General features: G+C 71.7%; 51 protein-coding genes, 1 pseudogene and 2 riboswitches (2 of these 54 running past the window's edge). Of the genes and pseudogenes, 26 read left to right on the top strand and 26 right to left on the bottom strand.

What is annotated here, in order from left to right; all coding sequences use genetic code 11:
* A protein-coding gene (locus ACWD02_RS13805) for an aldo/keto reductase (protein ID WP_451208866.1) crosses the window boundary here: on the top strand, positions 1 to 301 show its 3' portion. Its footprint begins 710 nt before the window's first position; 301 of the gene's 1,011 nt are visible here — the last part of the coding sequence; its start codon lies beyond the left edge, outside the window; the stop codon is at positions 299 to 301.
* Positions 302 to 341: 40 nt separating this feature from the next.
* Here ACWD02_RS13805 and ACWD02_RS13800 read toward each other — a convergent pair whose 3' ends face one another.
* Positions 342 to 773: a Rid family hydrolase gene (locus ACWD02_RS13800; RefSeq protein WP_451208863.1), complete on the bottom strand. Its 432-nt coding sequence runs from the start codon at positions 771 to 773 to the stop codon at positions 342 to 344.
* A 136-nt stretch (positions 774 to 909) separates the two neighbouring features.
* Between ACWD02_RS13800 and ACWD02_RS13795 the strand changes: the two genes are divergently transcribed.
* Positions 910 to 1,866: a GlxA family transcriptional regulator gene (locus tag ACWD02_RS13795; protein WP_451208860.1), complete on the top strand. Its 957-nt coding sequence runs from the start codon at positions 910 to 912 to the stop codon at positions 1,864 to 1,866.
* A 76-nt stretch (positions 1,867 to 1,942) separates the two neighbouring features.
* Positions 1,943 to 2,737, top strand: coding sequence for an SDR family NAD(P)-dependent oxidoreductase (locus tag ACWD02_RS13790; RefSeq protein WP_451208858.1), 795 nt, complete (start codon positions 1,943 to 1,945; stop codon positions 2,735 to 2,737).
* A 33-nt stretch (positions 2,738 to 2,770) separates the two neighbouring features.
* Here ACWD02_RS13790 and ACWD02_RS13785 read toward each other — a convergent pair whose 3' ends face one another.
* The 3 genes from ACWD02_RS13785 to ACWD02_RS13775 form a co-directional block, all read right to left on the bottom strand.
* On the bottom strand, positions 2,771 to 3,640 hold the full coding sequence (locus tag ACWD02_RS13785; protein WP_451208855.1) for a glycoside hydrolase family 16 protein: 870 nt from the start codon (positions 3,638 to 3,640) through the stop codon (positions 2,771 to 2,773).
* Between the two features lie 196 nt (positions 3,641 to 3,836).
* Positions 3,837 to 6,182 (bottom strand): ATP-binding cassette domain-containing protein, encoded by a 2,346-nt coding sequence (locus tag ACWD02_RS13780; protein WP_451208852.1) that lies wholly within the window; start codon positions 6,180 to 6,182, stop codon positions 3,837 to 3,839.
* A 39-nt stretch (positions 6,183 to 6,221) separates the two neighbouring features.
* Complete coding sequence (locus ACWD02_RS13775) at positions 6,222 to 7,235, bottom strand: LLM class flavin-dependent oxidoreductase (protein WP_451208849.1); 1,014 nt, start codon at positions 7,233 to 7,235, stop codon at positions 6,222 to 6,224.
* A gap of 126 nt (positions 7,236 to 7,361) precedes the next feature.
* Between ACWD02_RS13775 and ACWD02_RS13770 the strand changes: the two genes are divergently transcribed.
* A complete protein-coding gene (locus ACWD02_RS13770; RefSeq protein ID WP_451208846.1) occupies positions 7,362 to 7,850 on the top strand; it encodes a phosphatase domain-containing protein in 489 nt (162 codons plus the stop codon).
* Positions 7,851 to 7,878: 28 nt separating this feature from the next.
* Here the strand turns inward: ACWD02_RS13770 and ACWD02_RS13765 are convergent, their stop codons facing one another.
* Positions 7,879 to 8,100, bottom strand: a complete 222-nt coding sequence (locus ACWD02_RS13765) for a dodecin (protein ID WP_451208844.1) — start codon at positions 8,098 to 8,100, stop codon at positions 7,879 to 7,881.
* A 266-nt stretch (positions 8,101 to 8,366) separates the two neighbouring features.
* Between ACWD02_RS13765 and ACWD02_RS13760 the strand changes: the two genes are divergently transcribed.
* A complete protein-coding gene (locus tag ACWD02_RS13760; protein WP_451209234.1) occupies positions 8,367 to 9,620 on the top strand; it encodes an extracellular solute-binding protein in 1,254 nt (417 codons plus the stop codon).
* A 25-nt stretch (positions 9,621 to 9,645) separates the two neighbouring features.
* On the opposite strand, the gene egtD is transcribed toward ACWD02_RS13760, so the two are convergent.
* The 4 genes from egtD to egtA are packed head-to-tail and all read right to left on the bottom strand — an operon-like array spanning position 9,646 to position 14,022.
* Positions 9,646 to 10,608 (bottom strand): L-histidine N(alpha)-methyltransferase, encoded by a 963-nt coding sequence (gene egtD, locus ACWD02_RS13755; protein ID WP_451208842.1) that lies wholly within the window; start codon positions 10,606 to 10,608, stop codon positions 9,646 to 9,648.
* Positions 10,605 to 11,360 carry an ergothioneine biosynthesis protein EgtC gene (egtC, locus tag ACWD02_RS13750; RefSeq protein ID WP_451208839.1) on the bottom strand — a complete coding sequence of 252 codons (756 nt, stop codon included), beginning with the start codon at positions 11,358 to 11,360 and terminating at the stop codon, positions 10,605 to 10,607. Before egtC ends, egtD begins: the two co-directional genes overlap by 4 nt.
* Positions 11,360 to 12,688, bottom strand: a complete 1,329-nt coding sequence (gene egtB, locus ACWD02_RS13745) for an ergothioneine biosynthesis protein EgtB (RefSeq protein ID WP_451208836.1) — start codon at positions 12,686 to 12,688, stop codon at positions 11,360 to 11,362. Before egtB ends, egtC begins: the two co-directional genes overlap by 1 nt.
* Positions 12,685 to 14,022: an ergothioneine biosynthesis glutamate--cysteine ligase EgtA gene (gene egtA / locus ACWD02_RS13740; protein ID WP_451208833.1), complete on the bottom strand. Its 1,338-nt coding sequence runs from the start codon at positions 14,020 to 14,022 to the stop codon at positions 12,685 to 12,687. The genes egtB and egtA overlap by 4 nt, the downstream gene beginning before the upstream one ends.
* Positions 14,023 to 14,277: 255 nt before the next feature.
* Between egtA and ACWD02_RS13735 the strand changes: the two are divergent.
* Positions 14,278 to 15,143: pseudogene (locus ACWD02_RS13735) on the top strand (TIGR02452 family protein).
* On the opposite strand, the gene ACWD02_RS13730 reads toward ACWD02_RS13735, so the two are convergent.
* Both ACWD02_RS13730 and ACWD02_RS13725 read right to left on the bottom strand, forming a co-directional pair.
* Positions 15,140 to 15,598: a type II toxin-antitoxin system PemK/MazF family toxin gene (locus tag ACWD02_RS13730; protein WP_451208830.1), complete on the bottom strand. Its 459-nt coding sequence runs from the start codon at positions 15,596 to 15,598 to the stop codon at positions 15,140 to 15,142. The pseudogene ACWD02_RS13735 and the gene ACWD02_RS13730 sit on opposite strands and share 4 nt — an antisense overlap.
* A 70-nt stretch (positions 15,599 to 15,668) precedes the next feature.
* Entirely contained in the window at positions 15,669 to 17,072 is a 1,404-nt protein-coding gene (locus tag ACWD02_RS13725; protein ID WP_451208828.1) for an amidase, read from the bottom strand.
* Between the two features lie 182 nt (positions 17,073 to 17,254).
* On the opposite strand from ACWD02_RS13725, the gene ACWD02_RS13720 reads away from it, so the two are divergent.
* A complete protein-coding gene (locus ACWD02_RS13720; protein ID WP_451208825.1) occupies positions 17,255 to 18,307 on the top strand; it encodes a LacI family DNA-binding transcriptional regulator in 1,053 nt (350 codons plus the stop codon).
* 35 nt (positions 18,308 to 18,342) lie between these two features.
* Here ACWD02_RS13720 and trxA read toward each other — a convergent pair whose 3' ends face one another.
* Positions 18,343 to 18,732, bottom strand: a complete 390-nt coding sequence (gene trxA / locus ACWD02_RS13715; protein ID WP_451208822.1) for a thioredoxin — start codon at positions 18,730 to 18,732, stop codon at positions 18,343 to 18,345.
* A 143-nt stretch (positions 18,733 to 18,875) separates the two neighbouring features.
* On the opposite strand from trxA, the gene ACWD02_RS13710 reads away from it, so the two are divergent.
* The 3 genes from ACWD02_RS13710 (at position 18,876) to ACWD02_RS13700 (ending at position 22,074) form a co-directional block, all read left to right on the top strand.
* Entirely contained in the window at positions 18,876 to 20,303 is a 1,428-nt protein-coding gene (locus ACWD02_RS13710; RefSeq protein ID WP_451208819.1) for a dihydrolipoyl dehydrogenase family protein, read from the top strand.
* Between the two features lie 213 nt (positions 20,304 to 20,516).
* Complete coding sequence (locus ACWD02_RS13705) at positions 20,517 to 21,266, top strand: SDR family oxidoreductase (protein WP_451208816.1); 750 nt, start codon at positions 20,517 to 20,519, stop codon at positions 21,264 to 21,266.
* 97 nt (positions 21,267 to 21,363) lie between these two features.
* Entirely contained in the window at positions 21,364 to 22,074 is a 711-nt protein-coding gene (locus ACWD02_RS13700) for a TetR/AcrR family transcriptional regulator (protein WP_451208814.1), read from the top strand.
* A gap of 65 nt (positions 22,075 to 22,139) precedes the next feature.
* On the opposite strand, the gene ACWD02_RS13695 is transcribed toward ACWD02_RS13700, so the two are convergent.
* Positions 22,140 to 24,131 carry a heavy metal translocating P-type ATPase gene (locus ACWD02_RS13695; protein WP_451208812.1) on the bottom strand — a complete coding sequence of 664 codons (1,992 nt, stop codon included), beginning with the start codon at positions 24,129 to 24,131 and terminating at the stop codon, positions 22,140 to 22,142.
* A 103-nt stretch (positions 24,132 to 24,234) separates the two neighbouring features.
* Between ACWD02_RS13695 and ACWD02_RS13690 the strand changes: the two genes are divergently transcribed.
* The 3 genes from ACWD02_RS13690 (at position 24,235) to crcB (ACWD02_RS13680) (ending at position 25,473) form a co-directional block, all read left to right on the top strand.
* On the top strand, positions 24,235 to 24,600 hold the full coding sequence (locus tag ACWD02_RS13690) for an ArsR/SmtB family transcription factor (protein WP_451208809.1): 366 nt from the start codon (positions 24,235 to 24,237) through the stop codon (positions 24,598 to 24,600).
* Between the two features lie 71 nt (positions 24,601 to 24,671).
* Entirely contained in the window at positions 24,672 to 25,085 is a 414-nt protein-coding gene (crcB, locus tag ACWD02_RS13685; RefSeq protein ID WP_451208806.1) for a fluoride efflux transporter CrcB, read from the top strand.
* Between the two features lie 13 nt (positions 25,086 to 25,098).
* Positions 25,099 to 25,473 carry a fluoride efflux transporter CrcB gene (gene crcB / locus ACWD02_RS13680; protein WP_451208803.1) on the top strand — a complete coding sequence of 125 codons (375 nt, stop codon included), beginning with the start codon at positions 25,099 to 25,101 and terminating at the stop codon, positions 25,471 to 25,473.
* Between the two features lie 82 nt (positions 25,474 to 25,555).
* Here crcB (ACWD02_RS13680) and ACWD02_RS13675 read toward each other — a convergent pair whose 3' ends face one another.
* On the bottom strand, positions 25,556 to 25,903 hold the full coding sequence (locus ACWD02_RS13675; RefSeq protein WP_451208801.1) for a tetratricopeptide repeat protein: 348 nt from the start codon (positions 25,901 to 25,903) through the stop codon (positions 25,556 to 25,558).
* 149 nt (positions 25,904 to 26,052) lie between these two features.
* Here ACWD02_RS13675 and ACWD02_RS13670 point away from each other — a divergent pair, with 149 nt between their 5' ends.
* The 6 genes from ACWD02_RS13670 to ACWD02_RS13645 all read left to right on the top strand — a co-directional run bounded on the left by ACWD02_RS13670 (position 26,053) and on the right by ACWD02_RS13645 (position 31,298).
* Positions 26,053 to 27,018: a pirin family protein gene (locus ACWD02_RS13670; RefSeq protein WP_451208798.1), complete on the top strand. Its 966-nt coding sequence runs from the start codon at positions 26,053 to 26,055 to the stop codon at positions 27,016 to 27,018.
* Positions 27,019 to 27,363: 345 nt separating this feature from the next.
* A complete protein-coding gene (locus ACWD02_RS13665; RefSeq protein ID WP_363207207.1) occupies positions 27,364 to 27,546 on the top strand; it encodes a hypothetical protein in 183 nt (60 codons plus the stop codon).
* An 11-nt stretch (positions 27,547 to 27,557) separates the two neighbouring features.
* Positions 27,558 to 28,265 (top strand): hypothetical protein, encoded by a 708-nt coding sequence (locus ACWD02_RS13660; RefSeq protein ID WP_451209230.1) that lies wholly within the window; start codon positions 27,558 to 27,560, stop codon positions 28,263 to 28,265.
* Positions 28,262 to 29,284, top strand: a complete 1,023-nt coding sequence (locus ACWD02_RS13655; RefSeq protein ID WP_451208795.1) for a DUF6895 family protein — start codon at positions 28,262 to 28,264, stop codon at positions 29,282 to 29,284. The genes ACWD02_RS13660 and ACWD02_RS13655 overlap by 4 nt, the downstream gene beginning before the upstream one ends.
* Entirely contained in the window at positions 29,281 to 30,204 is a 924-nt protein-coding gene (locus ACWD02_RS13650) for a DUF6895 family protein (RefSeq protein WP_451208793.1), read from the top strand. The genes ACWD02_RS13655 and ACWD02_RS13650 overlap by 4 nt, the downstream gene beginning before the upstream one ends.
* Complete coding sequence (locus tag ACWD02_RS13645) at positions 30,201 to 31,298, top strand: serine hydrolase domain-containing protein (protein ID WP_451208790.1); 1,098 nt, start codon at positions 30,201 to 30,203, stop codon at positions 31,296 to 31,298. The genes ACWD02_RS13650 and ACWD02_RS13645 overlap by 4 nt, the downstream gene beginning before the upstream one ends.
* A gap of 57 nt (positions 31,299 to 31,355) precedes the next feature.
* On the opposite strand, the gene ACWD02_RS13640 is transcribed toward ACWD02_RS13645, so the two are convergent.
* From ACWD02_RS13640 to ACWD02_RS13630, 3 genes are all read right to left on the bottom strand, one after another.
* Complete coding sequence (locus tag ACWD02_RS13640) at positions 31,356 to 32,783, bottom strand: carbohydrate-binding protein (protein WP_451208787.1); 1,428 nt, start codon at positions 32,781 to 32,783, stop codon at positions 31,356 to 31,358.
* A gap of 183 nt (positions 32,784 to 32,966) precedes the next feature.
* Positions 32,967 to 37,814, bottom strand: coding sequence for a trypsin-like peptidase domain-containing protein (locus tag ACWD02_RS13635; RefSeq protein ID WP_451208785.1), 4,848 nt, complete (start codon positions 37,812 to 37,814; stop codon positions 32,967 to 32,969).
* Between the two features lie 38 nt (positions 37,815 to 37,852).
* Positions 37,853 to 38,215 carry a trypco2 family protein gene (locus tag ACWD02_RS13630; protein WP_451208782.1) on the bottom strand — a complete coding sequence of 121 codons (363 nt, stop codon included), beginning with the start codon at positions 38,213 to 38,215 and terminating at the stop codon, positions 37,853 to 37,855.
* Between the two features lie 213 nt (positions 38,216 to 38,428).
* Between ACWD02_RS13630 and ACWD02_RS13625 the strand changes: the two genes are divergently transcribed.
* Entirely contained in the window at positions 38,429 to 38,920 is a 492-nt protein-coding gene (locus ACWD02_RS13625; RefSeq protein ID WP_451208780.1) for a MarR family winged helix-turn-helix transcriptional regulator, read from the top strand.
* A gap of 122 nt (positions 38,921 to 39,042) precedes the next feature.
* Here the strand turns inward: ACWD02_RS13625 and metE are convergent, their stop codons facing one another.
* Positions 39,043 to 41,364, bottom strand: coding sequence for a 5-methyltetrahydropteroyltriglutamate--homocysteine S-methyltransferase (gene metE, locus ACWD02_RS13620; RefSeq protein WP_451208777.1), 2,322 nt, complete (start codon positions 41,362 to 41,364; stop codon positions 39,043 to 39,045).
* A gap of 162 nt (positions 41,365 to 41,526) precedes the next feature.
* A riboswitch (cobalamin riboswitch) is annotated at positions 41,527 to 41,741 on the bottom strand.
* A 238-nt stretch (positions 41,742 to 41,979) separates the two neighbouring features.
* Positions 41,980 to 42,163: riboswitch (cobalamin riboswitch) on the top strand.
* A gap of 30 nt (positions 42,164 to 42,193) precedes the next feature.
* Here metE and ACWD02_RS13615 point away from each other — a divergent pair.
* From ACWD02_RS13615 to ACWD02_RS13600, 4 genes are read left to right on the top strand one after another with little or no spacing between them, the layout of a single operon-like run.
* Entirely contained in the window at positions 42,194 to 42,952 is a 759-nt protein-coding gene (locus tag ACWD02_RS13615; RefSeq protein ID WP_451208774.1) for an energy-coupling factor ABC transporter permease, read from the top strand.
* Entirely contained in the window at positions 42,952 to 43,326 is a 375-nt protein-coding gene (locus ACWD02_RS13610; protein WP_451208771.1) for an energy-coupling factor ABC transporter substrate-binding protein, read from the top strand. The genes ACWD02_RS13615 and ACWD02_RS13610 overlap by 1 nt, the downstream gene beginning before the upstream one ends.
* Before the next feature lie 6 nt (positions 43,327 to 43,332).
* On the top strand, positions 43,333 to 44,082 hold the full coding sequence (cbiQ, locus tag ACWD02_RS13605; RefSeq protein ID WP_451208768.1) for a cobalt ECF transporter T component CbiQ: 750 nt from the start codon (positions 43,333 to 43,335) through the stop codon (positions 44,080 to 44,082).
* Complete coding sequence (locus ACWD02_RS13600; RefSeq protein WP_451208765.1) at positions 44,079 to 44,939, top strand: energy-coupling factor ABC transporter ATP-binding protein; 861 nt, start codon at positions 44,079 to 44,081, stop codon at positions 44,937 to 44,939. Before cbiQ ends, ACWD02_RS13600 begins: the two co-directional genes overlap by 4 nt.
* Here the strand turns inward: ACWD02_RS13600 and ACWD02_RS13595 are convergent.
* From ACWD02_RS13595 to ACWD02_RS13580, 4 genes are all read right to left on the bottom strand, one after another.
* Positions 44,931 to 46,175, bottom strand: a complete 1,245-nt coding sequence (locus ACWD02_RS13595; RefSeq protein WP_451209227.1) for an MDR family MFS transporter — start codon at positions 46,173 to 46,175, stop codon at positions 44,931 to 44,933. The genes ACWD02_RS13600 and ACWD02_RS13595 overlap by 9 nt on opposite strands.
* 32 nt (positions 46,176 to 46,207) lie before the next feature.
* Positions 46,208 to 48,037, bottom strand: coding sequence for an ABC transporter permease subunit (locus ACWD02_RS13590; protein WP_451208761.1), 1,830 nt, complete (start codon positions 48,035 to 48,037; stop codon positions 46,208 to 46,210).
* A gap of 7 nt (positions 48,038 to 48,044) precedes the next feature.
* On the bottom strand, positions 48,045 to 49,538 hold the full coding sequence (locus ACWD02_RS13585; RefSeq protein WP_451208758.1) for an ABC transporter substrate-binding protein: 1,494 nt from the start codon (positions 49,536 to 49,538) through the stop codon (positions 48,045 to 48,047).
* A 132-nt stretch (positions 49,539 to 49,670) separates the two neighbouring features.
* Positions 49,671 to 50,210, bottom strand: a complete 540-nt coding sequence (locus tag ACWD02_RS13580; RefSeq protein WP_451208755.1) for a GNAT family N-acetyltransferase — start codon at positions 50,208 to 50,210, stop codon at positions 49,671 to 49,673.
* Between the two features lie 147 nt (positions 50,211 to 50,357).
* Here ACWD02_RS13580 and argG point away from each other — a divergent pair, with 147 nt between their 5' ends.
* Positions 50,358 to 51,806 (top strand): argininosuccinate synthase, encoded by a 1,449-nt coding sequence (gene argG / locus ACWD02_RS13575; protein ID WP_451208752.1) that lies wholly within the window; start codon positions 50,358 to 50,360, stop codon positions 51,804 to 51,806.
* Positions 51,807 to 51,897: 91 nt separating this feature from the next.
* Here the strand turns inward: argG and ACWD02_RS13570 are convergent, their stop codons facing one another.
* Positions 51,898 to 52,890 (bottom strand): winged helix-turn-helix transcriptional regulator, encoded by a 993-nt coding sequence (locus tag ACWD02_RS13570; protein WP_451208750.1) that lies wholly within the window; start codon positions 52,888 to 52,890, stop codon positions 51,898 to 51,900.
* Positions 52,891 to 53,185: 295 nt separating this feature from the next.
* On the opposite strand from ACWD02_RS13570, the gene ACWD02_RS13565 reads away from it, so the two are divergent.
* A complete protein-coding gene (locus ACWD02_RS13565) occupies positions 53,186 to 54,226 on the top strand; it encodes an NAD(P)-dependent alcohol dehydrogenase (RefSeq protein ID WP_451209224.1) in 1,041 nt (346 codons plus the stop codon).
* Between the two features lie 73 nt (positions 54,227 to 54,299).
* On the opposite strand, the gene ACWD02_RS13560 is transcribed toward ACWD02_RS13565, so the two are convergent.
* The 3 genes from ACWD02_RS13560 to ACWD02_RS13550 all read right to left on the bottom strand — a co-directional run.
* Positions 54,300 to 54,830, bottom strand: a complete 531-nt coding sequence (locus ACWD02_RS13560) for a hypothetical protein (protein ID WP_451208747.1) — start codon at positions 54,828 to 54,830, stop codon at positions 54,300 to 54,302.
* A complete protein-coding gene (locus ACWD02_RS13555; RefSeq protein WP_451208744.1) occupies positions 54,827 to 55,450 on the bottom strand; it encodes a hypothetical protein in 624 nt (207 codons plus the stop codon). Before ACWD02_RS13555 ends, ACWD02_RS13560 begins: the two co-directional genes overlap by 4 nt.
* A gap of 255 nt (positions 55,451 to 55,705) precedes the next feature.
* A protein-coding gene (locus ACWD02_RS13550) for a helix-turn-helix domain-containing protein (RefSeq protein WP_451208741.1) crosses the window boundary here: on the bottom strand, positions 55,706 to 56,067 show its 3' portion. It continues 580 nt past the right edge of the window; only the last 362 of its 942 coding nucleotides appear in the window; its start codon lies beyond the right edge, outside the window; the stop codon is at positions 55,706 to 55,708.

Genomic DNA, 56,067 nt, shown 5'->3' with positions numbered 1-56,067 from the left:
CTCCTCGGGCATCCTGGCGGGCGGGCAGCACTTCGAGTACCAGAAGGCGCCCGCGGAGATCGTCGCCAAGGTCGAGCGCATCAAGGCACTCGTCGAGCGGCACGGTGTCGGCATCAAGTCCGCCGCCCTGCAGTTCTCCCTCGCCCACCCGGCGACGGCGGCGGCGATCCCCGGAGCCACCAGGCCCAGCCGCATCGCCGAGGACGTCGCCGCGCTCGGCGAGAAGATCCCCGCCGCGTTCTGGACGGACCTGCGCGCGGAGCAGCTGATCGCCGAGGACGCGCCGGTGCCCACCGCGTGACCCGAAGCAGCCCCTCGCGGCCTGAGGCAGTGACCGGCCGTCAGACCCGGGCGATGAACTTGACCTCGACTAGCAACTCCGGGAAAGCCAGCCGCGGAGTGCCGACCATGGTGCTTGCCACCTGCGGGTCCGGCCGTCCGTAGGCGTCCTTGCGCACCGGGCCCGCCGCGGCGTCGGTCGCATCGACGTCCAGGGCGTAGATGACTTCCTCGACGACGTCGTCGAGCGATGCCCCGAAGCGCCCGAGCAGTTGTGCCGCGTTGGCGTAGCACTGGCGCAATTGCTCGCCGGTGCGGGAGAAGTCGGTGACGCGTCCGGCATCATCGACGGGAGCGGGAGCGATCACTTCCGTACCGCTGTGGGACACCTGGCCGGACAGGTAGATGGTGTCGCCGTGTCTGACCGCCTGTGCGTACCCGTAGGTCTTCTCCCACGGGACGCCGAAACTCTCGACTTGCTGTGCGCTGCTCATGAGGTCGACGGTATGAGGCGGTTCAGGGGCGGGCCAGGCTCGGCTGTGCCACTTACGGCAAGGATCGTGCCAGGGCCGGCATCGGGTCCGTGAAGGTACGAGGGGGAGCGCAGTGGGATCAGAAGAAGGCCGGACGGTGGTCGCGATCCTGGTGATGCCGCGCGTGTTCGCGCTCGACGTCAGCATCCCCGAGCACGTCTTCGGGCGGCATCCGGGCTATCGGGTCCTCGTACGCGGAGACGTGAGCGGAGAAGTGAGCGGCGGGGCGTCGCTCGCCGACGTCGAATCCGCCGACATCGTCGTCGTGCCCGGCTACGAGGAACCGCACGTCCCGGTCCCGGACGCATACCTGAAGGCGCTGCGGATCGCCGTCGAGCGAGGTGCCCGTGTCGTGGCCATCTGCACAGGGGTGTTCGCGCTCGCGGCCTGCGGAATCCTGGACGGCAGATCGGCCACGACGCATTGGCGCCATACGGAAGAACTCCGTACGGCGTATCCCCGCGTGGACGTCGTCGAGAATCGGGTGTTCACCGAGGACGGGGCCATTCTCACGTGCGCGGGCGGAGGCGCTGGAATCGACGCGTGTCTCCATGTCGTCGAGCGGGATTTCGGTGCGGTCGTCTCGGACGGTGTGGCGAAGGACCTCGTCTTCTCCTCCACCCGTGGCGCGAACGAACCGCAGTACAGGGACGTGCCCGTGCCACCGCGCGACAGCCTGCGGGCGACGCGGGAGTGGGTGCTCGACAACCTGGGGGCCGCGATCACCGTGCAGCGGCTTGCCGATCACAGTCTGCTGTCGAGGCGGACCCTCGTTCGTCGTTTCGTGCGCGAGACGGGCCTGCCGCCCATGCAGTGGGTGACCCTCCAGCGGATTCTCGACGCGCGCAGGCTTCTGGAGGCCTCGGACTGGTCCGTGGAGAGGATCGCCGGCACGACCGGATTCGGGTCGGCCGCCAATTTCCGGACGATCTTCCGGAGGGAGGTGGGAGTGACCCCGACCGCTTACAGAAAGCTGCGGCGACCGGAGCAAGCAATGCCAGCAATGCCGGCAATGCCGCTAATACGGTCAAACCCGCCGAAGCCGCTTGAATGATCTACTGGGCATGGGGGACAAGGCAAGGGCCACGTCTGGGGCCACGCAGTCGCACCGCAGCAGGAGGTAACACAGCATGCTCGTCGATCTCTCCGGCAAGACCGCCCTCGTCACCGGATCGACCCAGGGGATCGGGGCGGCCATCGCGGCCGGCCTGGCCAGGGCGGGCGCCCGGGTGGCCGTCAACGGCCGTTCCGCCGCTTCCGTCGACAAGGCCGTCGACCGGCTGAAGGGGGAGCACGGCGCCGCCGAGTTCTTCCCGGCCCCCGGCGACATCTCCACCGACGAAGGCGCCGCCCAGGTCTTCGCGGCCGTCCCCCGGGCGGACATCCTCATCAACAACCTGGGCATCTTCGGCGCCGAGCCCGCCCTCGACATCAGCGACGACGAATGGCGCCGCTACTTCGAGGTCAACGTGCTGACCGCCGTCCGCATGATCCGTCACTATCTGCCCGGGATGAAGGACCGCTCCTGGGGGCGTATCCAGAACATCGCCAGCGACTCGGCGCTCGTCACCCCGGCCGAGATGATCCACTACGGCACGTCCAAGACGGCGCTCCTCGCGGTCTCCCGGGGGTTCGCGAAGGAGGCCGCCGGATCGGGCGTGACCGTCAACTCCGTGATCGCGGGCCCCACGCACACCGGCGGCGTGGAGGACTTCGTGTACGAGTTGGTCGACCCCGCCCTGCCCTGGGACGAGGCCCAGCGGGAGTTCATGGTCAAGCACCGCCCGCAGTCCCTGATCCAGCGGCTCATCGAGCCGGAGGAGATCGCACACATGGTGGTCTACCTCAGCTCCCCGCTGGCCTCGGCCACGACGGGCGGCGCTCTCAGGGTGGACGGCGGCTACGTGGACGCGATCGTCCCGTAGCGAGGCCGCCCCGCCCCGATTGCCTTGCGACGCCTAGTCGTTGGTGGTCACACGGACGTAGTCGACGACCAGTTGCTGCGGGAAGGTCGTGCTGCCGTCGGGGTCGCCGGGCCAGTAGCCGCCGACCGCGAGATTGAGGATCAGGAAGAAGGGCTTGTCGAAGACCCACTGCTTGCCGCCGAGGTCGGCGGGGGTGCGGGTCTGGTAGACGTTGCCGTCCACGGACCACGTGACCTTGTTCGGTGACCAGTCCACCGCGAAGGTGTGGAACTTGTCCGCGAACGCCTCGCCGCCGGGCAGGGTGTAGCCCGCGCCGATGCCGCCGGAGCCCGAGTAGCCGGGGCCGTGCAGGGTGCCGTGGACGGTGCCGGGCTCGAAGCCGACGTTCTCCATCACGTCGATCTCACCGCTCTGGGGCCAGCCCACGCTGCCGATGTCGGCGCCGAGCATCCAGAAGGCGGGCCACATGCCCTGCCCGCGCGGCACCTTCATGCGGGCCTCGACATGGCCGTACGTCTGCGTGAACTTGCCGGAGGTGTTGAGGCGGGCCGAGGTGTACTCACAACGGCCGTACCAGCACTGGTAGTTCTCGGGGTTCTCCTTGCGGGCGGTGATGACCAGGTTTCCCTGGCCGTCGAGGGCCGCGTTCTTGTTGCCCGAGGTGTAGAACTGCCGCTCGTGATTGTTGACGTTGTCGCCCGTCTCGATCTGCCACTTGCCGCCGTCGACCGCCGAGCCCGCGGGCCCGTTGAAGTCGTCGGTGAAGGTGGCGGCCGCGGCGGCGGGAGTGGGGGAAGGGGCCGCCGATGCTCCGGAGGGGAGACCGGTCAGGGCCGTGGCGCAGCAGGCCAGGGCGGCTGTGGTGAGCGCCGCACGGCGGCGCCAAGAGGTATGCACTGTCATCACATCGCTTCACGTGGGGGTGGCGAGAGAGTGGGGGGTGCTGAGTGCTGAGGCGTACGCACAGGTCGTCAAGACGTGCGCATGACAATTCGATGTCGAGAACTGAACGCGGCGAGTGATCAACCCCGCCGCTTTGTTCAGTACTTGATTTAAGGCAGACTCCGGTGCGCCGTCAAGGAGTTGGTGTGTACCAACCTCAGCGGCCCCCGTCCTTCGCCCGCGCCAGATACGGCGCCGTCCGGCTCCCCGCGGCCTTCGCCACCACTCCGGGCGGCCCCGCGGCGACCACGTGACCGCCCTGGTCACCGCCTCCCGGACCCAGGTCGATCACCCAGTCCGCGCCGGCCACCACCGCCATGTCGTGCTCGACGACCACCACCGAGTGGCCCGCGTCGACCAGGCCGTGCAACTGGCGCATCAGGACCTCGACGTCGGCCGGGTGGAGCCCGGTCGTCGGCTCGTCCAGAAGGTAGAGCGTGTGACCGCGCCGGACGCGCTGCAGCTCGCTCGCCAGCTTGATCCGCTGGGCCTCGCCGCCCGACAGCTCCGTCGCGGGCTGCCCGAGGCGCAGGTAGCCGAGCCCCACGTCGAGGAGGGTCCGCAGGCTGCGGGCCACCGCCGGGGTGTCCGCGAAGAACTCCGCGGCCGCCTCCACCGTCAGGTCGAGCACCTCCGCGATGCTTCGTCCCTGGTATGTCACTTCGAGGGTCTCGGGGTTGTAGCGGGCACCCCCGCAGTCCGGGCAGGGCGCGTACGTGCTGGGCAGGAAGAGCAGCTCCACGCTCACGAACCCCTCGCCCTGGCAGGTCTCGCACCGTCCGCCCGCCACGTTGAAGGAGAAGCGGCCGACTCCGTAACCCCGCGTGCGTGCCGCGTCCGTGGCCGCGAAGACCTTGCGCACGACGTCGAAGAGACCCGTGTAGGTGGCCAGGTTCGAGCGCGGCGTGCGACCGATCGGCTTCTGGTCGACGCACACCAGGCGCCCCACGCCGTCGAGGTCCTCGGTGACCTCGCCGATGAGCGTGGACTTGCCCGACCCGGAGACGCCGGTGACCGCGGTGAAGGCACCGAGCGGGAACTCGGCCGTCACGTCGCGCAGGTTGTGCCGGCTGACGGGGCCGACCTTCAGCCAGCCGCGTGGCTCGCGCACCTCGCGCGGCGGCGCGGACTCACGCCCGAAGAGGAAACGGGCCGTCGCGGACTCCGTGACGCCCTCCAGATCCGCCACCGGGCCGCTGTGGAGTACCTGCCCGCCGTGCTCACCCGCGTCGGGACCCACGTCGACGAGCCAGTCCGCGTGGCGCATGACATCGAGATGGTGCTCCACGACGAAGACCGAGTTCCCCGCGGCCTTGAGCCGGTCGAGGACGGTGAGCAGGGACTCCGTGTCCGCCGGGTGCAGACCGGCCGACGGCTCGTCCAGGACGTACACGACGCCGAAGAGCCCCGAGCGCAGCTGGGTCGCCAGGCGCAGGCGCTGCAGTTCGCCGGCGGAGAGGGTGGGGGTGGCGCGGTCCGGGCTCAGATAGCCGAGGCCCAGCTCGGTGATCGTGTCGATGCGGGCGAGGAGGTCCGTGGCCAGCACCCGGGCCGCCTCCGAACTCGCCGCGCCCTCCAGGGATGTGGCGAGCTCCGACAGCGGCAGCGCCGCGAGATCGGCGATCGTGCGCCCCGCGAAGGTGACCGCCATCGCCTCCGGGCGCAGCCTGCTGCCGCCGCAGGCGGGGCAGTCGGAGCTCGCGAGGAACCGCTCGGCCTTGGTGCGCAGTGTCTGGCTCTTGGAGTCCGAGAACGTCTTCATCACATAGCGCCGGGCGCTCATGTACGTGCCCTGGTACGGGCGTTGGATGCGGCCCGCGTCCCGCACGGGATGCACCGTGACCACGGGCTGCTCGTCCGTGAACAGGATCCAGTCCCGGTCCGCCTGCGGCAGCTCGCGCCAGGGGCGGTCGACGTCGTGACCCAGGGCGTCGAGGACGTCCCGGAGGTTCTTGCCCTGCCAGGCGCCGGGCCAGGCCGCGATCGCGCCCTCGCGGATGGAGAGGGACGGGTCGGGGACCAGGAGTTCCTCGGTCGTGCCGTGCACCCGGCCCAGGCCGTGGCACTCCGGGCAGGCCCCGGCGGCCGTGTTCGGCGAGAACGCGTCCGAATCGAGCCGCTCGGCGCCCTCGGGATAGGTGCCGGCGCGGGAGAACAGCATCCGCAGGGAGTTCGAGAGGTTGGTGACCGTGCCCACCGAGGAGCGGGACGTGGGCGCGGAGCGTCGCTGCTGGAGCGAGACCGCCGGCGGAAGCCCGGTGATCTCCCCGACCTTCGGCGCCCCCACCTGATGGATCAGCCGCCTCGCGTACGGGGCCACGGACTCGAAGTAACGGCGCTGGGCCTCCGCGTAGACCGTCCCGAAGGCGAGCGACGACTTGCCGGAGCCGGACACCCCCGTGAAGACCGCGAGGACGTCGCGCGGGACGTCCACGTCGACGTCGCGGAGGTTGTGCTCGCGGGCACCCCGGACACGTACGAACGGATCGTGGGGGCTGTGCATGAGGACTCCGTAGGCGGCTCGGGGGCAAACCCCACGATTCTAGGTCCCGGCCAGACCCGCGACCCGGGCCAGGCGCCGGAAGGAGTCGAGGAGGGCCGCACGGTCATACGTACTGGTCGTGACCAGCACTTCCTGTGCCCCGCTCTCCTTGATGAGCAATTCGAGCTCGTCGGCCACCTGCTCCTCGGTGCCGTGGATGTGGCCGGTGAGCCCGGACTCGTAGAAGCCGCGCTCCTTCTCGGTCATCGTCATGTGCGGCGACTCGACGCGCTCGGCCGGGGGCAGGGGCGGGAAGGTGCCGTGGGTGCGTGAATACGCCATCGACCACGCTTCCGGTATCAGCAGGCGGCGGGCATCCTCGGGGGTCGCGGCGACGGCGACCGTGCCCGAGATGACCACGTACGGCTCGCTGGACCACTCCGACGGGCGGAAGGCGGCGCGGTAGTGATCGATGCCGCGGAGCATCTTCTCGCGGCTCCTGATGTCGCCGATGACCATCGGCAGCCCGGCCCGCGCCGCGACGGTGGCTCCCTCGCCGATGGCCAGGACGAACGGCGGGACGGTCATGCCCTCGGTGGGGCGGGCGTGGGCCCCGGTGTCCGACGTGCCGCGGAACCAGCCCAGGAGCTCGGTGAGCTGCGCTGCGAAGTCCTCGGCGTCGTGCTTGTCCCGGCCCAGCGCCTTGCGCACCCCGTCGGTGAACCCCACCGAGCGGCCGAGCCCCATGTCGATGCGCCCGGGGAAGAGAGCTTCGAGTACCCCGAACTGCTCGGCGACGACCAGGGGTTGATGGTTCGGCAGCATCACGCCGCCCGTGCCGACCCGGATGGTGCGCGTCGCGGCGGCGACCGCGGCGGCCAGGACCGTCGGGGCGGAGCCGGCGACACCCGGCACCGCGTGGTGCTCCGACACCCAGAGACGGTGGTACCCGAGCCCTTCGAGCTCCTGCGCCAGGCGCACGGTGTCGCGCAGGGCCTCGGGTCCTTCGTGCCCCTCGCGGGTGCGGGAGCGGTCGAGGACGGAGAAGCGGGTTGATCCGATCACTGAGGTCACGACAGGTTCAACGCCTGAACGGCGCCATGATTCCCGGCCCCGACCCCGACCCCGACCCCGACCCCGAGTCCGAGTCCGAGTCCGGGTCCGGGCGAGGTCGTCGCGGGGACTGCCTAGGCTGGGCACGTGAGTGACGACAGCAGGCCGCTGGCCGTATTCGACCTGGACAACACCCTCGCGGACACCGCGCATCGCCAGCGCTTCCTGGAGCGCAGGCCGCGGGACTGGGCGGCCTTCTTCGCGGCGGCGCCGGACGACCCGCCGCTGGCCGAGGGGGTGGCGCTCGCTCTGGAGAGCACGCGCGAGTGCGAGGTCGTCTACCTCACGGGCAGGCCGGAGCGGTGCCGCGAGGACACCGTGGCGTGGCTGGCGGCCCAGGGGCTCCCGGCGGGGCGCATCTGGATGCGCCGCAACGACGACCGGCGGCCCGCCCGCCGGACCAAGCTGGAGATCCTGCGGCGGATCTCCAGATCCCGTGAGGTCCGGATGCTGGTGGACGACGACGAGCTGGTGTGCGACGAGGCCGAACGGGCGGGCTTCACGGTCGTACGGGCGCGCTGGGCGAGCTCGTCAGCCGCGCTGAAGGACGCTCAGGAGCGCGAAGGGCGGACGTGACCGCTCGGGCGACGGCCCTTGGTGAGGGTCAGGCGCTGTCGCCGTCCTCGGGGCGGAACCCGACCTTCAGGCCCACCTGGTAGTGCTCGATCTCGCCGTTCTCGATGTGGCCGCGCACCTGGGTGACCTCGAACCAGTCCAGCGAGCGCAGCGTCTGCGAGGCGCGGGCGATGCCGTTGCGAATGGCCTGGTCGACGCCCTCGTGCGAGGTGCCGACGATCTCGGTGACCCGGTAGGTGTGGTCGGACATGAGGCAGTTCCTCTCCGCCGTGTGGTGACGTCACGGCTGTGCGGTGACGTCACTCCACCGTGCCCCACCACGCGGCGGTGCGCGAGGCGGTGGGCGCTGGAACCCAATCTCGGATTGCGATGCCGTTGCCCCTTGACCGGCTCATTGGTACATACCAAACTCCAGCCATACCCGTTCGAGCCACCAGCTCACCCCCCCGCGTCGGGCCGCCCCTCCCTGTCCGCAGGCAGAAAGTGACCCACGTGAAACCGCACCGCCGCGCCGCCATGTCCCTGACCCTCGTCCTCGCCGCCACCACGCTGCTCCCCGGCTGCGGTGTGCTGCCGGGCGGGGAGGACGAGAAGCGGACCGTCACCGTGTGGCTCATGAGGGGCAGCGCGTCGGCGGAGTTCATCAAGCGCTTCACCACGGACTTCGAGAAGCGCAACGGCGACGTCGACCTGGAGATACGCCTCCAGGAGTGGACCGGCATCGGCGGCAAGGTCAAGGCCGCGCTCAAGGCCGAGGAGGGGCCCGACGTCATCGAGGTCGGCAACACACAGGTCGCTCAGTACGTCGACGAGGGCGGGCTCTACGACCTCACCCTGGAGTCCGCGCGTGACCTCGGCATGAAGGACTGGCTGCCGGGTCTCGCCGAGCCCGGGCGCTACAACGGCAGCCAGTACGGCATCCCCTGGTACGCCGCCAACCGCGTCGTCATCTACAACAAGGACCTCTTCGCGCAGGCCGGGATCGAACAGCCGCCGAAGACGCGCGCGCAGTGGATCTCCGACACGGAGCGGCTCAACTCCGGCGGCGGCCAGGGGATCTACCTGGCGGGCCAGGACTGGTACACCCTGGCCGGATTCATCTGGGACGAGGGCGGCGAGCTCGCCACGGAGGCCAAGGGGTCACGCGGCGTGTGGGAGGGCAGCCTGCACACACCCGCGGCGCTGCGGGGCATGGACTTCTACCGGCAGCTGCAGGCGTTGGGCGAGGGCCCGCGCGACGCGGACGAGGAACACCCGCCGCAGGCCGGGGTGTTCGCCAAGGGGGATGTGGCGCAGATCGTCGCCGTGCCCGGTACGGCGCGCGCCATCGAGGAGGCGAACCCCAAGCTGAAGGGGAAGCTCGGCTACTTCCCGATCCCCGGCAAGACGGCGGCGAAGCCGGGGGCCGTCTTCACCGGCGGATCCGACCTCGTGGTGCGCGGGAAGACGAAGGACCGTGCGGGCGCGGTCGCCGTGATCGAGGCGCTCGCGGGCAAGAAGTGGCAGACCGACCTGGCCCGGACGATGAACTACGTGCCGAACAAGACGACGCTCGCCTCCGCCGTCTCGGGCGAGGACGGAGTCGCCGCGATGGCCGAGGGCGCCGCGCGGGGCCGGGCGACACCGACCACCCCGAAGTGGGCCGCGGTGGAGGCGGACAACCCCATCAAGGCGTACATGTCCAAGGTCCTCGCCGGGGGTGACCCGGCGACGGAGGCGAAGGCCGCCTCGCGCCGGATCACCCGGGAGCTGGACGTCAGCGGGCCGTGAGGGACGCCGGCCCGGTCTCCTGGCCCTAGCGCGCCACGCTGAGCGACAGCGCGAAGCGCTTCCTCTCGTCCGTCCACCAGTGGGTCAGCTTCAGGTCGGCGGCGGACAGCTCGGCCCGTACGCCCTCCTCGCGGAACTTGGCCGAGATCTCGGTGCGCATCTCCTCGTGGCGGTCGAAGTCGACCGCGAGGTCGAGTGCCGGGATCTTCACCGTCTGGGCGGCCAGCGAGCGCAGGCGCATCTCGATCCACTCGCGCTCGCTGTCCCAGACGGCCACGTGCGAGAACGCGTCGGGGTCGAAGTCGGCGCCGAGCTCGCGGTTGATCACGGTCAGGACGTTCTTGTTGAAGGAGGCGGTGACGCCGGAGCCGTCGTCGTACGCCGAGACGAGCACCGACTCCTCCTTCACCAAATCCGTGCCGAGCAGCAGCGCGTCACCCGGGGAGAGCAGGGTGCGCACCGACGCCAGGAACGCCGTGCGCTCCGCGGGCAGCAGATTGCCGATCGTGCCGCCGAGGAAGGCGACGAGCCGCGGTCCCGGCGTGCCCGGCAGGGCGAGACCGCCGGTGAAGTCCGCGATCAGGGCGTGCACGTTCAGGGAGGGGCGCGAGGCGAGCAACGTGTTCGCGGCGCCGGTGAGGGCGCTCTCGCTCACGTCCACGGGCACGTAGGTGTGCAGGTCCGCGAGCGCGTCGATCAGATGACGGGTCTTCTCCGAGGAGCCCGATCCCAGCTCGATGAGCGTGCGCGCGCCCGTCGCCGCGGCGATCTCCGCGGCACGGGTCTGCAGGATCTCGCGCTCGGCACGCGTCGGGTAGTACTCGGGCAGCGTGGTGATCTCGTCGAAGAGGGCGCTGCCCCGCGCGTCGTAGAACCACTTGGGCGGCAGCGTCTTGGGGGTACGGGTGAGGCCCTGCAGGACGTCGGCGCGCAGAGCGGCTTCCGTGGCGTCCACGGGCAGGGTGCGGGTCAGCTGGAACGGGCTCACGCGGTGGGCTCCTTGAGCGGGGTCAGCAGGACATCGGTACGGCTTGCGGCGAGCAGGGTGCGGTCGGGCACCTGGCGCCAGTGCGGATCGTCGTCGTAGGGCTCGGAGGCCACGACGGTGCGGCGGCCCGGTTCGGCGAGGTACCAGAGGGTGTCGCCCCAGGCGGTCGCGGCGATCGTCTCGCCGTTGGTGAGCAGCAGGTTGAGGCGTGACCCGGGGGCGGCCTCCGCGACCTCGGTCACGGTGTCCGCGAGGGCCTGGCCCTCTTCGTCGCCGCTGCGCAGCCGGTGCAGGACCAGCGCCCACACCAGGGCGGAGTCGCAGCGCGCCTCCATGGAGAGCAGGTCCGCGGGCGGCAGGAGGCGGGACACCTGGGCCAGCGAGCGGGGCCAGCCGGTGACCGCGCCGTTGTGGCTGAACAGCCAGGTCCCGGCGGCGAAGGGCGCCGCAGCGGCCTCACCGTCCGCGCCCGCCTCGGTCGCGTCGCGCACCGCGGCGAGCACGGCCCCGGACCGGACGACCCGGGCGAGGTCGGCGAAGGACTGATCGCCCCAGATGGGCCCGGAGCGGCGGTAGCGGGCGGGCACCGGGTCGCCGTCGGCGTACCAGCCCACCCCGAAGCCGTCGGCGTTGACCGTGCCGTAGCGCTGGTGGCGTGGCGCCCACGACTGGCGCAGCAGACTGTGCGAGGGGTCCACGAGGAGCTTGCCCAGCGGCTCTTCCGGCCCGAGGAAGGCCAGGTGACGGCACATCAGCGGGCCTCCGTCGGATCCGCGTCGCGCGCGGTGCGGAACCCGGAGAAGATCTGCCGGCGGACCGGGTGGTCCCAGTTGCGGAAGGTGCCCCGGCACGCCACCTCGTCCACGGAGAACGCCCCGCCGCGCAGCACCTTGTAGTCGCCGCCGAAGAAGACGTCGGAGTACTCGCGGTAGGGGAAGGGGGCGAACCCCGGGTAGGGCAGGAAGTCGCTGGAGGTCCACTCCCACACGTCGCCGATCAACTGGCGTACGCCGAGCGGGGATTCACCGGCGGGGTAGCTGCCTGCCGGGGCCGGGCGCAGATGGCGCTGGCCCAGGTTGGCGTGCTCGGGTGTGGGGTCCGCGTCGCCCCACGGGTAGCGCGTCGAGCGGTCGGTCGCCGGGTCGTGCCGGGCGGCCTTCTCCCACTCCTCCTCCGTGGGCAGGCGCCGGCCCGCCCAGCGGGCGTAAGCGTCCGCCTCGTACCAGCTGACGTGCAGCACCGGCTCGTCGGGCGGCACGACCTCGGTGGCCCCGAAGTGGCGGCGCAGCCACTGACCGCCCTCGCGGCGCCAGAACAGCGGCGCCGAGAGCCCGTTGCCGCGGACCATGTCCCAGCCCGCCGGGGCCCACCACCGCTGCTCCTCATAGCCGCCCTCGGCGATGAAGCGCTGGAAATCGGCGTTGGTCACCGGCGTCGTGTCGACGAAGAACGGCGGCACGAGACGGTGGTGCGCCGGGCGTTCGTTGTCCAGCGCCCACGGCTCGGTGGAGGTGCCCATGGTGAACGGGCCGCCCGGCACGAGGACTTCGGCGGGGCCGCCGAACGGCGGCGCGGGCGCGGGGTCAGGTGCCGTGAGCGCCGTGGGCCCCGAGCGCAGCTGATGGGTGATCAGCATCGTCTCGTCGTGCTGTTGTTCATGCTGCGCGATCATGCCGAACGCGAACCCCGCGTCCGTCAGCGGCGAACCGCGAAAGGGTGTGCTCTCCAGGACGTCGAGCGCACGCCCCCGCACGTCGGCCGCGTAGCGGCGGGCCTCGGCGGGTGCGAGCAGCGGCAGGCTCGGCCGCTCGGAGCGGGGGTGCTCGAAGGCGTCGTACAGGCCGTCGATCTCGGGCCGCATGGCGTCACGGCCGGCCACCGCCCGCAGCAGCCACAGCTCCTCCTGGTTGCCGATGTGGGCGAGGTCCCAGACCAGGGGGGACATCAACGGCGAGTGCTGTGCGGTCAGTTCGGGCTCCTCGACGCACGTGGTGAGGAGCGAGGTGCGGTCCCTGGCGGCAAGCAGCGCCGCCTGGGCGCGTCGGCGAAGCGCATCGGGGTCGCTGACGGTTCCGGTCATCGGAGGATGCCCTTCTCGTGCTCGTGTTCGTGGTGGTGGCCGCCGTGCGGGTTCCCGTCGAGCAGGTCGTCCGCGGGGCAGCGGCCCCGCGCGACATACCGCTCGGTGTACGCGGCGACGGCTTCGCATACCTCGGCGCTCGCGCCGAGGCGGGGCAGCGCCTCGGCGGCCGCCGCGAAACACGCGGCCGCGGCCTCACGCAGCTCCGGATCGGTGAGCCCGCCCCGCGCCGCGTCCAGCCACAGCGGGCTGCGCGGCGCCGCGGGCGCACCCGGCGGGCACGCGCGCTCGGCCAGCGGCTTCACGGTGCGGTACGCGGTCTCGGCGGCCTGCGGGTCGTCGAACAGCGCGCTCGTCACGGCGAGCGGCACGATCCAGCCGTGCCGGCCCGGCTGGGCGTCGACCATCCGCAACTCCAGGTGGCCGCGCGGGCGTACGGGCGGAAAGAGCGTGGTCAGGTGGTAGTCGAGGTCGTCGCGCGTGGGCGGGCGCGGCGTCCCTGAGCGGGCCCAGGTGCGGAAGGTCAGCCCCTCCGGGACGTCCCAGGGCGCGTCGTCGTCGCCGTCCTCAGCTCTGACGAACATCACCGGTGCGTCCAGGGCGTGCCGCGCCCAGGCCGCCCGCGGCTCCGCGTCGAGCGGCGGCGCGCCCGACGTGCCCGGGGCGACGGACGCCCACACGGCCTGCCGCGTGGAGCGCCAGCCGGTGTAACGCCCGTTCTGGAACGGCGAGTTGGCGAACGCGGCGACCAGTACGGGGCCCAGCAGATGCGCGAGCCGCCAGCGGCGTCCGTAGCCGAGCGGGCCCGGCTCCTCGTGCCCCGCGTCCAGGCAGATCTGCACGGACGCCGTGGAGCACATCATGCGGCGGCCCGCGGGGCCCGTGCGGTCGAGGTAGCACTCCATCGCGTCATAGCGCGGCCGGTGCAGGATGCGGGACGGCGGCCGCCACGGATCGGCACCGAGCCCGGTGAGCGTCAGATCCAGGGTGGCGAGACGGTCGTGTACGAGGGAGAGGTCCGCCGATACGGCGGACACGCACTCCATGAGCGAGGCGGCGGGGAGCGAGCTGAGCTCCAGCTGGCCGCCTGGTTCGACGGTGATCAGGGAGTGCAGGGGCAGGGCCCGCAGTGCGGCGTAGGCCGCTTCGAGGCGGGCGGGGGAGACGGGCAGATGGAGCCGTTGCGGCTCGTGGATCAGCCATTCCAGTTCGACACCGGTGATGCGCGGTGGTCCGGTCTTGAAGCAGATGCCGGCGACCAGCGCCTCTGCCTCGGACTCGGATACCGCGGTGCCGTACTTCGCGCGGTACGTCGTACAGTCACCCTCGGGCATGCTGAGGTCCTCCTGTTCAAGTCCTGCCTGGTCCAGCGGTTGTGGACCACCCGGCCGACTCGATCGGGGTGGTCCGGGCCGGTCGGGGTCGGCAGCGCTCGTACCACCCAAGACCTTGTCGGCCGTTCGCACAAGAGTGCCCTTGGGGCCAAGCCGGTGCCAGGGAATTCTGTTGCGGCGGACGTCGGCGAAAGCTCACGATGCGTTCATGTGTGAGACGGGGGACGTAGCGGAGTCCGGGTCGGGGGAGTGGCCATGAGTGCGCGACTGCGCGGAATCGCGCAGCAGACCGAGGAGATCGTGGCTGCAGGGCGCTATATCGCTCCGGGTGGCCGCGAGGTCGTGATCGCGGACGCCGTGGACGCCGCGCGCTCCGGCACGCGGATGTTCGGTCCGGCGGCCCTGGACGGGACTCCCGTGACGCCGCCCGAGCTGATCTCCACGGTAATCGAGGTCACCGGGGAGAGCAGCTTGGAGGCCGCACGGCGCCTGACGGCCGCGGACGGGGGCCCGGTGGCCGTCCTGAACTTCTCCTCCGCGCGCAATCCCGGCGGCGGCTATCTGAACGGCGCCCAGGCCCAGGAAGAGGCGCTCTGCCGGGCCTCGGCGCTCTACACGTGCGTGCGCTCGGCCCGGGAGTTCTACGACCACCACCGCGCCCACCGCGACCCCTTCTACACCGACCGCGTGATCCACTCCCCGCTTGTTCCGGTCTTCCGCGACGACAAGGGACGGCTGCTCGACGACGCGTACGAGGCCGGCTTCCTGACCTCGGCGGCGCCGAACGCCGGCGTCGTGCTGCGCCAGGCCCCCGAGCGCGCGAAGGACCTGCCGGCCGCGCTGGCGCGGCGCGCGGAGCGGGTCCTGGAGACCGCCGTCGCCTGCGGCTACCGGCGCTCGTGCTCGGCGCGTGGGGCTGCGGGGTCTTCCAGAACGACCCCGCCCAGGTGGCGGACGCGTTCCGGGTGCTGCTCGACGAAGGCGGCCGGTTCCACGGGTACTTCGGGCACATCGCGTTCGGGGTGCTCGACCGTACGCGCGGCGCGGTGACGCGGGCCGCCTTCGAGGAGACGTTCGGCGCGGGCTTCAGGGGCGCGCCGAGTCCTGCCCGGCGGGGCTAACGCCAGCCGTAGCGCTCCTGGAGCCGCCGCACGACGAGGTTGAACCGCATCCGGTCCAGCGCGCACGCCTCACGCCGCATGCCCGCGTCGTGCACCCGGAGCACCCGGTCGATGTCCACCCAGGACTCGCGCCCTTCGCGGTCCCAGGGCCCGCTGCCGATCGGCACCCAGTCGCGGTCGTCGGCATGCTGCTTGCTGGAGAGCTGCACGGCGAGCAGCGTGCCGCGCGCCTCGCGGGCGACGACCAGGACGGGACGGTCCTTGCCGCGCCCGTCGTTCTCCTCGTAGGGCACCCATGTCCAGACGATCTCGCCCGGGTCGGGATCGCCGTCGTGGGCGGGGGCGTACGTCGTCTGAACCCGGCCGACCTCGCGCGGCTCGGCCTCGGTGGTCGCGGTGCGGCCGGTGCGGCCCGGGTGCGCGGACATCTGCGGGTCATCGGTGTTGGCTGTCACGCGGGCCACCGTAGAACCTGCCCGGCCCAACCCGCGGAGCGGGTCCGCCCGCTGAGCCGCGGGCCCGGGATCAGGCGGCTTCAGGCCACTGCTCGTACCAGCGCTGGTCGGCTTCGAGCTGGGCGGCCAGCGAGATCAGGAGCGGCTCGCTGTCCGCGGGCCCGAGCAGTTGCGCTCCGACCGGAAGGCCGTCGCCCACCCTGCCCGCGGGCACGTTGACGCCCGGCCAGCCAAGGACGTTCCATGTCCACGCGTAGGGACAGGCGGCGATCATGGCCTGGTCGGTGCGCCAGCCGCTGAGGGCGGCCATGGTGCCTATTCGCGGCGGGGGAGTGGCGGTGGTGGGCGTGAGGACGACGTCGTACGCCGAGAAGATCGCGCCGACCCTGCGGTGCAGGGCGCCTTCGGCACGGCGGGCCAGGCGCAGCGGAGCGCCGCCGAGCAGCCGGCCCAGGCGGGCCGCTTCCTTGGTCCGCGGGTCGAGCAGGCTCGGGTCCGGCACCTCGCGGGCCCAGTCCGCGATGCCCGCCGTGCCCCGGGGCACGAAGCCGAGGCCGATCTGGCCGTAGCGCGGGTCGTCCTCCACGACATCGTGTCCGAGGGCGGCGAGGCGGTCGGCGAGGACCATGACCTTGCGCCGCACCACGGGATGCAGCCGCTTGGGTGTCGCGGTGAACGGCATGCGCAGGGAGAGGGCGATCCGCAGCCGCCCCGGCTCCCGGGTCGCCGCGTCCGCGGCGCTGATGGCGGGCGGCTTGTGCAGGTCATCGCTGTGGTTGCCGCTCGCCGCGTCGAGCAGCAGGGCCGCGTCGGCGACGGTCCTCGCCAGGGGTCCGTTGACGGTGATGCCGTTGAAGGCCTCGGGCCAGGGCCACGTCGAGATGCGGCCGCGCTGCGGCTTGATCCCGACGAGATGGGTCCAGGCGGCGGGGATGCGCACCGAGCCCGCGCCGTCCGAGCCGAGCGCGGCGGGCACCAGGCCCGCGGCGACCGCGGCCGCCGAGCCGCCCGACGAACCTCCGGGGGTGTGGCCGGTGTGCCAGGGGTTGCGGGTGTCCCCGAAGGCGGGCCCCTCCGTGAAGGGCCACTGACCGAGCTCGCACGTGTTCGTCTTGCCGACGATCACCGCGCCGGCTGCCCGCAGCCGGCGCACCGACTCGGCGTCCTCCTTCTTCGGCGGAAAGTCGCCCCGGCAGCCGAACGCGGTCGGCTCGCCCGCCATGTCGGTGTCGTCCTTGACGGCGAGCGGCACGCCGAGCAGCGGCCGCCCCGTCCCGCCGGCCGCCAACTCCCGGTCGGCGGCGTCCGCTTCGGCGAGCGCGGCCTCGGCCCGCACCAGCTTGAACGCGTTGAGCGTGGGCTGCGAGGCCGCGATCCGCGCCAGCGTCCGTTCCGTCAGCTCACGTGCGGACACTTCTCCGTCGGCCAGCGCGCGGGCGGTGCGCGCGAGTCCATCGGCACGGTCGACAGTCATGTGGGGGCACCTTTGATCGACGGGCAGGTGCACCGCACGCTAACCGGCCGGGCAGGAACGCGGTACGTGGGCAGGGAAGTTCACGCCGCGAACGACGGCCGGGAGCGCGCCACCGCAGGCCGGGGGCGCCTCGGCGCCCGCCTGGGAGCGCTCACACGCCGTCTGGAAGGATGAGCCCCGTCATGGTGCAGATACCGAACAAGACCGCACAGCAGTCCGAGCGGCAGTCCGTGCAGTACTCCGTGCCGACGAGCGCCGACGTGGCGCGCCTGGCGGGGGTCTCGCGCGCGACCGTCTCGTACGTCCTGAACAACACGAGCGCCGTCCGCATCAGTGAGCCCACCCGCCGCCGCGTCCACGAGGCCGCGAAGGAACTGGGCTACGTCCCGCACGCCGCGGCCCGCAGCCTGCGCGCCGGGCACACCCGTGTGGTCCTGATGCCCACGCCGCAGATCCCGGCGGGCCCGCTCTTCAGCGAGTTCTTCAACGAGTTGCAGTGGGCGCTCAGCCGCTTCGACTACACGGTCGTGCAGTACGGCAGCCTCGGCTTGACCGGCGAGGAGGCGGCCCGTGCCTGGGCGGAGCTGCGTCCGGTGGCGGTCCTCGCCCCCGACGCCTCGGGGCTCGGCGCACGCGGTGTGAACGTCCTGAAGCGCTCGGGCGCCAAGGCCGTCTTCACGATCGGCCCGCAGCGGGCGGAGGGCGCCCATGCCCTGCTCATGGACCAGCGTCTGGTGGGACAGTGCGCCGCCACCCATCTCCTGGAGCGCGGCAGCCGGCACATCGGCGTCGTGATCCCCGAGGAGAAGGGCCTCGAACCCTTCGCGCGCCCGCGCGCCGACGGTATCCGCCGCACCCTGGCGCAGCACGGCACGGACGCCACGATGACCGAGCTGCCCCTGGCCTACGACGAGGAGTCGGCGGCGCGGCTCGCGGCGCGCTGGCGCACCCTGGGCGTCGACGGGGTGTTCACGTACAACGACGAGTTCGCGATGCTGCTGATGCGGGCGCTGCAGGACGAAGGCATCGCCGTCCCCGAGGAGACGGCGATGATCGGCGCCGACGACTTGATGCTCGGCAGGCTCCTGCGGCCGCGCCTCAGCACGGTCCGCATCGAGCTGCCGTCGGGTCAGAAGCTCGCGGAGCTCGTCGACCGGGTCGTGCGCGACCCGGGCATGGAGCCCGAGGTGCACGACGTGCTCGGTGCGACGGCAGTGCACCGCGAGTCGAGCTGACCCTTCTGCTTTACGGGTGTTTCCGCTGTTCTCGCTTACTGCTCCTGCGCCTCGGCCTTGGCCTGCTCCTCGGCGACGGACTTGCGGACCTCGTCCATGTCCAGCTGCCTGGCCTGTCCGATGACGTCCTCCAGAGCGGCCTCCGGCAGGGCACCGGGCTGCGCGAACACGGCCACCTGGTCGCGGACGATCATCAGCGTCGGGATCGACTGGATGCCGAAGGCCTGGGCGAGCTCGGGCTGCGACTCCGTGTCCACCTTGCCGAACACCATGTCGGGGTTGGCCTCGGCGACCTTGTCGTAGACGGGCGCGAACGACTTGCACGGACCGCACCACTCCGCCCAGAAGTCGATCAGAACGAATTCGTTGTCCGTGACCGTCTGGTCGAAGTTCTCTTTGGTGAGCTCCACAGTGGTGCTGGTCATGGTGTTTCCCTCTTCCTGCTGTCAGTCGAAGCCGTAGTGCACAACGGGCCGGGCGGCAGACGTATTCCACGCGCTCACCCGTGCCCGCTGTCGCGCGCGTACCCATGTGGCCACGGCGCACACCTGCGACCACACTGGCTTCCATGACGGATTCGAAGACATACGACGTAGTGGTCCTTGGTGCTGGTCCGGTGGGGGAGAACGTCGCGGACCGGGCCCGTGCGGGCGGCCTGAGCGTGGCGATCGTGGAGAGCGAACTCGTCGGGGGTGAATGCTCGTACTGGGCGTGCATGCCGAGCAAGGCGCTGCTGCGCCCGGTGATCGCCCGCGCGGACGCCCGCAGGGTGCCCGGACTGCGCCAGTCGGTGCAGGGGCCCCTGGACGCGTCGGCGGTCCTGGCGCACCGGGACTACTACACCTCCCACTGGAAGGACGACGGCCAGGTCGGCTGGCTGGAGTCGATCGGCATCGACCTCTACCGCGGCCACGGCCGCATCGCGGGCACCCGCCAGGTGACCGTCACGGGCCCCGACGGGACGGCGCAGACCCTCACGGCCCGCCACGCGGTGGCGGTGTGCACCGGCACCCGGGCCGCCCTGCCCGATCTGCCGGGTCTGGCGGACGTGAAGCCGTGGACGAGCCGCGAGGCCACCAGCGCGGACCACGTGCCCGGCCGCCTCGCGGTGGTCGGCGGGGGTGTGGTCGCCGTGGAGATGGCCACGGCCTGGCAGGCGCTCGGCTCGCAGGTCACCCTGCTCGTCCGCGGTGATGACGGCCTGCTCCCGCGCATGGAGCCGTTCGCCGGGGAGCTGGTCACCAAGGCGCTCACCGAGGCGGGCGCGGAGGTCCGTACGGGTGTTTCCGTGACCGCCGTGCGGCGGGAGAACGGCACGGTCACCGCGGCCCTGAGCGACGGCGGCACCCTCGAAGCCGACGAGATCCTCTTCGCCACGGGCCGCGCCCCGCGCACCGACGACCTCGGCCTGGAGACGATCGGCATGGACCCCGGGGCCTGGCTGCCGGTCGACGAGAGCCTGCGGGTGCAGGGCAGCGACTGGCTCTACGCGGTGGGCGACGCCAACCACCGTGCGCTCCTCACCCACCAGGGCAAGTACCAGGCTCGCATCGCCGGGGCCGCGATCACCGCCCGCGCCCAGGGCGTGCCCCTCCTGGAGACCGACGCCTGGGGCGCGCACTCGGCCACCGCCGACCACGCCGCCGTACCCCAGGTGGTCTTCACCGACCCCGAGGCGGCCTCGGCGGGCCTCACCCTCGCGGAGGCGGAATCCGCGGGTCATCGTGTGCGCGCGGTGGACTACGACATGGCGGGCGTGGCGGGGGCCGGCCTCTACGCGGACGGTTACGAAGGCCGTGCCCGCATGATCGTCGACCTCGACCGGGAGGTCCTGCTCGGTGTGACGTTCGTGGGCCCCGGCGTCGGCGAACTCATCCACTCGGCGACGGTGGCGATCGCGGGTGAGGTGCCGATCGACCGCCTGTGGCATGCGGTCCCGGCGTATCCCACGGTCAGTGAGGTGTGGCTGCGTCTGCTCGAGACCTATCGGGGCTAGCTCGCGCCGCCTGAACCATCCTGGGCCCGTCACCACCGCGGTGACGGGCCCTTGGGTTCAAGCGCGCTCAAGCGCAGGCTCAAGCGCTCAAGGTCGGCGTAGCAGCGCTACCAGCATCCGTAGCGCTGCTAACGATTCGGTGTTAGCGTTGCTTCCATCGGGGTGGCGGAATGCCGCCGCCCATCCCTCGGAAGCCGCAACAGGGAGCACGCCATGAGTGAACAGCAGTCGAGCACAGCCCGCCGGGTGGCCCTGGTCACCGGCGGTTCGCGCGGCATCGGGCGGGAGAGCGCCGAGCGTCTGGCCGCCGACGGGTTCGCCGTCGTCGTCAACTACGCGGGCAACAAGACCGAGGCCGACGCGGCCGTGGCCGCGATCACCGATGCCGGGGGAGCGGCGATGGCGCACCGCGCCGACGTGGCCGACGAGAGCGCGGTCTCCGCTCTCTTCGACGCCGCGGAGGAGACCTTCGGCGGCATCGACGTGGTCGTCCACGCGGCGGGCGTCATGACCCTCGCCCCGCTGGTCGAGACCGATCTGGATGCCCTCGACCGCATGCACCGCACCAACATCCGCGGCACGTTCGTCGTCGACCAGCAGGCCGCGCGCCGGCTGCGGGCCGGTGGCGCGATCATCAACTTCTCCAGCTCCGTCGTGGGTCTCGCCATCCCCGGCTACAGCGCCTACGCCGCCACCAAGGGCGCCGTCGAGGCCATGACGCTGATCCTGGCCAGGGAGCTGCGCGGCCGCGACATCACGGTGAACGCGGTCGCCCCCGGACCGACGGCCACCGCCCTGTTCCTGGACGGCAAGGACGAGGAGACCATCGCAAGGATGGCCGCCCAGCCGCCGCTGGAACGGCTCGGCACCCCACAGGACATCAGCGAGGTCGTCTCCTTCCTCGCGGGCCCCGCCCGCTGGGTCAACGGCCAGGTCCTGCGCGCCAACGGCGGCATCGTATGACCGCTCGGCCGTCCGACCGCTCGGCGGCCCGAGCCACGCCTGCCGGGCGAGGCGCGGCCGCGTATCAGCGCTACGGCGGCCTGCTAGCGTCCCTCGGGTGAGTACGCGAGAACGCATCCTGGAAGTGGCGGCACGCCTGGTCGCGGAGTCGGAGGACGGTGACGTCTCCACGCGGGCCGTGTGCGAGGCCGCGCAGGTGGGCGCCCCGGCGCTGTACCGGCACTTCGGGGACAAGCAGGGGCTGCTCGCGGCCGTGGTCGACCATGGCTTCGACAAGTACCTGGCGACCAAGCGGCGGCGAGAGGCCACCGCGGACCCCGTCGACGACCTGCGCGACGGCTGGGACAGCCATGTGGACTTCGCGCTGCATAACCCGAACCTGTACCGGCTCATGAACTCGCCCGTGATGCGGACCCCGCCCGCCGCGGCCCTGGAGTCCCACCAGATCCTCACGCGGGACCTGGAACGTGCCGCTGCGCAGGGCAAGTTGAGAATGACTCCCGAACTGGCCGCCCAGATGGTGATGTCGGCCAACGTGGGCGTGGCGCTCATGCTCGTCGCCCGTCATGCGACGTTCACCGACCCCGACTTGTCGCGGCGTGTACGGGACGCGGTGCACGCCGCCGTCTTCACCCCGGAAGTCACCGCAAGTCGCTCCGAAGCACCGCGGGAGGCTGATCAGGACGAGGTCCAACTGCCCGCCGTCGCAGCGAGGTTGAGTGCGACACTGGCGGTGGAACCACCGCAGGCGCTCACCTCCGCCGAGGCGACCCTGCTCACCGAGTGGCTGGACCGACTCGCGCGCTGAGAGCGCCCGGCGCGGACGTACGGCTCGCTCGACCGCCCGCGCCGCGCGCGGCCCCCCGGGGTCCGTCAGTTACCGGCGCCCCGCCAGGCCGCCTCCCGCAGCAGCCGCAGCCCGTTGAGGCCCACGATCACGGTGGAGCCCTCGTGGCCGAGAACGCCGAGGGGGAGCGGCAGGTTGCCGACCAGGTCCCAGGTGACCAGTACGGCGATGAACGTGCCGGCGATCACCAGGTTCTGCACCACGAGGCCGCGGGCGCGCCGGGACAGGGCGATCACCCTCGGCACGGTGGCGAGTTCGTCCCGCACGATGACCGCGTCGGCGGTCTCCAGGGCGAGGTCGGAACCGGCCCGGCCCATCGCGATGCCGGTATGGGCCGCGGCGAGGGCGGGCGCGTCGTTGACGCCGTCCCCGATGACGAGAACCTTGCGTCCCTCGCTCTCCGCCTCGCGAACCGCCGCGACCTTGTCCCGCGGAAGCAGCCCGCCCCGTACGTCCTCGATGCCGACCTCGGCCGCGACCCGGCCCGCGGCCTGCGGGTTGTCTCCGGTGAGCAACATCGGGGGTGTGCCGGTGAGGGAGCGCAGGGCGGTGACGGTGCTCGCGGCGTCCGGGCGCAGGCGGTCGGCGATGCCGAGCACACCCGCGGGGATCCCGTCGCGCACCACCAGTACGGCTGTCTGTCCGTCCTCGCCCAACTGCTCTGCGAGGAAGAGTACTTCGCTGCCCGGCGCGCCCGTGGAGCCGGCGTCCGCCCCGGTTTCGAGCAGCCGTGCCGGAGCGCCCACCTGGACGTGCGCACCCCCGACCGTGGCGCTGACCCCGATCCCCGGTGCCGATGCGAAGTCCGCCACCGGCGGAAGGTCCAGACCGCGAGCCCGCGCGGCGCTCACCACGGCGCGGGCCAGAGGGTGTTCGCTGCGGTGCTCGGCCGTCGCCGCGAGTGCGAGGAGGGCGTCGTCGGTCAGGCCGCTGCCGGGGAGCGCGTGGACGGCGGTCACCCGGGGTGTTCCCTCGGTCAGGGTGCCCGTCTTGTCGAGGGCGACCGCGTCGACCTGCCCCAGACGCTCCATCACGACGGCCGACTTCACCAGGACGCCGTGCCGCCCCGCGTTCGCGATCGCCGAGAGCAGCGGCGGCATCGTGGCGAGGACCACCGCGCACGGCGACGCCACGATCATGAACGTCATGGCCCGAAGCAGCGCCCCGGTCAGGTCGTCGCCGAACGCAAGCGGCACGGCGAACACGGCGAGCGTGGCGACGACCATGCCGAGCGAGTACCGCTGCTCGACCTTCTCGATGAACAGCTGCGTCGGCGCCTTGGTCTCCGACGCCTCCTCGGCCATCGCCACGATCCGCGCGATCACCGAGTCCGACGCGTCACGCGCGACCCGCACCCGCAGTGCCCCGGCCCCGTTCAGCGTGCCGGCGAAGACCTCGTCCCCGGTGCCCTTGGCGACCGGCAGCGGCTCCCCGGTGATCGTCGCCTGATCGACGTCACTGGCGCCTTCGAGCACCTCGCCGTCCGCACCGACCCGCTCACCGGGCCGTACGAGGATGACGTCGCCGACCTTCAACTCGGCCGTGTCGACAACCTCTTCGCCACCCCTGTCGCCCAACCGCGTGGCCGTGGTCGGCGCGAGGTCGAGCAGGCTGCGCACCGAATCGGCGGTACGAGCGGTGGCAAGGGCCTCCAGGGCACCCGACGTGGCGAAGATGACCACGAGCAGCGCCCCGTCCATCACCTGCCCGATCGAGGCGGCGCCGAGGGCCGCGACGATCATCAGCAGATCCACGTCCAGAGTTTTCTCGCGCAGCGCCCGCAGTCCGGCGAGCGCGGGATCCCAGCCCCCGGCGGCGTACGCGACGGCGTACAGCGCGCCCCACAGCCAGGAGGGCGCCCCGGTCAGCTGGAGGGGCAGCGCGATCAGGAACGCGCCCGTGGCCACGGCCGCCCAGCGGGCCTCGGCCAGCGCGAGGACGCGGGTGCGACGGCGGGGCGGCGCCGCGGGACCGGCGGGGGTTCCCTGGTCGGGGCGGGGGATCAGGGCAGTGGGCATGGCGAGGTAACCCTTCACGGGCTGGAGAACGGCAACGCCACCACCGTACAGGAATGAATGAACAGCTTTTCATGCGTACATGTGTCGTCGATAGGATGGCGCCATGGGCCACGGAGTCGACGACAAGAGCAACGCCACCACGCGCGAACGCCTGGACACCGTGGGGGCCGCCGAAGTCGCCGCCACGCTCCAGGCCCTGGCGACGCCATCGCGGCTGCTGATCCTCGCCCGTCTGCAGGAGGGCCCCTGCGCCGCCGGTGATCTGGCCGAAGCGGTCGGCATGGAGCAGTCGGCCTGCTCCCATCAGCTGCGCCTGCTGCGCAACCTCGGCCTCATCACCGGGGAACGGCGCGGCCGTTCCGTCATCTACGCCCTCTACGACCACCACGTGGCCGAACTCCTCGACCAGGCGCTCTTCCACGTCGAGCACCTGCGCCTCGGTCTGCGGGACACCCCGCCGGGCGGCTAGCCTGAGGGTGATCTTCGGAGGCGTTCCTCGGTGCGCTCTCCCGATTCCGCACAGGTGAGACATCCGCACAGGTGAGACAGGTGGCATACGGCGTGTGGCCCGTGGTGGTGGTCGTGGCCGTCGGCGGCGCGATAGGCGCGTCGGCACGCTATGGCGCGTCGCTCATCTGGCCGACCGCCCCCGGCACCTTCCCCGTCACGACGCTCCTGGTGAACGTCATCGGATGCGCGGTCATGGGCGTCCTCATGGCGGTCCTCACCGAGATGCGGGCTCCGCACCGGCTGCTGCGTCCCTTCTTCGGCACCGGCGTGCTCGGCGGCTTCACCACCTTCTCCACGTACGCGGTCGACATCGAGCGCCTGGTGGAGGGCGGCCACGCCGGTACGGGCCTCGCGTATCTCGGACTGACGCTGTTCGCGGCGCTCGCGGCGGTGTGGAGCGCGGCGTGGGCGACCCGCCGTCTGGTCCCGCGGAGGCGGGCATGACCGGGGTGGTCCGGTGAACTGGCTCTGTGTGGTGGCCGGGGCGATGATCGGCGCCCCGTTGCGGTTCCTCACCGACCGAGCCGTGCAGGCCAGGCACGACACGGTCTTCCCCTGGGGGACGCTCACGGTCAACGTGGCGGGCAGTCTGATCCTCGGCGTGCTCACCGGCGCGACGGTCGCGGGCGCCGCCTCCTCCCACCTGCAACTGTTTCTCGGCACCGGCCTGTGCGGCGCCCTGACGACGTACTCGACCTTCTCCTACGAGACGCTGCGGCTCGCCGAGGGGGGTGCCAAGTTCTACGCGGCGGCCAATGTCGTGGCCGGCGTCGTGGCGGCGCTCGGCGCGGTCTTCGTGGGCATCGCGCTGGCGGAGGCGTTCTGGGCGTGAACTCGCGTCACGCCCAGAACCGGACCTCTCGCTCCCGGGCCCAGACCTCTCGCTCCCGGGCTCAGACCTCTCGTTCCAGGGATCAGGCCTCGGCGAAGTCCCCGGAGAGGGCCGCCGCCATCCGCAGGTGCGGGGCCGCGTCCGCGTCCCGTCCCTGCCGCTCCAGCGTGCGGCCGAGGAGCAGCCTGGCGTACTGCTCGACGGGGTCGAGCTCGATGACCGTACGCAACTCGGCCTCCGCGCGCAGCAGTTGCGCCGAGTGGTAGTAGGCGCGGGCAAGGAGCAGACGCGGGGCGACCTGCTCGGGTACCTCGTCGGCCAGGGTGCCGAGGATGCGCGCCGCCGTGGCGTACTCCTTGGCGTCGAAGAACTGCCGCGCGCGCTCCCAGCGCTCCGCCGCGGTTCCGTGGTCGTAGTACGTCGTGTCCACTGTTGCCTCCTTCGAGCGCTCCAACGGTCAGGGTTGGTTAAAAATTCCACTACATGATTCGAACGGAACGGCGGCGCTGACGGGGTTCCTCCGGAATGACCGACGTGCGTGCCTGACGCCCGGTGCCCCACGGGTCTAGGTTGTGCGACATGAGCAATCTTGATCGCGAGGCGGTCCCGTCCCTGTGCGGTGGTCGCGGGTTCGTCGTCGCCGAACCGGTCCGTGAACTCCTCAGCCCCCGACAGGTCAAGCTCGGTGAGTCCACCGAGGTCCGCCGCCTGCTGCCCAACCTGGGCCGCCGCATGGTCGGCGCCTGGTGCTTCGTGGACCACTACGGCCCCGACGACATCGCCGAGGAGCCCGGCATGCAGGTGGGCCCCCACCCGCACATGGGCCTGCAGACGGTCAGCTGGCTGCACGAGGGCGAGGTCCTGCACCGCGACTCCACCGGCAGCCTCCAGACGATCCGCCCCCGCGAGCTCGGCCTGATGACCTCGGGCCGGGCGATCTCGCACTCCGAGGAGAGCCCCAGGGCGCACGCCCGCTTCCTGCACGGCGCCCAGCTGTGGGTGGCCCTGCCCGACACCCACCGCAACACCGACCCGCGCTTCGAGCACCACGCGGAGCTGCCCCTGGTCACGGCCCCCGGCCTGACGGCGACCCTCATCCTCGGCACGGTCGACGGCACCACGTCACCCGGCACGACCTACACCCCGATCGTCGGCGCCGACCTCGCCCTGACCCGCGACGCGGACGTACGCCTGCCGCTGAACCCCGACTTCGAGTACGCCGTCCTGTGCATGTCCGGCGAGACCCGGGTGGACGGGGTTCCCGTGCTGCCCGGATCGATGCTGTACCTGGGCTGCGGGCGCACCGAACTGCCGCTGCACGCCGAGTCGGACGCGGACCTGATGCTGCTCGGCGGTGAGCCGTTCGACGAGGAACTGATCATGTGGTGGAACTTCATCGGGCGCTCCAACGACGAGATCGCACAGGCGCGTTCGGACTGGATGGCCGGGCATCGTTTCGGCGAGGTGAAGGGGTACGACGGGGGGCCGATCGCCGCTCCGGAACTCCCGGCGGTTCCACTGAAGCCGCGCGGTCGCGTGCGCTGAACCGGATGGCCGCGTGACGCTGGCATATTCCCCACCGGGGGCGAATTCTTCGCCCCCGGTGGCGTCTCTTGGGTCAATGCCCGTACAAGTCGCGATAGTTGATATGCCAAATATTGCCTGCGGATGCTGCTCGCTGTTTATTCGTCTAGGCTTATAAAGGCGCCTCGAAAAGAACGGTTCTGAGGCGTGCGGCATGTAAGGCCTTGTCTCGTTCGCGCATTTACCTCATGCGCGGTGAGGGTCAAGGAAATCCATGCGCTGAGTTTCCACGACTGGCAGTACGTGCGAGAAACGCGCTGGCAAATCGTGGGCTACCCGGCGTTCTATGATGGAAGAGGTAGAAGCATGGCTTCCACCGAATTCACAGATCAGGACGTAGCCGAGACGCTGGACGTTGAGGCGGCTCTCGACCCGGTCGAGGCCGACGGCTCCTACCGCGACAGCCGCGAATGTGCGGCACTGGCCCTGACGGGCGGGACGATCTCCCTGCTGTTGTCGCCTCCGACACCGCGGCCCAAGAAGGCTTGACGGGCACCGGTATGGAGGAGTCAGGCACTACGACGCCTCTGGCGGGCGCGGTGCAGGGCCTCACCACGGAACTGGTCTCCGCTCTTCGGAGCGGGGGCCGGTTCCGGTTGACCGGCAGCGTGGCCGGGCCCGACGGGACGGCCGCCGAGGGCCTCGCTCTCGCCGCCGTACGCGTGGTGGGTGCCGATGCCGTGCTTCCGGGGGTCCTGCGCCGCACACCGCTCGAACCCGACGACGTCGCCCTGTTCGGCGAAGCCGTGCGGGCCTATCCGCCCCCCGCCGACGCCTCGCCCACGTCACTGTGGAGCCACTGGGCCATGCGACGCACACTGGCGGGACTCGACGCCTCCTTCGACGGCTCGCCCGAACACGCCACACCACCCCGGGCAGCCTGGCTGGAGGACGCCTCCTGGCAGGTGCTGACCCATCAACTCGCCGTGCTGGCACCCCTCGCGATGCCCGGCACCGACTGCGCGGTGGCCCGGGTGGCCCGCACGCGGCCCGTGGACGTCGCCCGTGGTTTCGTCCGCGCGGTCCGCCGCCGCGACTGGCTGCAAGCCGCCGGAGCCGGCCGCTGGCTGGTCCTGCTCGACGGTGTGCCGCAGACGCTCGGCCTTGAGGCCGGGCTGGAGTTCGTGGCCCACATGGGCTGTGCGGACCCCCGCGTGGTGCTGCAGGTGGAGGCGGCGCAGCTGTTGCGGGCAGGAGTGCCCGGGTGAGGGCGCGCGATGTCCGGGGGGTCGCCGAGTCGGCGCTGGCCTGGGTGTCCGAGCACCGTGACGACTTCGCGCTCGGGGACGACGCCCTTGCCGAGAGCGGCAACGTGAACTTCACCTGGAAACCGCTGGGAGAACTGGCGCACGTATGCGTCACCGTGCGCCGGCACAGCGAGGCGTCGTCGCCGCTGCACGAGCAAGCACATGAGCTGCTGGCCTTCGCCTGGCGGCAGACCGGGCAGGGCGACCTCCTGTGCCAGTTGCAGCGCCTGGAGCCCTTCGCGACGTACCCGTTGGAGATCTACGCGGCGTTCGCCTCGGCCGGTCTCCGTCACGAGGCCTTCGAGAAGGCGGCCGCGACGGTGACCCGCACCCGCTCCTGGCAGGTGACCGAGCAGCAGCCCAACCGGCGCCTCGGCATCCTCAACTCGGAGCGCCACAGCGGCATGCGGCCGCACCAGGGCATGGAACGCGCGCTGGAGCGCACCTGGCTCGGCGGCCTGCCGGAACCCTGGATGTTCGAGGGTGACGCCGGCTACACCCTCACCCATGTGATCTTTCACCTCACCGACTGGGGCGCGGCCCCGCAGCACGTGCCCTCGCAGGTCGCCGCCTACCTGTCGCAGTGGCTTCCGCCGTGGCTCGACACCTGCCTGGAGGACGAACGGTGGGACCTGAGCTGCGAGTTGCTGGCCGTGGCGGGCAGCCTCCCCGGCCCGCCCGACCGCACGATGCTGCGGGACTCCTGGACGCGACTCGCCCGAGCGCAGGCCGCGTCCGGCGCCGTTCCGGAGATCGGCTCCGGGCGGAGCGGCCGGCTCCCCGCGGACGACTTCATCGGTTGCTACCACTCGACTCTGATGACTGCCTTCGCCGCCGTCCTGACCGCCGGGGCGTTCCACGAGGACACCGATACGACCACTGTGGCGACCGGTAAGGGACCCGCACTCGCACGGCCGGAACACCCGCCGCCCGCGCACCGGGAACAGGGCGGACAGCGGGGACGAGGAGTGTCGAGATGACCAGCACCCGCCTCATGCACACCGTCGGCAGCCGCGCCCTGGAATGGCTGCACGCCCACCGCGACGGGTTCCGTCTGGAACCGGACGTCGACCCGGAAGTGGGCTTCCTCGAGCGCTTCAAGCCGGTCGGCGAACTCGCCCTCATCTGCGCGGTGCTGTTCCGCGAAGGGGTCGCCGGTTCCCGGCAGGCGCAGTTGGCACGCCAGCTGCTCGACCACGCCTGGCGCGACACCCTGGACGGCGGCCAGATGCTGGTGCACGGCCAGCGCATCGAGCTGCTTTCCCCCATCCCCTTCGAGGTCTACCTCCCCTTCAAGGAGTTGGGCTACAGCCACCCCGCCTTCGAGGAGATGGTCCGGCTCAACCAGAGCCTGGAGAGTTTCGCCGCCCACGAGATGTCACCCGTGCGCCGCCTCGGGCTCTCCGCGTTCCAACGCCGCGGCGGGCTCGAGCCCCGCCCGCCGGAGGCCGAGGTCATCGGACGGACGTGGCTGGGGCGCACCCCCGAACCCTGGACCGTGGAAGGACACACGGCCTACGACATCACCCACACCGTCTTCCACCTCACCGACTGGGGCAAGAACCCGGACAGCATCCCGCCCCCGATCGCCGACTACCTGGCCGCCTGGCTGCCCGCATGGCTGGACGACTGGCTCGACCTGGAGCGCTGGGACCTGCTGGGCGAACTCCTCGTCGTCGACGCGTGCCTGCCCCGCCCCACCCTCGACGAGCGGGCCTGGGAGGGTTTCGCCGCCGCCCAGCAGGCCGACGGCGCCATGCCCGCCGTACGCACCATCCCGCAAGGCGAGCCCGAGGAACTCTTCGACCTCATCTACCACCCCACGCTCGTCGCCGCCTTCGCCTCCGTCATGGCCACCTCCCGCGCCCTGACGCAACTCAGCCACCCCACGCCCACATGACGCCCTCCCACACGCCTTGGCCGGGCGAGCCACCCAACGCCACCGAAGACCCGCCCCGTCAGCCCCCGGCGGAGGCACGCCCGGAGGACGACGAGGAGACGGTGCGCCGACGGCTGGACGACGCCATCGCGGCGGTGCGGGCGCCCGACGTCGTCTTCGCACTGTCCCGCCACGGCCGGCGCACGGTGCGCTGCGGCGGCACAGGGCCTGCGCCGCCCGTACCCCGTGACCAGCTGCGTTACGAGATCGGTTCGGCCTCCAAGACGTTCACCGCGCTGCTGCTGGCCCACCTGACGCAATCCGGCACCCTCTCCGCGGGCGAGCCGGCCCTCTCCTTCCTCGCCCCGCCACGGCGCACCGGCGCGGACCCCGTCACCCTCGCCCACCTGATCACCCACACCTCCGGCCTGCCCGCCCTGCCGGCCGGCTTCTACCCTCGGGCCCTGCCCACCTGGCGCACCAACCCCTATGCCGGTTTCCAGGACCGCCACGTCATCGACGCCTTCGTGCGCCGCCGTCCACCCCGGCGGCCCGGATCACGCTGGCACTACTCCAACTTCGGTGTAGCCGTGCTCGGTCACGCCTTGACCGCCGCCACCGCCACCCCCTGGGACGACCTGCTCACCGGACAGGTGTTGCGCCCCCTGCGACTGGGCGGCACGGCCCTGCTCCCCGCAGGTCCGGGCACCGACGCCACCGGCCACCGCAAGGACGGCACCACGCCCACGCCCCCGCTGACCATCGGCGGCTTCCAGGCGGCAGGCGCGGTCCGTGCCACCCCGCACGACCTGCTGACCTTCCTCGAAGCCCACCTGGACCCGACGGGCAGTCCCCTGGCCGCGGCCCTGCGGGCAGCGGCCCGCCCGGTCATCCGGCGCGGCTGGGGGCACCGGCACACGCACACCATCGGCTGGTTCCAGCACCCCGCCCAGCACGGCCCGCTCTACTTCCACTGCGGGGCCACCCTGGGCCAACAGGCCTTCCTGGGCTTCCGGCCCGACACCGCGACCGCCCTGGCCGCCGTCTGCACCCGCCGCTACCGCGCCCGCGAAACGTTCGTGGCAACGGCGTACGCGCTACTGGCACAGGCCTGACCCCGGAGAAGCGGGACTCAGGCCTGTGCCGACCGGACGGTTCGTCAGGATGGTTCGTCAGACCCGCTGCCACAGGGCCGGCGTGCGGGCAGGCTGCCACACGCCCTGCGCCTGATGCGGTTGCAGGCACACATAGGTGATGCCGTTGTACGTCACCCGTGTCCCGGTCTCGTAGACCTTGCCCGCACCCCAACTGCCCGATGCCTCCTGTGTACTGGGCTCGCGCTGGGCGGGGGCCGTCTTCAACGTGAGCCCGAACTCGTCGAGCAGCGGGTTCAGCGGCTGATGGAAAGTGATCCCGCCGCTCTTGCAGTCACCGCTGCCGCCGGAGGTCACTCCCTGGGCCTGGGTGCCGGAGATGTAGGAGCCGCCGGAATCACCGGGCTCCGCACATACCGTGGTGCGGGTGACCCCCTCGATGACGCCCTCCGCGTAGCTCACGCTCGTGCCGTGCTGCTCGATGGTCCCGCAGTGCCAGCCGGTGGTGGAACCCGACCGGCAGACCGCCGCCCCGACCAGGGCCTGCACCGACCCGGTGACCTGGACATCCGTCTCTCTCTCGCCCTTCACCCGGGGCGTGGCGGTCCACTGGTCGTTCACGCTCACCCAGGACATGTCCTTGGCCGGGAAGACCGACGCCTCGAAGGCACCTTGGGCGACCTTGTTGAAGCCGGCGGTCTTGGCGCCCGGCTTGCCGCAGTGCCCGGCGCTGGCGAATCCCTGCTGGGCGCCCTTGGTCACCGAGAACCCCACCGAACAGCGCGCCTTGTCGTCGATGTAGTACGCGTCGCCCCCGCGGACGTCGTGCAGCGCGCGCGGTCGGTCGGCCGACACCTTGACGTCCAGGAGCCGCCGGTCGACTCCGGCGGCCGCGATCAGTTTGTCGGCGGCCGCGGCGCTCGTCGCCTGCACCGCCGCCTTGTTGGCCCGCACATCGACGTAGCGCACCGGCGTATCAAGACCGCCTGCCGCCACGGCGGAGGCATTCAGCTTCTTCGTGAGCGCCTCCAGCTCTCCCAGACCATGCGTGACGACCTTGGCGTGCGCGCCCTCCGCCTTGATGGCGGCCACATCCGCGGCATCCGTGGTCGCCACCACCAGACGGGCGGAGGTCGCGCCCTGCACCCAGGCGCCCGCGAAGTCCTTGCCCAGCGCGGTCTGCAGCCGGCCCGCCCGCGTCCCTGCCTCCGCCTCGTTGACCAACCGCGTGCGCACCTGCTCACCCGACAACCCCAGATCACGCTGAAGCGCCTGCAGCAAAGCCGCCGACGGCTTGTCGGCGGCCGTCGTCTGCGCGGCTGACGGGAGCGCGGGCGCCGCGGAGGACTGCGGCGCGGGCACCGGCGGGGGCGGCGCGGAGGGCGTGACAGCCGCGGCCACCGGCAACCCCGTCAACGCGAACGCGCCCAGCACACTGACCGCGAAGCAGGCGAGTCGGACAGGACGGGCAGGGTGGCCGGGGTGGCCGGCGTGTCGGTCAGCCATGAGTGATTCCTCATCCTCGGAAGATCCGGTTCGACGGGGTGGAGGCGGAAAAACCTCGGAACCTAGCCCTTGCCGACACCGACTCAGAAATTCCCCCCATGCCCCCAGTTCGGCACAACGGACCACATCAGCGACCCACCCGGCCCAACGCCCCGGGGTCCACCGACAGGGACACGAACGGGTTCAGCCAGCACCCGCCGGCCCGCGTTCCGCTTCCTCGACCGCCAGGCATACGAGAGTGTGCTCCGCGCGGTCCTGCGCGTCCGGCTGCTTCCGTGGCCGCTTGCGTCGCCGGGCGACGCGCCACAGAGCCACGACGGTGCGATCTCTGAACTCAGGCCCCAGGGACAGCACGCCGATGACGGCTCGGTCGCGGTCATCGGCGCTCACGCCGCGTCTGACGATGAAGCCGATGAGGGCATCGGCGGCCAGTGGTCTGTACTTCTCGCCTCCGGACAGCATGAGATCGACGAGTTCCTGTTCCTCGCTGCCGTACATCCGCCAGCGCCGGGAAGCCCTCTTCGCGGCGTCGGCTGCCGCATCGCGGTACTGGTCCCCGAGGCGGATGAGCCTCGCCATCGACTCCACTCGGTCATAGCGGTCGGTGCGACGACGGCGCAGAGTGCCACACAGGATCCGGGCCGCGTAGGGGGCGTACGCGTCGCCGAGGGCGATCAGGCGGTCGGCGATGTTCCAGAGGTCGTATGCGTCGAGTCGAGGGTGGCGGGCTGTCCGCCGCAGGGCCCTGGCAACTGCGGCGGTGTGCCCGAGGCGGTCCAGGATCGGAGCGGCGTCCACTCTGAGGTGGCGGCCTCTGAGCGCCCTCCTGAGCAGTCTCGTCGCCCTGCGGTGTTGTCCTGTGGACGGTTCGAGCAGAGCGATTGCCGTGGTGAGGCGTTTGTAGGGGTTGAGCCTTCGGTGCCGGAACGGGGAACAGAGGCCGCGGGCGGCCTCATCGATGTACTGCGGGCACAGACAGAGCAAGATGCGCAGGGCGAGGAGCCGTTCGGGGAACGCCGTCCCGCGGGCACCGATGATGTGGCGGAGTGTGTCGTCGTCGACCGGCACATGCGGGCCATGGAGCGCCAGCAGGGCTCGGACGGCCCTCCGGCGCGACCGCGGTGCCGTGTCCGGACGGGCAAGCGTCGAGGCAAAGGCCTCGGCCGCGAACCGGACGTATTGCTCGCCGAGTTCATGCAGCGCCCGGGAGACGCTCTGGCGCACGAACGGGCCGGAGCGTCGGTCGGTCAGGACGTCCTGGAATCCCCGGGCTGCTTCGCGCATGCAGTCGACGCCTCGGTCGCGCAGGGCCGCTGCGGCGCGCCCCCGGCCGTCCTGGTCACCGACGGACACATCGACGATCACGTCGTGCAGGTGCGCGGGGGTCAAGGACGACGAAGCACCGAGAGCCAACAAGAGGTGGATGACGGTTCGGCGCGTCTTGACCGCGGTGTCTTCCGCCGTGAGTCGCTCGTGCAGCTTCTCCGTGACCTGGGCGAGGTGTGGGTCCCCGAGTTCGCGGAGTGCGGACAAGGCTTGATCCAGCTCTCGGTTCCATGAGCTATCACCGAGCAAGGACGTAGTGATGGTTTCCGCCATCTCCTCGACCCGGACGGCACGGCAGGGCGCCAACTCGTGGATGGCGTACGCCCGAAGCCAGGGCGCGTCTTGACTCTTGATCATGTCGCGCAGAAGGTCGAGCATGGCGTCCACGCCTTGGTGCGGCCCGGCGGCCACGAAGTCCTGGGCGACCAGCCGGTCTCCGAGCGGTGCGGGGGAGTTGACCAAGGAGTTCCCTACGCGCCGCACGGCTTCCTCCGCGTACTCCCAGCCGAGTCGAAGGAGGGCACGGGCCGCCGTCAACCTGACATGGAACGGCTCGTCGTCCGACTCGACCCATGCTCGCAGGATGGTTGCGCGGCGCTCCGCGATCGAGCTTCCGGGGTAGGCCCTTCCCGACATGTGTCTCCACCACCCGAGCGGGCCCGGAGCGGGGCGCCTGAGAAAGATGCGTGTCCTGAGAATCGCGTCCGTGAGGTAGGGCCCGCCGAGGTCGGCCAGGGCCGTCAGCGCTGTCAACCGGTCCCGCCCGGTGGTGAACGGCGCATCCGCGACGGCACGGTAGGCGTCGGCCGCGGCGGGATGGAATCTGGTGTCCAATCCGCGCAGCGCGGCTGCCGCGTTCAGCTGCCGGTCGGCGCCGCCCCCCGGTTCGACGGCCACACGGCCGTAGATCTGTGCTGCGTGCTCCTTGTGAGCTCCGCCCAGCTCGGCCAGTTGATCGACCGCCACTTCTCTCTCCGACCACGGGATCCCGGTGTCCTCGGCCAGCGTCGTCAGCGCAAGACTCGCCGCGTACGTGTGCTCTTCGCCGAGGGCGGCGAGGGACTCGGCGGAGGAAACCCGTTGGTAGATGTCCGCCGGAAGCCGGCCTGTGAGGGCCATGCGTGCCTTGGCCGCCACAGCCGTGTTGCTGCCGCGGGTGTATTCAGCCAACAGGTCGACCGCGTGGTCCAGGTCGTAGTAGTCGACGCGTGCGTCGTCGGCGAGCCCGGTCAGCACGTCGGCGGCGGCCGTCGGGTCATGCGGGATCAAGGCAGTCGCCGCCAACACCCGGCAAGGGTCACCGGGGCGGCCCGCGGTGTGTCGTAGGTACGCCCTCACCCGGTCCTGGCGGATCCCGCCCAGGTAGCTCCACAGCGCGCTGTCGCTCCCCAGGCACCGATAGGTCTCGACGGCTTCGAGCAGGCGCTCGTAGTGGTGGTCTTCAGCGGGGCACCCCTCCGCGAGAAGTGCTCCGGCCAGGACGTGACGGCTGTAGAGACCGCCCTGCAGCCAGTCAAGCAGCGCGCGCCCACCCTCCCTTCGGCGGTTGCAGAAGTGGACAAGGGCCGCGCGGTAGGACTTCTCGTGCGAGTGGTCGACGATCCCCGATGCGGCCAGGATCGCTCTGCGCCAGGTCTCGTCCTGCGGGTCGAAGGTCTCCGGGAAAGTGCCGACCAGCCGCTCCGCCGCCAGGTGTTCGGCGAACGTCGCGTGCAGGAATTCCCAGCGGCCTCTCCGCCGCACGACAAGACCGCTGGCGAGGACGGTGTCGGTGACGGCGGTGTGCCAGCCGTCCAGCGGCGGATCGGCGCCGAAGTGCCGGCCCTGGAGATCGACGGCATGGGTCTCCCACCACTTCCGGGCCACCGACGGCAGATCGTCGGCTCCCTCGGCGACCTGGGCGTGTGCCAGGTACGTCAGAAGTTCCTCGCCGTGGTCCTTGAGGTAGGCAACCGCATGGCGGCCGTGCACCGTCGCCTCTGCCCGGCCCTCCAGCTTCTTCCAGAATCTTTCGAGATACTCCTGCCTCGCGGACCGGAGATGCACACGGAATTCCTGGTAAAGGGCCCACCGGCTTTCCGGCAACGGCTGATGCGGAGCGCCCAGAAAGACGAAGGCGGTGATGGTGGCGAAGAGCGGAAAGCGCAGAAGGTCACCCAATTCGGATTCCTTGGCCTGGGCCAGAAAATCCGGTGCGAGGTCGGGGCGCCCGGAGTCGCTGAACCACGTCCGGGCGAAGGCCTCCAACGCCTGCCGGTCGAAAGGCTGGAGGACGTAGTTCGTGAATCCCGCCTTCGTCAGTTCCCTCATCGCCTCGTCGTCGAAGCGGGAGGTGAGCAGCACACGTAGGGGCGACCGCGCGCCGAGCCGGGCGTGGGCGGCCAAGCGGTGGATGAGCAGGCTGCGGTGGTCCTGATGGACTTCGTCCAGGGCGTCGACGAGCACCAGCCAGATCGCGCCGCGCGGAAGGCGGGGGAGTGTTCCCGTACCGGCGTCGAGGTGGGTGGCCGAGGCCACGGCACTCTCCAACGACTGACCCCGGCCGGTGAGTTGCTGGGCGGCGACCAGCAGCGGCACGAGCCTGCCGGTCCCGGTCCCGGCTGCCAGCGCTTCCTCGCCCAGGCGCAGGGCACTGTGGTGCAGCAGGGTGGACTTTCCCGCGCCGGGCTCCGCCTGGACGAGCAGATGCGTGCCGGCCGAGACGTCACGCAGGACGTCGTCCAGCAGCCTGGGCGGGCCGACGTGCTGGGCAGTGAGTGTGCCGGGCCCCGCGCTGCCCTTGACGCCCGAGGGCCCGGGCCCTCGGCCCGCTCGGCGATCGGCGGGTGGCTCTAGGTCATCGGCTCTGCCGGTGGCGACCTCGCCCTCGCGCGGGTCGTCCTGGCTCAGCTTCTGCCGGACGTATACCGCGGTCAGTGTCCGGGGCTGCCTGTCCTGCCGGAAGTGGTACGGAAGTTCGTCGGCCTCCTCCCTCTGCAGCGCGAGTGCCGCCCGCACCGACGGGGGCAGCCAGTGCGGTGACACGGCGGCGGACCGGCCGCCATCGGGCAGTACGGGGATCGGGGTGGCGTCGATGCCGTGCGCGGTCAGGGCCTCGATGAAAACCGGGTCCTGGAGGCCGACCAGATCAGTGCCCGTGGTGTTCTTGCGATCTCCGTCCGGACGATGGCTTGCGGCGATCCCGACCAGGAGCTCTTCGCGCTTGGTGAGGATTCCCGCGCCGGAGTAACCGGCCCACGGCGAACCACCGGCTTCGGCACGCGGAGGATCGCTGCTGTGCACGGACAGTTGGAGCTGATGGTCCGTGCGGTCCGAGCCGAGCTGGACGGTCCCGTCGATCTGGTGCGCCCTGCGGACCGCATCCTCGACGGCGAACCGCGGGAACCCGACCGCGTGCACTTCTGTCTGGCCGAGGTCGTGCGGCAGCTCCCCGAACCGCAGAGCCGGCAGCGCATCCCGCTCCGCGTCCAGAATCAGCAGGGCGAGGTCGCGCTCGGCATGGATCACCACGCGTCGCACCACGAGGCGGGGAGCGAGCAACACGCGGTGCAGTGGCCGCACTTCGTACGCCGCCGCGCGGTCCCGCACCACGTGCGCCGCGGTGAGCACGACGTCACCGACGAGCAGGAACCCTGAGGCCTGGAAGTAGGCGTGGCTGTCCGGCTCCCGACGGACGACCTGCACGACGCGATCGAGGTGGCTCACCACATGCGCCGTCCGGCCATCCTGTGGAGGCCGCACGACTAGTCCTCGGCGAGAGGAAGCCGCTCGCCGTCGTCGGCCCCGGTGCGAACGCGTCCACCCGCGGCCGTCTCCGCCCTCAGCTGGAGGGACACCGTATGGGTGGCCTCGGTGTTCTTGGCGGCCTTGCCGTCCGCGGACAGCACCCAGAATTTGGCGCCGCCCCCGGCCTCCCGCGAATTGGTCACGGCCACCTGCAGGTCGAGGTTGATCGTCTCCACATGCAGTCTGACGGGGTGCCCAGCCGCTTCCAGCGCCGCTGCGGCCAGCTCGTCCCGGAGGGCCCTCAACGCTTCCGCGAGTCCGATCTCCACCGTTGGCCCCCTGTCCCGCACCCGCACCGGGCGCGCCACGGCTGACAGCACGTCATCGTCCTTCTCAGCGTACGACGATGTGGCGCGAGTGCCCGCGGTCTTGTGCACGGCGTATGAGCCCGGCACCGAAAAATCTCTCCACCAGGCAGCGAAAAGGAAGGGGTTGGCGGGCACAAGGGGTGCAGCGGAGCCGATGCCAGTTCGCCGAGCCCTCGGCCGGCTTCGGCCCACGGCCACGAACCGCCGATCAGGGAGTGCGCCCTCATGACCAGCCGGAGAACCACCGCCAAGCCCGTGGAGAAAGGATCCGTCGACGAGAGCGCGCCCTGGATGCGGGGCCTCCACGCCGACGCGGGCTATCTGCTCTACCGCCTCGGCCTGCGCTCGGGCCAGCTCTTCAACGCGGTGCTCCAGAGATCCGGCCTACGCCTGCGCCACTACGCGCTGCTGCGCCACCTCGCCACCGTGGAGGGCGCGGCGCAGCGCGAGCTGAGCCAGGAGCTCGGGTACGACCCCAGCGCGATCGTCGGCCTGGTCGACGACCTGGAACACCTCGGCTTCGTCGAACGCCGCCCCGCCCCCGACGACCGCCGCCGCCGCATCGTCGCCCTCGCGCCTGCGGGCCACGACTTCCTGCGGGACTCCGACGAGGTGGCGCGGGGGGTCACCGATGAGCTTCTGGCGCCGCTTGGTTCCCAGGAGCGGGAGACCTTGCATGTGTTGTTGTCCAGGGTGGCTCATACGGGTGGGGGCTGAGGGCGATGGTGCGGCGCCTCTGCGCGCGGCAACGGCGTGCGCCGTCGCAAGCACATGCTTCATGACGGAGCAGGGGCGGCCATCGGGCCTCCGTACGTGGCCGCCCCGTCCATGGTCTGCGGTCAGGAGCCCGAGGGCAGTTCCGCCCTCACCTCCCGTGCCGCCGCGACCAGGTTCTCCAGGGACGCCTTGGTCTCGGGCCAGCCTCGGGTCTTGAGGCCGCAGTCCGGGTTCACCCACAGGCGGTCGGCGGGGATGGCCTCAAGTCCCTTGCGCAGCAGAGCCGCTGCTTCCTCGGTGCTCGGCACACGGGGGGAATGGATGTCGTAGACGCCGGGCCCCGCCTCACGCGGGTATCCGTGCGCGGCCAGTTCGCGTGCTACCTGCATGTGTGAGCGGGCCGCCTCCAGGCTGATGACGTCGGCGTCGAGGTCGTCGATGGCCTGGACGATGTCGCCGAATTCGGCGTAGCACATGTGCGTGTGGATCTGCGTGTCCGGTCGTACGCCGCTGGTGGTGAGACGGAAGGATTCCGTGGCCCACTCCAGGTACGCGGCGTGCTCGGCGGTGCGCAGCGGCAGCGTCTCGCGCAGGGCGGGCTCGTCCACCTGGATGACCGAAGTCCCCGCGGCCTCCAGGTCGTCGACTTCGTCGCGCAGGGCCAGGGCGACCTGGCGCGCGGTGTCGCCAAGCGGCTGGTCGTCGCGGACGAAGGACCAGGCAAGCATGGTGACAGGGCCCGTGAGCATGCCCTTCACGGGGCGGTCGGTGAGGGAGTTGGCGTACGACGTCCAGCGCACCGTCATCGGTTCGGGCCGTGAGATGTCGCCCGCGAGGACTGGCGGGCGTACGTAGCGGGTGCCGTACGACTGGACCCAGCCGTGCTGCGTGGCGAGGTAGCCCGTGAGCTGTTCGGCGAAGTACTGCACCATGTCGTTGCGTTCGGGCTCGCCGTGCACCAGGACATCGATGCCCGCCTTCTCCTGGAAGGCGAGGACCCCGCGGATCTCCGAACGGATGCGCTCCTCGTAGCCGTCCGTGTCGATGCGGCCCGCCCGCAAGTCCGCGCGCGCGGTGCGCAGTTCGGTGGTCTGCGGGAAGGAACCGATGGTGGTCGTGGGCAGTTGTGGCAGGCCCAGACGGGACCGCTGGGCCGCCGCGCGCTCCGGATAGGCGTGTACGCGGCGGGCGTCGGCGTCCGTGACGGCGGCGGCACGGGCGCGTACCGCCGGGTCGTGGGTGAGGGCCGAACGCGAGCGGGACGCCAGGTCGGCACGGTTGGCGGCCAGTTCGGCCGTGATGGTGTCCGTCCCCTGGGCCAGGGCGCGCGCCAGCGTGGCGATCTCGGTGGCCTTCTGGTGGGCGAAGGCCAGCCAGCGGGCCACCTGCGGGTCGATGTCCCGTTCGGCGGTGGCGTCCAGCGGGACGTGCAGCAGGGAGCAGGACGCGGAGACGTCGACCCGGTCGGCGAGGCCCAGGAGCGTGCCCAGGGTGGCCAGGGACTTCTCCAGGTCGTTGATCCAGATGTTGCGGCCGTTGACGACACCCGCGACAAGGCGCTTGCCGGGCAGTCCGCCGACGGCGGCGAGATCCTGCAACTGGCCGGCGGCGGCCTCCGTGAAGTCCAGGGCGAGCCCCTCGACCGGCGCCTTGGCCAGCACGGGCAGGGCCTCGCCGAGCCTGCCGAAGTAGGAGGCGACAAGGAGTTGCGGCCGGTCGGCGAGCGCTCCGAGGTCGCGGTAGGCGCGGGCGGCGGCATTGAGCTCCGCCGGGGTGCGGTCCTGGACCAGGGCCGGCTCGTCGAGCTGCACCCACTCGGCGCCCGCGGCGCGCAGGTCGGCGAGGACCTCCGCGTAGACGGGCAGCAGGCGGTCGAGGAGGGTGAGCGGATCGAAGTCGGCGGCCACGCCGGGCGCGGGCTTGGCGAGCAGCAGATAGGTCACCGGGCCGACAAGGACCGGGCGTGCCGCGAGGCCGAGCGCCACGGCCTCCTCGAGCTCGGCGACCTGCTTGGCCGAGTCGGCGGCGAATACGGTGTCGGGGCCCAGCTCCGGCACCAGGTAGTGGTAGTTGGTGTCGAACCACTTGGTCATCTCCAGCGGCGCCACGTCCTGGGTGCCGCGGGCCATCGCGAAATAGCCGTCGAGGGAGTCGGTGTCGACGGCCTCGCGGTGCCGCCGGGGGACGGCGCCGACCATGATGCTGGTGTCCAGGACGTGGTCGTAGTACGAGAAGTCGCCGGTCGGCACTTCGTGGATGCCGGCGTCGGCCAGGTGCCGCCAGGTGGAACGGCGCAGCCGCGCCGCGGTCTCCCGCAGGGCGTCGGCGCTGACGCGGCCCTTCCAATAGCCCTCGACGGCCTTCTTCAGTTCCCGGTCGGGGCCCTGGCGGGGGTAGCCGTACACGGTGGCTCGTGCTGCCGCGGCTGCGGACTTCGCTGTCACGGAAATCTCCTTCGCGAGATGACTCCTGAGAATCCCGGGGACGGGACACGGACGCGAAGGGATGACGGACCGGGCGGACGGACGCGCGCCACCGGCGCGGTGCCCCACCTGATCTGTACGCCGACCCGCCCACGAGGTCACCGGGATGTCCGCACGTGAGGGATCACATGCGGGCAACGGGCAGGTCTTCGGACTCGCGGGCACATCTGCCGGGGCAGACACCTACTGGCCGTCGCTTCCCGGATCCGCTGGACCCAGTGCGTATGACGGCGGTCGTTCCCACTCACCGCTGCGGGGCAGTCCCGGATTCCCACCGGGTTCCCTCTTGCGACGCCTCTGCCTGGCGGACAGGGCGAACCAGCTGCACGGATCAGGCTAGAGGGTGGTCGGGCCTCATGGGCGGTACTGATCACATTCCGGACCGTGAGGTGAGACACGGAGGGACACGGAGGAACACGGCCCTGCGGTCGTCGTCTTTGTCGGGGGCGGGGCGTACGCCGGGCGCACACGAGCCGATGGGCAGGGGCTGACCAGGGGCGTACGCCCAGGTCATGTGCGCTCGCGCGTGCCACAAGCGGTGTGGTCCCGCAAGTTGTCAGGTCACTTGATTCCGCACTAGGGTCACCACGCCTTGGTGCTCGGGAAATCGGTGTGATGCCGGTGCGGCCCTCGCCACTGTGATCGGGAAGTCCGGCTCCAGCCCTCGCGGCAGCCACTGGGCGCAACACGCGCCCGGGAAGGCGGAGTCCGGTCGGTACGACCCGTCAGCCAGGAGACCGGCCAAGGCGCGTTGTCCATCCACGAGGTGCTGGAGAGGGTCTGCTTAGCCATGCACATAGCCGAGGGTTTCCTCCCGCCGGCGCACGCGATCGCCTGGGGCGTAGCGTCCGCGCCGTTCGTCGTCCACGGAGTCCGCTCCCTCACCCGTGAGGTCAAGGAACACCCGGAGAGCACACTGCTCCTGGGTGCCTCCGGAGCGTTCACCTTTGTCCTTTCCGCGCTGAAGATCCCGTCCGTCACGGGCAGTTGCTCGCATCCGACGGGAACCGGGCTCGGCGCGATCCTGTTCCGGCCGCCGATCATGGCGGTGCTCGGCACCATCACGCTGCTGTTCCAGGCGCTGCTGCTCGCCCATGGCGGGCTCACCACGCTGGGCGCCAACGTGTTCTCCATGGCGATCGTCGGGCCATGGGCCGGGTACGCCGTCTACCGGCTCCTGAAGCGGTACGACGTGCCGCTCATGGTCGCCGTGTTCTTCGGCGCGTTCGTCGCCGACCTGTCCACGTACTGCGTCACCAGCGTCCAGCTCGCGCTGGCATTTCCGGACCCCAGCAGCGGATTCATCGGCGCCCTGGGCAAGTTCGGCGGCATCTTCGCCGTCACGCAGATCCCCCTCGCGGTCAGCGAGGGACTGCTCACCGTCGTGGTGATGCGCCTGCTCGTGCAGTCGAGCAGGGGCGAGCTCACGCGGCTCGGCGTGCTGCTCCAGGGCACGAAGCCGTCCGCGGAGGCGGTCACCAAGAGCACGAACGAGAGCAAGAGCACGAACGAGAGCAAGAACGAGACGGAGACGGGGGCCAGCGCCTGATGAGCCGGAACGCGAAGATCAACACTCTGCTTCTCCTCATCGTCGCCGCGCTGGCCGTGCTGCCGCTGGCGCTCGGTCTGGGCGACGACGAGAAGGAGCCGTTCGCCGGGGCCGACGCCCAGGCCGAGACCGCGATCACCGAGATCGAGCCGGACTACGAGCCCTGGTTCTCGCCGCTGTACGAACCCCCCTCCGGGGAGATCGAGTCGGCGCTCTTCGCGCTGCAGGCGGCGCTCGGCGCGGGCGTCCTCGCCTACTACTTCGGTCTGCGCAAGGGGCGCCGTCAGGGTGCCGAGACGGCGCTGGCCGAGGCCGCCGCCGCGGAGCAGGCCGCCGACGAGAAGAGCAGCCGGGCCGGGACCGGGCAGGTCTGACGCGGCGTGCTGCCCATCGACGCGGCGGCGCACAGCAGTCGCTGGCGCCGCCGCCACCCCGTGGACAAAGCCGTGCTCGGACTCGGCCTCACCGTCCTTGCCGTCTCCCTGCCGCCCTGGCCGGGTGCTGCCCTGGTCCTGGTCGCCGCGCTCACCGTGCTGTTCGGACCCGCCGGTGTGCCGCCGCGCAAACTGTGGCGCGCCTACCGCGTGCCCCTCGGCTTCTGCGTCACCGGCGCCCTGACCCTGGTCGTCCAACTGGGCGGCCCCGAAGGGTTCGTCACGCTCGCCGACGGCGGCCCCGAGCGGGCGGGCGGACTGCTCCTGCGCACCTCGGCGGCCTCGCTCGGCGTCCTGCTCTTCGCCTTCACCACCCCCATGTCGGACCTGCTGCCCCGCCTGGTGAAGGCAGGCGTACCGGCGCCGGTCGTCGACGTGGCCCTGGTCATGTACCGGATGAGCTTCCTGCTCCTTGATTCCATGAGCCGCATCCGGCAGGCCCAGGCCGCGCGGCTCGGCCACACCACCCGGGCCGCCACCTGGCGTTCCCTCGGCGGTCTCGGCGCCACCGCGTTCGTGCGGGCCTTCGACCGGGCGAGCCGGCTGCAGGCCGGGCTCGCCGGACGCGGATATGACGGGACCCTGCGGGTGCTCGTGCCCGACGCCCGGATCTCGCGGCCCTTCGTGACCGCGAGCGCCGTGCTCCTCGTGGCCCTCGCGGCCCTCACCCTCGTACTGGAAAGGGTTCTGCCATGAGCGAGCCGAGTGGATCCTTGGTCGCTCTGCGCGCCGCTTCCTACGCGTACGAGGACGGGCCCACCGTCCTCAGCGGCCTGGACTTCGACGTCACCGAGGGACGCGCCCTCGCGCTGCTCGGACGCAACGGCAGCGGCAAGACCACCCTCATGCGGCTCCTGAGCGGCGGACTCCGCCCCGACCAGGGCCAATTGATCCTCGGGGACACTCCCGTGACGTACGACCGCAAGGGGCTCACCCGGCTGCGCACCACCGTCCAACTGGTGGTGCAGGACCCGGACGACCAGCTCTTCGCCGCCTCCGTCGAACAAGACGTGTCCTTCGGGCCGCTGAACCTGGGTCTCACGGACTGCGAGGTGCGCGGCCGGGTCGCCGAGGCTCTCGCCGCGCTCGACGTCAGCGCCCTGGCGGACCGCCCCACCCATCTGCTCTCCTACGGCCAGCGCAAGCGCACGGCCATCGCGGGAGCCGTGGCGATGCGACCCCGCGTCCTGATCCTCGACGAGCCGACCGCGGGACTCGACCCGGACGGCCAAGAACGCCTCCTGACCACTTTGCAGGGCCTGCGGGACGCGGGAACGACCGTGGTGATGGCCACCCACGACGTGGACCTCGCCCTCCGCTGGGCCGACGACGCCGCCCTGCTCACCCCCTCGGGAGTACGCACCGGACCGGTCGCGCGGATGCTCGCCCACCGCGAACTCCTTGCGCAGGCGGGCCTGCGCCTGCCCTGGGGGATCGCGGTCACGGAGCTGCTGCGGACGAAGGGCCTGCTGGACGATGCGGGCGAAGGGCCGCACACCCCCGAGGAGTTGGCGGCCCTCACGGCATCGGTGCCGCCCGGCGCGTCAGCCTGAGCGGCCGGTGGCCGGGGCGCGGACCGGCAGCAGCGTCACGGCGAGCAGCGGGATCGCGGCGAGCACGAGCCACGGCACCCACGGCATGAGCCCCGCGTCGAGGAGCGAGCCGGTCACGGCGCTGCCCGCGAGGACGATCAGGCCCGAGACCGACGACAGCGCCCCGGTGTAGAGGCCGAGCCTGCCGTCGGGCGTGAGATCCGGGACCCAGGCCCGGGCGGCCGGGGCCACCAGCATCTGGCCGAGGGTGAGCAGGACGACGAACCCGGCGGCGGGCAGCAGCCCGGCCACGCCGGTCCACCCGGCCGGCCGTGCGACGGCCACGACGGCGAACCCGACGGAGATGAGCACGAGCCCCACCGACATCGAGCGGCGCTCGTCGAGGCGCCCCGCCGCCCAGTGGGTGACCGGGAGCTGCGTGGTCACCACAAGGAGGGAGGAGAGGGCGAAGAGCCAGGCGATCGGCGCCTGCGACCCGGCCGTACGCTCCACCTCGTCCGGCAGGGCGAGATAGAGCTGGTTGTACGCCAGGAGATAGGCGCCGTAGGCACAGCACACCGCCAGGAACCGGCGGTTGCGCAACATCTCGCCCACGCCCCCGCGCACGCGGATCGGCTCGCGCCCCGGGATGCGCTGCGGCAGCAGCCGCACATGCCCGCCGAGGACGAGGACGAAGACCCCGGCCCCGGCCAGACAGACGGTGCGGAAGTCGACGGAGAGCAGCAGCGCCCCGATGAGCGGACCGAGGAACGCGCCGGCCTGGCCCGCCACGGTGAGCAGGGCCAGGACACGGGTGCGCGGGCCGCGGCCCGACTCCTCCCAGAGCACTGCCTGCCGGGCGACCTCGGACTCCACGGCGGGGGAGAACAGGGCGGCGGCGAACCCGATCAGGAGCACCGCGCCGATGACCGACCAGGTCTGCTGCGCGTAGCCGAGCCAGGCGAAGCCGGCGATCCGCAGCAGGCAGCCGGTGAGCACCACCGGCCGTACGCCGTACCGGTCGGTCAGGGCGCCGCCCACGACGAAGAGCCCCTGCTGGCTGAAGGTCCGCAGGCCGAGCACCAGGCCGACCAGCCAGCCCGCCATGCCGATCGACGCGCCCAGGTGCTCGGCGAGGAAGGGCAGGACGGCGAAGAAGCCGATGTTGAAGGCGAGTTGGGTCAGGATCAGCAGACGAAGGAGTGGCGACAGGTGCGGCCAGGTCGGTTCGCGGCGTGTGCGCTCGGCGGGCCGCAGCCGCGTGGGCAGGGGCAGTTGACGTCGGTCGCTCACCGGGCAGCCGTCCCGGCCGTCGTCAAGTCCCGCTCCGCGAGCTGTACTTCGACCATGTGAGGGGAGTCGTCGGGTCGGTGCTTGCGTCGCAGCCACCGGGGGATCGGGACTCCGCCCGCCGCCGTCACCGTCAGCGCCCCCAGGAGGGCGAGCGCGGCCGCCGGAGCCAGCAGGGCCCAGGGGGCGCGTTCGGCGTAGGGCTGGTTCTCGGCAAGCAGCAGACCCCACTCGGGGGACGGCGGTTGGGCGCCGAGGCCGAGGAAGCCGAGGGCTGCCAGGGCCAGCGCTACGGCGGGGAGCCGCAGCAGCGCGTGGCGCGTGACGGGCGGCAGGACCGCGGGCAGCAGATGGTGCCGCAACTGGTGGCGACGGCCCGCTCCCAGGCTCCGGGTCGCCGTCAGGTGCAGGGTGGCGCGCTCCTGGAGGAGCAGGGCGGCGGTGTGGGCGGCCAGCGGGACCCAGGCGACGGCGGCCACGGCGATCGAGGGGGTAGCCGCCCCGCTGCCCGCGACACCGGCGACGAGGAGTCCCGCGAGCGTCGGCGGTATCGCGTTCAGCGTGTCGAGCAGCGGGCCGGAGAAGCGCGGCAGAAGTCCGAGCAGGATGCCTGCCACCAGGGCGAAGGCGCTGATCCCCAGCGCCAGTGCGAGGGTGTGCAGCGCGCCGTGCCCGACCCGCGCCAGCACATCGCGGCCCAGGGCGTCGGTGCCGAACGGGTGCGTCCAGGACGGCGCCTGGAGCCGGGCCGCGGTGTCCAGGGCGAGAGGGTCCCGGGCCAGGCCGAACAGGATGACGCCAAGCAGCAGCCCGCCGTACAGCAGCGGCAGCCGGCTGGGCGCGGGCGGCGCCGGAAGGTGCAGCGTCGGCAGGGCCCCGTCCCGCAGCGCCGGACCGCTCGTGAGCCGGGACGCGAGGCGGAAGAGGCCGCCTGCCACGGCGGCGAGCAGCACGAGCGCCAGGGTGCCGGCCTGCAGGACCGGCAGATCCTGCGCCACCGCGGCCTGCAGGGTGGAGCGGCCGAGCCCGGGGATGTCGAAGATCTGCTCCACGGCGACCGCGCCACCGGTCAGGCCCACGAGGAACAGACCGAGGTTCGGCAGCAGGCCGGGCAGACAGCGGCGCAGCGCCTGGCTGGCGATGCGTCCGCTCGGGATGCCGCGGGCCGCGGCCGCCCGCGTCCACGGTTCGGCGAAGGCGCCGGGCAGCAGGTCGTCGACGAGCCGCCCGAGCAGCGCCCCGGCGGGCAGCCCGAGCGAGAGCGCGGGCAGCACGAGCCACTGGGGTCCGTACCAGCCGAGGGCGGGCAGCCAGCCCAGTTGTACGCCGACCACGGTGGCGAGCACCGAGGCGGTCAGGAACTCGGGCATCGCGGCGACGACCGCGGCCCCGCCACCGGAGGTGCGCCGCCCGGAGAGCCGGCGGCGGGAGCCGAGCCACAGGGTGCGGGAGCACACCGCGCCCGCCGTCACGACGGCCACCACCAGCGCGGCCGACATGAGCAGCAACGAGACGCCCAGGGCCTGCGTCACGGAGGGCAGCACCGCTTCACCGGAGATCCACGACCGCCCGGCGTCCCCGCGCAGGAGCCCGCCCGTCCACTGGCCGAGCAGCCGCAACGGCCCGTCGTCCAGGCCGAGTTCGCCGCGGACGGCCGCAAGGACCTCGGGGGTGGGGGTGCGCTCCGCCGCCCGCGCCTTGAGCACGGTGAGCGCCGGGTCGGTGCGCGACAGCCAGGGCAGCAGGCCGATCAGGCACAGCAGCGCCGCGGCGAGGGCCACGCGCCACAGCAGCACCGGTCCGCCGGTGCGGGCGAGGCTCCTGCGCATGCCGCCCTCAGCGCCTGGTGCCGGCGCCGACCAGCGTCCGCTCGTACGGGTCGAGGAGCTCCCCGCGCACGGAGCCGCCGACGCCCGTGATGATCCGCTGGTGGACCAGCGGCACGACCGCGTCGGTGCCGAGGATCGCGGCCTCGGCGTCCATGGCCGCGTCCTGCCGCTTCGCGGTGTCGGCCGTGTTCTCGGCCTTCCGCACGGCCTTGTCGACCGAGGAGTCGCACAGCTGCGAGAGGTTGTAGCTGCCGTCGCAGGTGTAGTCGCTCGCGAGGACCGACACGGGGTCGCCGGTGTCGAGCATGGTGTTGCGGGCGCCGACGAACGCGTCGAACTTCCCGGCCAGGGCGTCGCCCTCGATGCGGGAGGACTCGCGCACCTCGAGGGTCACCTTGAATCCGGCCTTCTGCAGCTGCTGCTTGAGCACCTGCGCGACCTCGGGGAGCTCGGGCCGGTTGTCGTACGTGCCCAGGGTGATGGACTTCCCGCCGGGCGCCGTCGCGTCCGCCTGTCCCTCGGGCTTGTCGCGCTTACCGTCGGCCCAGGTCAGGGCGGGGCCGAAGATGCCCTTGCCGGTGTCGGCGTGACCCTCGTAGACGTCCTTGGCGAGCGCGGAGGTGTCGATCGCGGCGCGGGCCGCGGCGCGCAGGCCGGGGTCCTTGAAGACCCCCTTCTCCGTGTTGAGCTGGAGGGCCGTGGTGCGTGCCGTGGCGGTCTCGCGCCCGTGGCCCTTGTCGAGGGACGCGGCCTGGGAGACGGGGACGGCCTCGGCGATGTCCACCTCGCCCGTGCGCAGGGCGTTGGTGCGCGCGGTGCCGTCGGCGATGAACCGCGCGTCGACTGCGGACGCCTGAGCGCGGCCGCCCCAGTAGTCGTCGAAGCGGTCGAGGGTGGCCGCGGTGGCGCCGGTGGTCTTCGTGAGCTCGAAGGGACCGGTGGCCGTGCCGACGGGGCTGACCTTGTCGCCCTTCGCGTACGCCTTCGGGGAGAGCACCGCGAGGCCGGGGCTCGACAGGCGCAGCGGGAGCGCCGGGTCGGGGTCGGGGGTGGTGATCCGGACCCGGTCGTCGCCGACGGCCTTGGCGGTGAGGGCGGCTCCCGAGAGGGCGGCGGTGACGGGCTTGGCGTTGCCCGCGTGGGTGAGGGCGGAGGCGACGGCGGACGGTGTGACGCGGCTGCCGTCCTGGAAGCCGGCCTGGCGCAGGGTGAACAGCCAGCTGCGGTCGTTCTCCTGCTGCCAGGACGCGGCGAGCGCGGGGGCGGCGGCGCCGTTCGCGTCCAGCTTGGTCAGGCCCTCGGTGACGCCGAGGCGGCTGAGGAGGGTCGCGTCGGCGCCGTAGGGGGAGAAGTTCTCCGAGGGAGGGAAGGCCAGCGCGACCTTGAGGCGGGCGCCTTCCGCGGAGTTGCCGGACGCGTCGTCCTTGGCGGCGAAACAGCCGCTGAGCAGGGGAGCGACGAGCAGGCCGGCTATGAGGGGACGGCGGCGGACGGAGCGCATGGTCCTCGTTCTCGGGGTGGGGTGGGTCCGGAAGTGCGGTGGAAGGCACGAAGACTACATGACAACCATTTCCATTAATGCGGCCGGGGGTGCGGTCCGCGCGCCGGGGGTTTCGGCGTCGGCACGCGACGACTACGGCCGCATGGGTACTTCGAAGTGCACGACCCGCGACCCGTCGGGGTCCTCGCGCTCGTCGTGCACCACCTTCCCCATGGACCGCCAGAAGCCCTCGGCGCCGGTGACCGCCGGGTCGGTGTGCAGATAGACGGATCGGTATCCGCTGTCCGACGAGGCGAAGTCGAGCAGCTCGCCGACCAGTCGCCGGGCGAGGCCGCGGCGCCGGTGCTCGGCCCGTACGTAGACGCGCCGCAGCTGCGCCGTCTCCCCGGAGGGGAAGCGCTCGGCGATCCAGCGCGGGTTCGGCGGGTGTGCGGGGCCGCGGGAGTCGAGTGCGGCGGTCGCCGCGACCGTCCCGTCCCGCTCGTCCACCGCGACGAGCAGGGTGTGGCGGGCGGGTCTCAGGTACGCGGCGTCGAGGTCGATGATGTCGCCGTGCCAGCGCGGCACGTACCCCGTGCCGAAGTCGTGGTAGACGGTGTCGAGCATGACGGCTCGCGCGGCGCCGAGGTCGGCGGCGCCGGCCGTCCTGATGCGGTAATCAAGCACTTGCACATCCTAAGCATTAAGCCGCTACGGCCTGCCACCAGCGGGTATCGCCCGGAATTCGGGCGCTGTGGCGGCTCGGTGCGCCGCGGCGCGGTTTCAGCCTCCGCGGTGAGCGACGTTGCATGGTCATGCGAAGTCATGCATACTCTTCCTATGTCCAAGGTCCTCACCTCCCTCCCCACCGGCGAGCGCGTCGGCATTGCCTTCTCCGGCGGTCTCGACACCTCGGTCGCCGTCGCCTGGATGCGTGACAAGGGCGCCGTCCCCTGCACGTACACCGCCGACATCGGCCAGTACGACGAGCCCGACATCGCCTCCGTGCCCGGCCGCGCCTCGGCGTACGGCGCCGAGATCACCCGACTCGTCGACTGCCGCGAGGCGCTGGTCGAGGAGGGGCTCGCGGCACTGGCGTGCGGCGCCTTCCACATCAGGTCGGGCGGGCGCCCGTACTTCAACACCACGCCGCTGGGCCGCGCCGTGACCGGCACGCTCCTGGTGCGGGCGATGCTGGAGGACGGGGTGCAGATCTGGGGCGACGGCTCCACCTTCAAGGGCAACGACATCGAGCGGTTCTACCGGTACGGGCTGCTCGCCAACCCGCACCTGCGGATCTACAAGCCCTGGCTGGACGCGGACTTCGTCACGGAGCTCGGCGGCCGCAAGGAGATGTCGGAGTGGCTGCTCGCGCACGAGCTGCCCTACCGGGACTCGACGGAGAAGGCGTACTCCACGGACGCCAACATCTGGGGTGCCACGCACGAGGCCAAGACGCTCGAGCACCTGGACACCGGGCTCGAGACCGTCGACCCGATCATGGGCGTGAAGTTCTGGGACCCCTCGGTCGAGATCGACACGGAGGACGTGACGATCGGCTTCGACCAGGGCCGCCCGGTCACGATCAACGGCAAGGAGTTCGCCTCCTCGGTCGACCTGGTCATGGAGGCCAACGCGATCGGCGGCCGGCACGGACTCGGCATGTCCGACCAGATCGAGAACCGGATCATCGAGGCCAAGAGCCGCGGCATCTACGAGGCGCCCGGCATGGCGCTCCTGCACATCGCCTACGAGCGCCTGGTCAACGCGATCCACAACGAGGACACGCTGGCCGCGTACCACAACGAGGGCCGGCGGCTCGGCCGGCTGATGTACGAGGGCCGCTGGCTGGACCCGCAGGCGCTGATGATCCGCGAGTCGCTGCAGCGCTGGGTCGGCACGGCGATCACCGGTGAGGTGACGCTGCGGCTGCGGCGCGGCGAGGACTACTCGATCCTCGACACCACGGGCCCGGCGTTCAGTTACCACCCGGACAAGCTCTCCATGGAGCGGACCGAGGACTCGGCGTTCGGCCCGGTGGACCGGATCGGCCAGCTCACCATGCGGAACCTCGACATCGCCGACTCCCGCGCACGCCTGGAGCAGTACGCGGGCCTGGGCCTCGTCGGCTCCGGTCACCCGACGCCGATCGGCGCCGCGCAGGCGGCCTCGACGGGCCTGATCGGTGCCATGGACGGCGGCGGCGCGGAGGCGATCGCCTCGCGCGGTGAGACCACGGACGAGGAGTCGATGCTGGACCGTGCCGCGATGGAGTCCGGCACGGACTGACACGGCCGCGAACGTACGAACGCGAACAGCGGGCCCCGGCGGATCACCATCCGCCGGGGCCCGCTGTCTGCCGCCGACCGCTCGGGACGCGTCAGGGAATGGCCGGCGAGCGGTCGGCTCGGACCACGCCGAAGGCGTCCGCCATCCGCAGCGCCGCCTCCAGGTCGCCGTGCACTTCGACGACCTGGGCGCTGACCGCGTCCTCGAGCGGCAGGGAACCCACGCCCAGCTGGAGCAGGGTGCCCAGGTCGGTGACGAGGGTCGCGGCGGCGTCCGGGGCGGGGCCCAGGCCCGTCTCGACGGTGCCGTCGTCGAGGCGGGCATGGAAGAGCAGGTCTCCGATCACGAACTCGTAGGTCTCGCGCACGCCGCGAGCGTGCTCGGGACGGAACGTGGCACCGACGGCTCCGACGATGCCGTGCCGGCCGCCGGTCGCCTCGGGGTGTGCTCCGAGGATGGCGATCACCCGCGCGGCGGCGGTGAGTTCACCCTCGAGGCGGGCGAGGCCGCGTGCGACGGCGTCCTCGATGTCGACGAGGCGGGCGCCGACCGCCAGGAACGTCCCGAGGTCGGTCGTGATGGCGCAGACGGGGTCCGTCGCGCCGCCGTTGCGGATGTCGAGCACGCCGTCGTCGACGCGTAGATGGAACGTGTCGCCGTCGACCCGGAACTCGTACGTCTCCCGTAGGCCGGCGGCCTGTTCGGGCCGGAAGCTGGCGCGCAGGCAGCCGAGCACCCAGCTGAGCCGGAAGGTGTCACCGGGCCGGGTCGCGGTCGGCAGCCGCATGCCCCAGCGGGTCAGCTCGTCGAGCACCGGGCGCATGGCGGCGCCGAGTTCGGTCAGTTCGTAGACCGTCGAGGTGGCCGGTGGCGCCAGCTTGGCCTGGCTGACGAGATTCGCGTCGCGCAGTGCGCGCAGCCGCTCGGCCAGGACGTTGGGGCCGATGCCGGGCAGTCCGGCGACGAGGTCGGTGTAGCGCCGGGGGCCGAGCAGCAGCTCCCGCACGATCAGCAGGGACCACCGGCCCCCGACGACGTCCAGGGCTCGCGCCGCCGGACAGGACTGGTCATAGCTGCGTGTCATGCGGGCCGGGCCGCCTTCCCCCGTGGATGGCTGATGGGTGGCAGGTCGCTGCCGGTACTTAGGTTTTTGATGGTAATCGGCAACTCGCCTGATTCCGCGGCTTGTTGGTTCCTGGGCGGGCGGGGGTGGCGGCGCGGTGGCAGCACTTGCGATGTCCCGGTGGGTCACATGTCCCATTGGGACATTAGAGGAGTACAGTCGGAGATGAGGGGGACACCAGGCGCACAGCACGAGCCGAGAACGAGAAGAGGCATCCCAGATGTCAGCGCAAGAAGGCCCCGACATGCCCGCCCAGATGAAGGCCGTCCAGTACCGGAGCGTCGGCTCCGCCCCCGAGGTGGTCACCGTCCCGCGCCCGGAGCCGGGCCCCGGCCAGGTACTCCTGAAGGTCACCGCCGCGGGCGTGTGCCACTCCGACATCGCGGTGATGAGCTGGCCCGCGGAGGCGCTGACCTTCCCGCTGCCGCTGACCCTCGGCCATGAGGGCGCGGGGACCGTGGCCGCCCTGGGCGACGGCGTGACCGGCTTCGAGATCGGCGACTCCGTGGCCGTGTACGGGCCGTGGGGCTGCGGAGCCTGCCTGATGTGCTCGCAGGGCAAGGAGAACTACTGCTCGCGCGCGGCGGAACTCGGCATCCTGCCGCCCGGACTCGGGGCGCCCGGGGCCATCGCCGAGTACATGATCGTGGACAACACGCGTCACCTGGTCCCGCTCGGCGGCCTCGACCCCGTGACCGCCGTGCCGCTCACCGACGCGGGCCTGACCCCGTACCACGCGATCAAGACCTCCCTGCCCAAGCTGACCCCCGGCAGCAGCGCCGTGGTCATCGGCACCGGCGGCCTGGGGCACGTCGCGATCCAGCTGCTGCGGGCGCTGACCCCGGCCCGGGTCATCGCCCTCGACGTCACCGACGGGAAGCTGCGCCTGGCCCACCAGGTCGGCGCCCACGAGACCGTCCTGTCGGACGAGCACGCGGCGACGAGGGTCCGCGAGCTGACCGGCGGCCTCGGCGCGCAGGCGGTGTTCGACTTCGTCGGCGCGCCGCCCACCGTCGCCACGGCGACCGCCTGCGCCGCGGTCGAGGCGGACATCACCATCGTCGGCATCGGCGGCGGCGCCGCGGCCGTCGGCTTCGGCACGACCCCCTATGACGCGGCGGTCCGCGCCCCGTACTGGGGCAGCAGGGCCGAGCTCATCGAGGTCCTCGACCTGGCCCGTTCCGGCGCGATCGACGTGCATGTGGAGACGTACGCACTGGAGGACGCGCCCAAGGCGTACGAGCACCTGCACGAGGGCCGGATCAACGGCCGGGCGGTCATCCTGCCCAACGGCTGACCCCGCACGGCCCGAACGACGTGGGGCCCGGGGCAACAGCCCCGGGCCCCACGTGTGTGCCGCGCCGATGTGCCTAGATGCGCATCAGCCTTTCCGTGGCCTCGCGGTACTGCCGCAGGGCGAGGCGCAGTTCTTCCGTGTGGGCCTCGGTGTCGTGGCCCTGCCAGCTGGCGCGCAGGACGCGACGGTGCTCCGTGAGGGTCTCGGTCAGGTGCCTGACGGCTTCGTCGAAGAGGCTGTCGGCCTCTTCCACCGCCTGGCGCGGGTTCTCGACGAAGGTGCTGAGAGCCTGCTGGAGCCGCAGGCCGAGCTTGTCGTGCTGGTCCTGCGGGAGCAGGGCGGAGCCGACGTCACCGGCAGGGGTGTGGGAGCCGGGGGTGCGGGAGCCGAAGTCGTGCGCGCCCGGGTCGTGGGTGCCGGTCCCGGCGCCTGTCCCGGCGCCGGGGGCGTGCGTGCCGGGGGCGTGCGTGCCGGGCGCAGGGGAGCCTGCGGCGGGGGAGCCCGGAGCGGGAGGAGCGGGGGACGCCGCCGGAGCGGGTGCGGGGGCGGGGATGTCGCTGCCCATGGCCTGCTCGCGCGGTGTGCTGTGCCGGGCATCCGTCATGACGTGCCACTTCCCTTCGCGTGGCGCCGGGGCAGTGCCCACGGTGCGTGGCCGCGGTCGGCGGTGGAGTGCCGGTCGTTCCGGGTGGAGTCGACCGTGTGGTCGGCGACGAGCGCGTCGAAGAGGCGTCGGGCCTCGACCATGGCCTCGCGCATCTCCTCGGTGCCGCCCTGTCCGCGTGCCGCCGTGTGCACGCGGCGGTAGCCGTGGACGTGGTGGCCGTGGTGAACGGAGAGCGCGGCCACCTGCTCGTCGAAGCGCTCACCGTCCGGGAAGCCGCGGTCCCTGGACAGGCGGGCGATGAGTGCGTCGGCCTCGACCACGGCCTGCTGCGGTGATTCGACGAACTGCTCCTGGACGCCTGCCCACTGGGCCACGTAGCGCTCGCGGGCGCCGGGCGGCAGCGGTTCGGCCTTGACGGAGCCGTGGAGCCGTACGCGCTCGCGCAGCTCCAGTTCGGCTGCCCGCACGTCTCCGTTGTGCCGGGCGACGGTGTGGTCGTACTCGGGCCCGAAACGGTGCTTCAGACCGTGTCCGCCGCCCTTGGCTCGCCGCATGACGACGAAGAGGACGGCGGCTGCCGCGATGACGACCACGGCGATGATGACGGCGGTGATCATGGCTGCCTCCCTTGATGTCGTGGTGTGATCAGTTGATCTCGTGTTTCGTTCGGCGCTGAGGCCGGCCGATGGGCACCCACGCGACGCGGGCACCGATCGGGGCGTCTGTGATCAGCGTTTGAACGACTGCCTCCGTGTTCGCATGGCGGCCGAGTACCCCCATGTTCGGCAAACAGTCGGCCGAGTGCCGATTCCCGTCTGTCCGCACCCCACGACCCGGGTCGCACACGGTGGGACGGCCGGCCCACCGTGTGCTCAGGAGGCGCCGAAGGTACGCCGGTAGGCCTCGGGCGGCAGACCCGTGACGCGGGTGAAGTGGCGCCGGAGCGTGGCGGACGTCCCCATGCCCGTCCGGGCCGCGATCCGTTCGACGCTCTCGTCGCCCGACTCCAGCAACTCCTGTGCCAGGCGCACGCGTTGACCGAGCAGCCAGCGCAGCGGCGCCGTGCCCGTGACGGCATGGAAGTGCCGGGACAGATTGCGGCTGCTCATGCCCGCCTGCCGGGCCAGGTCTTCCACGGTGAGCGGCTGGTCGAGGCGGGCGAGTATCCAGGGCAGCAGATCGGCCAGGGGGTGGTCGCGGCCGTGCGTCACGGGTGCCGGGATGAACTGCGCCT

The sequence above is a fragment of the Streptomyces sp. NPDC002853 genome (assembly GCF_053591915.1).
Note: the sequence above shows the minus strand (reverse complement) of the source record. Positions and strands in the feature narration are given on the sequence as shown.

Coding starts and splice junctions, on each gene's coding strand:
- ACWD02_RS13665 (WP_363207207.1), top strand. CDS start 27,364: ATGGCTTCCACCGAATTCACAGATCAGGACGTAGCCGAGACGCTGGAC.
- ACWD02_RS13710 (WP_451208819.1), top strand. CDS start 18,876: ATGACGGATTCGAAGACATACGACGTAGTGGTCCTTGGTGCTGGTCCG.
- egtB (WP_451208836.1), bottom strand. CDS start 12,688: ATGACCGGAACCGTCAGCGACCCCGATGCGCTTCGCCGACGCGCCCAG.
- ACWD02_RS13650 (WP_451208793.1), top strand. CDS start 29,281: ATGACCAGCACCCGCCTCATGCACACCGTCGGCAGCCGCGCCCTGGAA.
- ACWD02_RS13565 (WP_451209224.1), top strand. CDS start 53,186: ATGAAGGCCGTCCAGTACCGGAGCGTCGGCTCCGCCCCCGAGGTGGTC.
- ACWD02_RS13590 (WP_451208761.1), bottom strand. CDS start 48,037: ATGCGCAGGAGCCTCGCCCGCACCGGCGGACCGGTGCTGCTGTGGCGC.
- ACWD02_RS13725 (WP_451208828.1), bottom strand. CDS start 17,072: ATGACTGTCGACCGTGCCGATGGACTCGCGCGCACCGCCCGCGCGCTG.
- ACWD02_RS13615 (WP_451208774.1), top strand. CDS start 42,194: ATGCACATAGCCGAGGGTTTCCTCCCGCCGGCGCACGCGATCGCCTGG.
- ACWD02_RS13670 (WP_451208798.1), top strand. CDS start 26,053: ATGAGCAATCTTGATCGCGAGGCGGTCCCGTCCCTGTGCGGTGGTCGC.
- ACWD02_RS13625 (WP_451208780.1), top strand. CDS start 38,429: ATGACCAGCCGGAGAACCACCGCCAAGCCCGTGGAGAAAGGATCCGTC.
- ACWD02_RS13765 (WP_451208844.1), bottom strand. CDS start 8,100: ATGTCCGACCACACCTACCGGGTCACCGAGATCGTCGGCACCTCGCAC.
- ACWD02_RS13660 (WP_451209230.1), top strand. CDS start 27,558: ATGGAGGAGTCAGGCACTACGACGCCTCTGGCGGGCGCGGTGCAGGGC.
- egtC (WP_451208839.1), bottom strand. CDS start 11,360: ATGTGCCGTCACCTGGCCTTCCTCGGGCCGGAAGAGCCGCTGGGCAAG.
- ACWD02_RS13570 (WP_451208750.1), bottom strand. CDS start 52,890: ATGACACGCAGCTATGACCAGTCCTGTCCGGCGGCGCGAGCCCTGGAC.
- ACWD02_RS13705 (WP_451208816.1), top strand. CDS start 20,517: ATGAGTGAACAGCAGTCGAGCACAGCCCGCCGGGTGGCCCTGGTCACC.
- ACWD02_RS13790 (WP_451208858.1), top strand. CDS start 1,943: ATGCTCGTCGATCTCTCCGGCAAGACCGCCCTCGTCACCGGATCGACC.
- ACWD02_RS13640 (WP_451208787.1), bottom strand. CDS start 32,783: ATGGCTGACCGACACGCCGGCCACCCCGGCCACCCTGCCCGTCCTGTC.
- ACWD02_RS13695 (WP_451208812.1), bottom strand. CDS start 24,131: ATGCCCACTGCCCTGATCCCCCGCCCCGACCAGGGAACCCCCGCCGGT.
- ACWD02_RS13720 (WP_451208825.1), top strand. CDS start 17,255: ATGGTGCAGATACCGAACAAGACCGCACAGCAGTCCGAGCGGCAGTCC.
- egtA (WP_451208833.1), bottom strand. CDS start 14,022: ATGCCCGAGGGTGACTGTACGACGTACCGCGCGAAGTACGGCACCGCG.
- ACWD02_RS13585 (WP_451208758.1), bottom strand. CDS start 49,538: ATGCGCTCCGTCCGCCGCCGTCCCCTCATAGCCGGCCTGCTCGTCGCT.
- trxA (WP_451208822.1), bottom strand. CDS start 18,732: ATGACCAGCACCACTGTGGAGCTCACCAAAGAGAACTTCGACCAGACG.
- ACWD02_RS13555 (WP_451208744.1), bottom strand. CDS start 55,450: ATGATCACCGCCGTCATCATCGCCGTGGTCGTCATCGCGGCAGCCGCC.
- ACWD02_RS13800 (WP_451208863.1), bottom strand. CDS start 773: ATGAGCAGCGCACAGCAAGTCGAGAGTTTCGGCGTCCCGTGGGAGAAG.
- argG (WP_451208752.1), top strand. CDS start 50,358: ATGTCCAAGGTCCTCACCTCCCTCCCCACCGGCGAGCGCGTCGGCATT.
- ACWD02_RS13785 (WP_451208855.1), bottom strand. CDS start 3,640: ATGACAGTGCATACCTCTTGGCGCCGCCGTGCGGCGCTCACCACAGCC.
- ACWD02_RS13690 (WP_451208809.1), top strand. CDS start 24,235: ATGGGCCACGGAGTCGACGACAAGAGCAACGCCACCACGCGCGAACGC.
- ACWD02_RS13600 (WP_451208765.1), top strand. CDS start 44,079: ATGAGCGAGCCGAGTGGATCCTTGGTCGCTCTGCGCGCCGCTTCCTAC.
- ACWD02_RS13610 (WP_451208771.1), top strand. CDS start 42,952: ATGAGCCGGAACGCGAAGATCAACACTCTGCTTCTCCTCATCGTCGCC.
- ACWD02_RS13760 (WP_451209234.1), top strand. CDS start 8,367: ATGTCCCTGACCCTCGTCCTCGCCGCCACCACGCTGCTCCCCGGCTGC.
- ACWD02_RS13645 (WP_451208790.1), top strand. CDS start 30,201: ATGACGCCCTCCCACACGCCTTGGCCGGGCGAGCCACCCAACGCCACC.
- ACWD02_RS13780 (WP_451208852.1), bottom strand. CDS start 6,182: ATGCACAGCCCCCACGATCCGTTCGTACGTGTCCGGGGTGCCCGCGAG.
- ACWD02_RS13560 (WP_451208747.1), bottom strand. CDS start 54,830: ATGACGGATGCCCGGCACAGCACACCGCGCGAGCAGGCCATGGGCAGC.